The organism is Kribbella soli (genome assembly GCF_004331345.1).
Lineage (GTDB): Bacteria > Actinomycetota > Actinomycetes > Propionibacteriales > Kribbellaceae > Kribbella > Kribbella soli.
The window spans coordinates 1,482,547-1,538,952 of record NZ_SJJZ01000002.1; the positions used below are offsets into that span (position 1 = coordinate 1,482,547).

Annotated in this window: 56 protein-coding genes (1 of these 56 only partly in view); 19 read left to right on the forward strand and 37 right to left on the reverse strand. The window is 66.8% G+C overall.

All coding sequences use genetic code 11. The features are described 5' to 3' along the window. From E0H45_RS21095 to E0H45_RS21105, 3 genes are all read right to left on the reverse strand, one after another. On the reverse strand, positions 1-550 hold the 5' portion of the coding sequence (locus tag E0H45_RS21095) for an aminoglycoside phosphotransferase family protein (RefSeq protein ID WP_131339764.1). The gene continues 371 nt to the left of window position 1, outside the view; 550 of the gene's 921 nt are visible here — the first part of the coding sequence; its start codon is at positions 548-550; the stop codon falls past the left edge of the window. An 83-nt stretch (positions 551-633) separates the two neighbouring features. After that, a complete protein-coding gene (locus E0H45_RS21100; protein ID WP_131339766.1) occupies positions 634-1,434 on the reverse strand; it encodes a class I SAM-dependent methyltransferase in 801 nt (266 codons plus the stop codon). Between the two features lie 297 nt (positions 1,435-1,731). After that, complete coding sequence (locus tag E0H45_RS21105) at positions 1,732-3,150, reverse strand: hypothetical protein (RefSeq protein WP_131339768.1); 1,419 nt, start codon at positions 3,148-3,150, stop codon at positions 1,732-1,734. A 391-nt stretch (positions 3,151-3,541) separates the two neighbouring features. Between E0H45_RS21105 and E0H45_RS21110 the strand changes: the two genes are divergently transcribed. Beyond that, positions 3,542-3,997, forward strand: a complete 456-nt coding sequence (locus E0H45_RS21110; RefSeq protein ID WP_202872420.1) for a MarR family winged helix-turn-helix transcriptional regulator — start codon at positions 3,542-3,544, stop codon at positions 3,995-3,997. Beyond that, positions 3,997-4,311 (forward strand): hypothetical protein, encoded by a 315-nt coding sequence (locus E0H45_RS21115; protein WP_165546529.1) that lies wholly within the window; start codon positions 3,997-3,999, stop codon positions 4,309-4,311. Before E0H45_RS21110 ends, E0H45_RS21115 begins: the two co-directional genes overlap by 1 nt. A 29-nt stretch (positions 4,312-4,340) precedes the next feature. Here E0H45_RS21115 and E0H45_RS21120 read toward each other — a convergent pair whose 3' ends face one another. From E0H45_RS21120 to E0H45_RS21155, 8 genes are all read right to left on the reverse strand, one after another. Continuing rightward, positions 4,341-5,006: an HAD family hydrolase gene (locus tag E0H45_RS21120; RefSeq protein WP_131339772.1), complete on the reverse strand. Its 666-nt coding sequence runs from the start codon at positions 5,004-5,006 to the stop codon at positions 4,341-4,343. Next, positions 5,003-6,055: an ABC transporter ATP-binding protein gene (locus E0H45_RS21125; RefSeq protein WP_131339774.1), complete on the reverse strand. Its 1,053-nt coding sequence runs from the start codon at positions 6,053-6,055 to the stop codon at positions 5,003-5,005. Before E0H45_RS21125 ends, E0H45_RS21120 begins: the two co-directional genes overlap by 4 nt. Continuing rightward, complete coding sequence (locus E0H45_RS21130; protein WP_131339776.1) at positions 6,052-6,891, reverse strand: carbohydrate ABC transporter permease; 840 nt, start codon at positions 6,889-6,891, stop codon at positions 6,052-6,054. The genes E0H45_RS21125 and E0H45_RS21130 overlap by 4 nt, the downstream gene beginning before the upstream one ends. Beyond that, positions 6,884-7,771: a carbohydrate ABC transporter permease gene (locus E0H45_RS21135; RefSeq protein WP_131339778.1), complete on the reverse strand. Its 888-nt coding sequence runs from the start codon at positions 7,769-7,771 to the stop codon at positions 6,884-6,886. The genes E0H45_RS21130 and E0H45_RS21135 overlap by 8 nt, the downstream gene beginning before the upstream one ends. Then, positions 7,768-9,078 carry an extracellular solute-binding protein gene (locus E0H45_RS21140; protein ID WP_131339780.1) on the reverse strand — a complete coding sequence of 437 codons (1,311 nt, stop codon included), beginning with the start codon at positions 9,076-9,078 and terminating at the stop codon, positions 7,768-7,770. The genes E0H45_RS21135 and E0H45_RS21140 overlap by 4 nt, the downstream gene beginning before the upstream one ends. Then, positions 9,075-9,908 carry an MBL fold metallo-hydrolase gene (locus E0H45_RS21145; RefSeq protein WP_131339782.1) on the reverse strand — a complete coding sequence of 278 codons (834 nt, stop codon included), beginning with the start codon at positions 9,906-9,908 and terminating at the stop codon, positions 9,075-9,077. The genes E0H45_RS21140 and E0H45_RS21145 overlap by 4 nt, the downstream gene beginning before the upstream one ends. A 117-nt stretch (positions 9,909-10,025) precedes the next feature. Continuing rightward, complete coding sequence (locus E0H45_RS21150) at positions 10,026-10,925, reverse strand: LysR family transcriptional regulator (RefSeq protein WP_131339784.1); 900 nt, start codon at positions 10,923-10,925, stop codon at positions 10,026-10,028. Between the two features lie 48 nt (positions 10,926-10,973). Then, positions 10,974-11,666, reverse strand: coding sequence for an alpha/beta fold hydrolase (locus E0H45_RS21155; RefSeq protein WP_131339786.1), 693 nt, complete (start codon positions 11,664-11,666; stop codon positions 10,974-10,976). A 127-nt stretch (positions 11,667-11,793) separates the two neighbouring features. Here E0H45_RS21155 and E0H45_RS21160 point away from each other — a divergent pair, with 127 nt between their 5' ends. Next, positions 11,794-12,555 (forward strand): AraC family transcriptional regulator, encoded by a 762-nt coding sequence (locus tag E0H45_RS21160; RefSeq protein WP_238155126.1) that lies wholly within the window; start codon positions 11,794-11,796, stop codon positions 12,553-12,555. Between the two features lie 352 nt (positions 12,556-12,907). Here E0H45_RS21160 and E0H45_RS21165 read toward each other — a convergent pair whose 3' ends face one another. Then, positions 12,908-15,619: a hypothetical protein gene (locus E0H45_RS21165; RefSeq protein ID WP_131339788.1), complete on the reverse strand. Its 2,712-nt coding sequence runs from the start codon at positions 15,617-15,619 to the stop codon at positions 12,908-12,910. 219 nt (positions 15,620-15,838) lie between these two features. After that, entirely contained in the window at positions 15,839-16,954 is a 1,116-nt protein-coding gene (locus E0H45_RS21170) for a hypothetical protein (protein WP_131339790.1), read from the reverse strand. A gap of 503 nt (positions 16,955-17,457) precedes the next feature. Here E0H45_RS21170 and E0H45_RS21175 point away from each other — a divergent pair. Next, positions 17,458-17,799: a VOC family protein gene (locus E0H45_RS21175; RefSeq protein ID WP_131339792.1), complete on the forward strand. Its 342-nt coding sequence runs from the start codon at positions 17,458-17,460 to the stop codon at positions 17,797-17,799. Between the two features lie 455 nt (positions 17,800-18,254). On the opposite strand, the gene E0H45_RS21180 is transcribed toward E0H45_RS21175, so the two are convergent. From E0H45_RS21180 to E0H45_RS21195, 4 genes are all read right to left on the reverse strand, one after another. After that, complete coding sequence (locus tag E0H45_RS21180; RefSeq protein ID WP_131339794.1) at positions 18,255-18,440, reverse strand: DUF8129 domain-containing protein; 186 nt, start codon at positions 18,438-18,440, stop codon at positions 18,255-18,257. Positions 18,441-18,742: 302 nt separating this feature from the next. After that, positions 18,743-19,351: a manganese catalase family protein gene (locus E0H45_RS21185; protein WP_131339796.1), complete on the reverse strand. Its 609-nt coding sequence runs from the start codon at positions 19,349-19,351 to the stop codon at positions 18,743-18,745. A gap of 305 nt (positions 19,352-19,656) precedes the next feature. Next, on the reverse strand, positions 19,657-19,911 hold the full coding sequence (locus tag E0H45_RS21190; RefSeq protein WP_131339798.1) for a UBP-type zinc finger domain-containing protein: 255 nt from the start codon (positions 19,909-19,911) through the stop codon (positions 19,657-19,659). A gap of 118 nt (positions 19,912-20,029) precedes the next feature. Continuing rightward, complete coding sequence (locus E0H45_RS21195; protein ID WP_165546530.1) at positions 20,030-21,382, reverse strand: neutral zinc metallopeptidase; 1,353 nt, start codon at positions 21,380-21,382, stop codon at positions 20,030-20,032. A gap of 176 nt (positions 21,383-21,558) precedes the next feature. On the opposite strand from E0H45_RS21195, the gene E0H45_RS21200 reads away from it, so the two are divergent. Next, positions 21,559-22,560, forward strand: a complete 1,002-nt coding sequence (locus E0H45_RS21200) for a hypothetical protein (protein ID WP_131339802.1) — start codon at positions 21,559-21,561, stop codon at positions 22,558-22,560. 56 nt (positions 22,561-22,616) lie between these two features. On the opposite strand, the gene E0H45_RS21205 is transcribed toward E0H45_RS21200, so the two are convergent. The 13 genes from E0H45_RS21205 to E0H45_RS21265 form a co-directional block, all read right to left on the reverse strand. Next, positions 22,617-24,233, reverse strand: a complete 1,617-nt coding sequence (locus tag E0H45_RS21205; protein WP_131339804.1) for an FAD-dependent oxidoreductase — start codon at positions 24,231-24,233, stop codon at positions 22,617-22,619. Between the two features lie 22 nt (positions 24,234-24,255). Further along, positions 24,256-24,690, reverse strand: a complete 435-nt coding sequence (trxA, locus tag E0H45_RS21210; protein ID WP_131339806.1) for a thioredoxin — start codon at positions 24,688-24,690, stop codon at positions 24,256-24,258. Continuing rightward, on the reverse strand, positions 24,687-27,314 hold the full coding sequence (gene clpB, locus E0H45_RS21215; protein WP_131339808.1) for an ATP-dependent chaperone ClpB: 2,628 nt from the start codon (positions 27,312-27,314) through the stop codon (positions 24,687-24,689). The genes trxA and clpB overlap by 4 nt, the downstream gene beginning before the upstream one ends. Further along, on the reverse strand, positions 27,305-27,613 hold the full coding sequence (locus E0H45_RS21220; protein WP_131339810.1) for a chaperone modulator CbpM: 309 nt from the start codon (positions 27,611-27,613) through the stop codon (positions 27,305-27,307). The genes clpB and E0H45_RS21220 overlap by 10 nt, the downstream gene beginning before the upstream one ends. Continuing rightward, positions 27,610-28,551 carry a DnaJ C-terminal domain-containing protein gene (locus tag E0H45_RS21225; protein WP_131339812.1) on the reverse strand — a complete coding sequence of 314 codons (942 nt, stop codon included), beginning with the start codon at positions 28,549-28,551 and terminating at the stop codon, positions 27,610-27,612. Before E0H45_RS21225 ends, E0H45_RS21220 begins: the two co-directional genes overlap by 4 nt. After that, a complete protein-coding gene (locus E0H45_RS21230) occupies positions 28,551-29,045 on the reverse strand; it encodes a nucleotide exchange factor GrpE (protein WP_131339814.1) in 495 nt (164 codons plus the stop codon). Before E0H45_RS21230 ends, E0H45_RS21225 begins: the two co-directional genes overlap by 1 nt. Positions 29,046-29,050: 5 nt before the next feature. Next, the gene (gene dnaK / locus E0H45_RS21235) at positions 29,051-30,925 is read right to left on the reverse strand and encodes a molecular chaperone DnaK (RefSeq protein WP_131339816.1); all 1,875 of its coding nucleotides are present in this window, start codon (positions 30,923-30,925) and stop codon (positions 29,051-29,053) included. Positions 30,926-31,050: 125 nt separating this feature from the next. Next, entirely contained in the window at positions 31,051-31,536 is a 486-nt protein-coding gene (locus E0H45_RS21240) for a YflT domain-containing protein (RefSeq protein WP_131339818.1), read from the reverse strand. A gap of 241 nt (positions 31,537-31,777) precedes the next feature. Further along, entirely contained in the window at positions 31,778-32,236 is a 459-nt protein-coding gene (locus tag E0H45_RS21245; protein WP_131339820.1) for a Dps family protein, read from the reverse strand. Positions 32,237-32,328: 92 nt separating this feature from the next. Continuing rightward, positions 32,329-35,112, reverse strand: a complete 2,784-nt coding sequence (locus E0H45_RS21250; protein ID WP_165546531.1) for an ATP-binding protein — start codon at positions 35,110-35,112, stop codon at positions 32,329-32,331. 52 nt (positions 35,113-35,164) lie between these two features. Then, complete coding sequence (locus E0H45_RS21255; protein ID WP_131339824.1) at positions 35,165-36,583, reverse strand: helix-turn-helix transcriptional regulator; 1,419 nt, start codon at positions 36,581-36,583, stop codon at positions 35,165-35,167. A gap of 136 nt (positions 36,584-36,719) precedes the next feature. Further along, complete coding sequence (locus E0H45_RS21260) at positions 36,720-38,102, reverse strand: DUF7125 family protein (RefSeq protein ID WP_131339826.1); 1,383 nt, start codon at positions 38,100-38,102, stop codon at positions 36,720-36,722. Beyond that, positions 38,099-38,764, reverse strand: coding sequence for a response regulator (locus E0H45_RS21265; protein WP_131339828.1), 666 nt, complete (start codon positions 38,762-38,764; stop codon positions 38,099-38,101). Before E0H45_RS21265 ends, E0H45_RS21260 begins: the two co-directional genes overlap by 4 nt. Before the next feature lie 265 nt (positions 38,765-39,029). On the opposite strand from E0H45_RS21265, the gene E0H45_RS42935 reads away from it, so the two are divergent. From E0H45_RS42935 to E0H45_RS21295, 6 genes are all read left to right on the forward strand, one after another. Then, the gene (locus tag E0H45_RS42935; protein WP_202872422.1) at positions 39,030-39,179 is read left to right on the forward strand and encodes a hypothetical protein; all 150 of its coding nucleotides are present in this window, start codon (positions 39,030-39,032) and stop codon (positions 39,177-39,179) included. Positions 39,180-39,208: 29 nt separating this feature from the next. Further along, positions 39,209-39,643: a hypothetical protein gene (locus tag E0H45_RS21275; RefSeq protein ID WP_131339830.1), complete on the forward strand. Its 435-nt coding sequence runs from the start codon at positions 39,209-39,211 to the stop codon at positions 39,641-39,643. Positions 39,644-39,760: 117 nt separating this feature from the next. Continuing rightward, complete coding sequence (locus E0H45_RS21280; RefSeq protein ID WP_202872423.1) at positions 39,761-40,567, forward strand: PrsW family intramembrane metalloprotease; 807 nt, start codon at positions 39,761-39,763, stop codon at positions 40,565-40,567. Further along, positions 40,564-42,087: an MFS transporter gene (locus E0H45_RS21285; RefSeq protein ID WP_131339834.1), complete on the forward strand. Its 1,524-nt coding sequence runs from the start codon at positions 40,564-40,566 to the stop codon at positions 42,085-42,087. The genes E0H45_RS21280 and E0H45_RS21285 overlap by 4 nt, the downstream gene beginning before the upstream one ends. A 2-nt stretch (positions 42,088-42,089) precedes the next feature. Beyond that, positions 42,090-43,226, forward strand: a complete 1,137-nt coding sequence (locus E0H45_RS21290) for a mechanosensitive ion channel family protein (RefSeq protein WP_131339835.1) — start codon at positions 42,090-42,092, stop codon at positions 43,224-43,226. A gap of 146 nt (positions 43,227-43,372) precedes the next feature. Next, on the forward strand, positions 43,373-43,822 hold the full coding sequence (locus E0H45_RS21295) for a DUF1931 family protein (protein ID WP_131339837.1): 450 nt from the start codon (positions 43,373-43,375) through the stop codon (positions 43,820-43,822). A 105-nt stretch (positions 43,823-43,927) separates the two neighbouring features. On the opposite strand, the gene E0H45_RS21300 is transcribed toward E0H45_RS21295, so the two are convergent. Continuing rightward, entirely contained in the window at positions 43,928-44,383 is a 456-nt protein-coding gene (locus E0H45_RS21300) for a thioredoxin family protein (protein WP_131339839.1), read from the reverse strand. A gap of 240 nt (positions 44,384-44,623) precedes the next feature. Further along, a complete protein-coding gene (locus E0H45_RS21305) occupies positions 44,624-45,178 on the reverse strand; it encodes a hemerythrin domain-containing protein (RefSeq protein ID WP_131339841.1) in 555 nt (184 codons plus the stop codon). Positions 45,179-45,578: 400 nt separating this feature from the next. Between E0H45_RS21305 and E0H45_RS21310 the strand changes: the two genes are divergently transcribed. Together E0H45_RS21310 and E0H45_RS43880 are read left to right on the forward strand one after the other, a co-directional pair. Beyond that, complete coding sequence (locus tag E0H45_RS21310; protein WP_131339843.1) at positions 45,579-46,802, forward strand: MFS transporter; 1,224 nt, start codon at positions 45,579-45,581, stop codon at positions 46,800-46,802. 117 nt (positions 46,803-46,919) lie between these two features. After that, positions 46,920-47,108: a GNAT family N-acetyltransferase gene (locus E0H45_RS43880; protein ID WP_420323343.1), complete on the forward strand. Its 189-nt coding sequence runs from the start codon at positions 46,920-46,922 to the stop codon at positions 47,106-47,108. Here E0H45_RS43880 and E0H45_RS21320 read toward each other — a convergent pair. Next, the gene (locus E0H45_RS21320; RefSeq protein WP_131339845.1) at positions 47,078-47,611 is read right to left on the reverse strand and encodes a GNAT family N-acetyltransferase; all 534 of its coding nucleotides are present in this window, start codon (positions 47,609-47,611) and stop codon (positions 47,078-47,080) included. The two genes, E0H45_RS43880 and E0H45_RS21320, sit on opposite strands and share 31 nt — an antisense overlap. A gap of 241 nt (positions 47,612-47,852) precedes the next feature. Between E0H45_RS21320 and E0H45_RS21325 the strand changes: the two genes are divergently transcribed. After that, the gene (locus tag E0H45_RS21325) at positions 47,853-48,650 is read left to right on the forward strand and encodes a GNAT family N-acetyltransferase (protein WP_131339847.1); all 798 of its coding nucleotides are present in this window, start codon (positions 47,853-47,855) and stop codon (positions 48,648-48,650) included. A gap of 22 nt (positions 48,651-48,672) precedes the next feature. Here the strand turns inward: E0H45_RS21325 and E0H45_RS21330 are convergent, their stop codons facing one another. Continuing rightward, positions 48,673-49,311, reverse strand: a complete 639-nt coding sequence (locus E0H45_RS21330; RefSeq protein ID WP_202872424.1) for a TetR/AcrR family transcriptional regulator — start codon at positions 49,309-49,311, stop codon at positions 48,673-48,675. 181 nt (positions 49,312-49,492) lie between these two features. Between E0H45_RS21330 and E0H45_RS21335 the strand changes: the two genes are divergently transcribed. From E0H45_RS21335 to E0H45_RS21350, 4 genes are all read left to right on the forward strand, one after another. Next, positions 49,493-49,933 carry a DUF5709 domain-containing protein gene (locus E0H45_RS21335; RefSeq protein WP_131339850.1) on the forward strand — a complete coding sequence of 147 codons (441 nt, stop codon included), beginning with the start codon at positions 49,493-49,495 and terminating at the stop codon, positions 49,931-49,933. Continuing rightward, positions 49,933-50,982: a GNAT family N-acetyltransferase gene (locus E0H45_RS21340; RefSeq protein WP_131339852.1), complete on the forward strand. Its 1,050-nt coding sequence runs from the start codon at positions 49,933-49,935 to the stop codon at positions 50,980-50,982. Before E0H45_RS21335 ends, E0H45_RS21340 begins: the two co-directional genes overlap by 1 nt. A gap of 55 nt (positions 50,983-51,037) precedes the next feature. Next, positions 51,038-51,829, forward strand: a complete 792-nt coding sequence (locus tag E0H45_RS21345; RefSeq protein WP_238155127.1) for an SDR family NAD(P)-dependent oxidoreductase — start codon at positions 51,038-51,040, stop codon at positions 51,827-51,829. Between the two features lie 161 nt (positions 51,830-51,990). Next, positions 51,991-52,854, forward strand: coding sequence for an alpha/beta fold hydrolase (locus E0H45_RS21350; protein ID WP_202872425.1), 864 nt, complete (start codon positions 51,991-51,993; stop codon positions 52,852-52,854). Positions 52,855-52,988: 134 nt separating this feature from the next. On the opposite strand, the gene E0H45_RS21355 is transcribed toward E0H45_RS21350, so the two are convergent. After that, the gene (locus E0H45_RS21355; protein ID WP_202872426.1) at positions 52,989-53,657 is read right to left on the reverse strand and encodes a sigma-70 family RNA polymerase sigma factor; all 669 of its coding nucleotides are present in this window, start codon (positions 53,655-53,657) and stop codon (positions 52,989-52,991) included. Positions 53,658-54,055: 398 nt separating this feature from the next. Between E0H45_RS21355 and E0H45_RS21360 the strand changes: the two genes are divergently transcribed. Further along, on the forward strand, positions 54,056-54,664 hold the full coding sequence (locus E0H45_RS21360; protein ID WP_131339855.1) for a uracil-DNA glycosylase family protein: 609 nt from the start codon (positions 54,056-54,058) through the stop codon (positions 54,662-54,664). A gap of 442 nt (positions 54,665-55,106) precedes the next feature. On the opposite strand, the gene msrA is transcribed toward E0H45_RS21360, so the two are convergent. Both msrA and msrB read right to left on the reverse strand, forming a co-directional pair. After that, positions 55,107-55,658 (reverse strand): peptide-methionine (S)-S-oxide reductase MsrA, encoded by a 552-nt coding sequence (msrA, locus tag E0H45_RS21370; RefSeq protein WP_131339857.1) that lies wholly within the window; start codon positions 55,656-55,658, stop codon positions 55,107-55,109. Next, on the reverse strand, positions 55,655-56,146 hold the full coding sequence (gene msrB, locus E0H45_RS21375) for a peptide-methionine (R)-S-oxide reductase MsrB (RefSeq protein WP_131339859.1): 492 nt from the start codon (positions 56,144-56,146) through the stop codon (positions 55,655-55,657). The genes msrA and msrB overlap by 4 nt, the downstream gene beginning before the upstream one ends. Between the last annotated feature and the right edge of the window lie 260 nt (positions 56,147-56,406).

Genomic DNA, 56,406 nt, shown 5'->3' on the forward strand with positions numbered 1-56,406 from the left:
GAAAATGGCTCCACACCTGGCGCAGCCGCGGCACGTCGAGCAGCCCCTTACTCTCCTCGAAGCACTTCGCCATCCAGTCGTCGTGGTGAGCGAGAACACCGCCACGACCTTCGCCGCTGAAAAGCCGCCCCCGCGTCTCTGCGTCCCGCAGGGCTGCGATGAAGGCCGCAAGGTCCTCGGCAAAGGCATCCGACGTACTCGGGTCGGCATCGAAGGCGATCGTTCCCGGCAGCCAGGTCTGGACCGACCACGGCATGGGGTAACCAGCTCCAGGCTTGCCAAAGGCAACGGGTTCCGGGGCGGGGAACCGAGACACCTGTGCCAGCTCCGCGCTCGCCTCGGCTTCCTGTTCCAGAACCGTCAGCGCCTCGGCAGCATCGACCAGACGCAGTGGGAAACGCGCAGAGAGGTCGTTCCCGATGCGGAAGATCGCGTTGACCGTCCCGGTCGACGGCACGAGCCGGATCGCCTTGCCGCTCCACTGCGGGAACTGTGCTTGGATCAAGGCCGCAACGATCTCGGTGGTCACGTCCACCTGGTCATCGTGCATGCTCGTTCTCCCCGCGACGGCTCTCGAATCTCGATCTGCACCGGCCCATACCTACACGACCGCCACCACAACCAGCACTTCTTTTACACCGTTGCGGTCCCCTTGACCGCCTTGGTGGCGAAGTAGCCAGGCAGCCAGCCGGCCGTTACCTCCGACTGGTGTGGCGCGTCGGCGAAGCCGGTGATGGCGAACCCCGCGGCGGTCTGCCCGCCGATCTGCTCGGTGAGCGTGTGGCTGTACTCCAGCGGCGAGTCGGCGCCAAACAGCCGCTCCCGCTCGCCTGGCTCCAGATGGGTGACATCGCTGTACGGCAGGCGGTGCCGCACGACCAGCTCGCCGCGCGTGTCCATCGCGTCCGCGTCGAAGAGGTAGACGTCCGGGTTGACGAAGCCGGACAGCAGGGTCCCGCCGGGCCGCAGCACGCGGTGGCACTCCCGCCAGACCGGGGCCAGCTCGGGGATGAAGAGGTTGGAGACCGGGTGCACGACCAGGTCGAACGAGGCGTCCGGGAACCCGCTCAGGTCGCGCGCGTCGCCGAGCACGGTACGTAGGTCGAGCTCATCCCGCGCGGCGACCATCTCGTCCTGCGCGAGCTGGCCGGGCGAGTTGTCGAAGACGGTCACCCGCGCGCCGGCCGCGGCGAGCACCGGACCCTGCTGCCCGCCGCCGGAGGCGAGGCAGAGCACGTCGCAGGCGGCGATGTCCGGAGGAAACCAGGTCGGGTCGACTGGCTCGTGCCCCATGAGGACGATGGACCACTCACCGGCCCGCGCCTTGGCGACCACCTCGGGTGTCACCGGCCGCGACCACTCGTTACCCTTCTCCACCTCGCGGTCCCAAGCACGGCGGTTGTGGGCGACAGGATCTGTGTACGGCTCGTTCATGCGCCGAATGCTAGCCGCGCCGAGCCCCCGCCTCCGCCCCATTTCCGGCCGCCGACCACCACCGACGGCCTCACCGACGCCGAGATCGTGACCTACCTGGACCTCACGACCCGACTGATCCACAACCTGGAAGCCGATACCGAATGACGATGAGTGTCGTCCTGTGGATCATCGCGAGCCTTCTAGCCGTCGTGTTCCTGGCGTTCTAACCCTCTCAATCGGGCCAAGGCACCAGATCTGTTACCAGTAAGCGATTCCAGGCACCAACGGCAACCGCACCGACACCGGCGGCTCTGGTCAGAAGGTGGGGAGCTCGAGAACGCCTCCTTGGTCGTCGTCACTGCCGGGCAGGGCGCCCACGTAGGTCACCCAGATCCTGGATCCGTCGGTCGAGGTCGCGATGCCGTTCAGCCGTGCAACACCGAGCGAGTGAGGCCCCACGCGAACCCTGCGGACGCCGACGATCGTGCCGTCCTGTTGCATCCGGACGATCGTGTCGTTGCCACGGTTGCAGACGTAGAAGTCACTGCCCGGCTGCAAGGTCGTGTTGCTGGCCCGGTCGGGATGCACGATCTCGATCCGCACCGGAGCGAGGTCGAGCGGTTGATCCAAGCCGGACGACCTGATGGTGCGCATTCCGCTGGGCACGAAGACCTCGTTGCCTGCCGGGCCACCGATCGTCAGCGTGATCACCTTGATCGAATCGTCGAAGGGCTGACTCACGAACAGGACGAGCTCAGGCGAATAGCTCATCAGAACACCGAGCCGCGGCACCGGGACCTGACCGCGATGACCGTGGTCATGACCCCAGGACCGATCGACCAGTGGCTGGACCGTACGCGGTGGAGCGATGCCGTCGAGCGCCTTCACCGTGTGCTCCTGGACGACGCTGCCGTCAGCGACGACGACAGCGAACACGGCACGCCCGCTGCCGTCGGGCGATCGCCCGATGAGCGCCGTACCGACAGCCGCCTTCGACAGCGCACCCGCGATGACCTGGGCCGGGGCGCGGCCGGTGACGTCGTCGAAATAGACCCCACCTGTGCTCGGGTTGAGGGCGTTGTTCAATGGACGGCCGTCCGGATCGGCGATCGACGACGAGCCCGGGCCGTTCAGCCCGTACGGCGCATTGGCCGGCCAGAACCGGCCGAAGGCGTTGTTGATCGACATGCCGAGCGGGTTCGCAACTGCCGTCTGATCCGCGGTCACAGCTCCGGGTGTGTAGACACCGTTGCGCCAGTTCGGGCTCTGCGCGCTGTACATCTGGACGGCCCCGCCCAGCGCGGACGCCTGCCCTCCCGAGGCCGCGAACCTGGCCGGTACGGCGAGATCGGCGCTGCCCGGATCGATGGAAAGGAACGACCCCGCCGCCTGGTCCTCGTTTGCCTTCGGGGCGCCGAAGTTCGACCTGCTCCCGACCAGAACGCGGGTCGGATCGCACACCCGGCCGGGCTGCGTGAATGCCGCAAGCACCGGGTTGGAATTGATCGGGCTTCCCGGCAGGAATGTGCCGACCGGCGCGATCGCCGACGCGCCGGGAATGCCGACGGCAACGACGCGGCCGCTGATCGTCGGCGCGCCGCTGCGATCGCCGGCGTAGGCGCTCGACGTGCTCGCGACGGCGTCCACCCCGGCGACTCCCGCCAACCCGAGCGCCACGAGAGCCTGACGCCGACTGATCTGGAACCCGCGTTCGGGCATGTTCGTACCTGACATGATCAACCTCCCCGTTCCCCACCTACTGCCTGCCACAGACCAGCGCACCGCGCGGTCGTGACGTGCCCTTGCCCCCTGGCAGTGCACTACCGATTTGGAGACCTGCCAGTCACGAAAAGCACCGAGCAGACCCCGACCGATGACGCCAGTCTCAATCGCAGAAACGCGATTGTCACGGCCTCGAACGCCAACGGCCGACTGCATGTCGCGGTCGACGGTGACACCGTGGTGGCGGCTCGCGAACGGTCGGCCTACCTGTCAGTCGAGCTGCTTCTCCAGCCAGTCGTCCTCGACCAGTACCTGCTCTCCGCCATCACTCCCCTTCGTTAGCTAGATCACTAATCGTTAGTGTACTAAACATTGCTACACTAACTATGTGACTACAGGAGAAGTGAGACAGCGTGTGCCGGAGAACCCCCTGGCGCTAGAGCATCAGGTGTGTTTCGCTCTGGCGATCGCGTCGCGCAGCGTCATCGCGCTCTACCGGCCGATCCTCGAGCCGATGGGGCTGACGCATCCGCAGTACCTCGTCATGCTGGCGCTCTGGGAGTTCGAACCCGTCTCGGTCAAGGACCTGTCCGGAATGCTCCAACTCGAGCCCGCGACACTCTCGCCGCTGCTCAAACGTCTCGAGAGCTCAGGCCTACTGCGCCGTGATCGCGACGCCAGGGACGAACGCTCACTCGCGGTCGCACTGACCGACAAGGGGCGCGCACTCCGCAACGAGGCGCTCAAGGTCCCCCCGGCCATCGTCGCCGGCCTCGGCATGGACATCGACGAACTGATGCAACTCCACGAACGCCTCACCCGCGTCATCGCGGCAGCAAAGAACCACTCGGAGGATTGATGGAACACGCGCACCGCGCCCCGGTACGACGCCGCCGGACCCCTCGGCCGATGAACATCGAGACGGTCCAGCGCTGGGTCGTCTCGGCCGTCCTCTTCCACGTCGGCACGGTCCCGGCCGTCACGTTGGCCGTCTACAGCATCGGCGTCTCGCACGACGACTTCGGCCGCGGCGTCGGCCTCTGGATCATGTCCGGCGTCATCGGAATCCTCACCACCGCCGGCATCCTCGCCATCTTCCGCCGCCGACTCCCGTCACTCTGGCTCCTACTCGGCACCATCCCGACCGCAGCGACCGGCTTCTTCATCTTCTGAGACCCCAGGCATCCAAGCTGAACATGGGGCTACGGACAGTTGGACGTGTCGGTTGCCGTGCATCGGATCCGTCCGAGTCGGGCGATGGTGTCGGGAGGCGATTGGTGATGGATTGTCAGCCAGCCGTGGTGTTCGGCGGCCGCGCAGTTGGTGGGGTCGTCGTCGATGAGTAGTGCGTACTGTCCTGCCGGTGGCGGCAGGACAGTGTCGGCGTACCGGAAGATCGCTGGGTCCGGTTTGGCGAGCCGGATCTGGTGGGATTTCACCGTCGCGGTGAAGAGCTTCTGGCCGGCCAGCATGCGGGCGCGATGGGGTTCCCACTCGGCGACGCTGTTGGTGAGGAGACCGACTGGTACGCCGTGATCGGCGATGCGACGCAGTTCGTCGACGAGATCCTGGATGACCGGGCGGTCGGCGTACCAGTGCTCGTCCCAGCGACCCAGGTCGATGCGCGGCGTCGTCGTCAGGCACGCGGTGAGCCGATCAGCCCACTCGCGCTGAGAAAGGACTCCCAGTTCGAGCGGGCCCAGTCCGTGCAGGCCGAGCCGGCCCGCGACCTGCTCCGCGGCCGCGGCCAACTCTGGCCACGGGACACCGCTCGCGGCGGCGACCCGTTCCGCAGCCTGCGTCACTGGAGGTGTCAGTACGCCGCCGAAGTCGGACCACACGACGCCCACCGTCCTTCGGTCGGTCACGACAGCCGCGTCCCGTCAGGGCCGAAGCGGTGCAGCCGTTCGGTCGGAACCGCGACGCGCACACTGTCTCCGGGCACGAGCCACCGTTCGCCCTCGCGCTGCACGAGCATGAATCCGCCGTCCGGTCCAGTACAGCGCACATGCTGCCCGTCGCCGGTGTACTCGCACGACTCGACGACGCCCTCGATCGGCAACGCGTCGGCCGACCTGGACTCCAACTGCCCGTCGGTGGGCCGCCACCCGATCCGCAGACCGCCCCGGTCGTGCAGGTTCATCGGCGGGGAGCCGAGAAACGCGGCGACGAACTCGCTCGCCGGACGCCGGTAGAGCTCGTCCGGGCTCCCGCTCTGCGCCACAACGCCACGTTCCATCACGACGAGGTGGGTCGCCGTCGAGAGTGCTTCCTGCTGGTCGTGCGTGACGAGTACGAGCGTCGTACCCAGTTCCCTGTGCAGGCGGATGATCTCGGCGCGGGCCGACGCGCGCAGCTGCGGATCCAGTGCGGACAGCGGCTCGTCGAGCAGCAGGAGCGAGGGCCGACGCACGATGGCCCGGGCGAGCGCCACCCGCTGCCGCTGACCGCCGCTGAGTTGGGCCGGACGCCGTCCCAGCAGGTCTTCGAGCCCGAGGAGTGCGGCAACATCGCCGACTCGGGTACGAATCTGCTCACGCTTCGGCCCTGACCGCCGGTCGTGCCGGGCCTGAAGGCGGAGCCCGAACGAGATGTTCCCCTCGACGGTCATATGCGGGAACAGGGCGTAGTCCTGGAACACCATCGTGACGTCACGCTCGCCGGGCGAGCGTGACGTCACGTCGTCGGCTCCGATGCGCAGTACGCCGCCATCAGGGGAGTCGAGGCCCGCGATCGTCCGCAGGATGGTCGACTTGCCGCATCCGGACGGCCCGACGATCACGGTCAGGGAGCCGGCCGGGATGGTGAGGTCGACGCCGGCGAGGGCGACGACAGCGCCGAACGTCCGGGTGACGCCGGCGAGTTCGACCTGTGCCGCGGTGTGCGTGGTTCGGGGCGGGGACGTGAGAGTGGTCATCGCAGTCCTGAGGTGAGGAAGGCGTCGGTGATCCGGCGCGAGGCGGCGAAGTAGACGACGACGATGGGCAGACTCGTCAGGGTGGCGGCGGCGAGCAGGCCGCCGTAGTTGATGCCCTCGGCCGTCTCGAACTGGGCGAGTCCGACCTGCACGGTGGTGTGCAGTGAGTCGGGTGTGATGAGCAGTGGCCACAGGTACTCGTTCCAGGTGGTGATGAAGACCAGTACGCCGAGCGCCGCGATCGCCGGCCGCAGGCCGGGTAGGACCACGTGCCACAGCACTTCGTGTGGACGGGCGCCCTCCAGCCGCGCGGCCGCGGTCAGTGAAGGCGGTAGTGCTTCCACGTGCTGCAGCAGCACCAGTACGGCGAGCGCCGATGAGCCGAGCTGCGGAACGATGAGTCCTGCTTCGGTGTTCAGCCAGCCGAGCCGGGCCGCGAGCAGGAACTGCGGAACGATCAGCGCCTGCGGCGGGATCGCGAGCGAGAGCGTCGTGAGCAGCAGGACGACCGAGCGCGCCCGCCGCCGGGCGTGGGCGAGAGCGAAGGCAGCGAGTACGGCGATCACCAGTTGCCCCGCGGCGACGCCGGTCGCCATCACCGCGGTTCTTCCGACCAGCTCACCGGCCGGCCAGCGGGTCAGCACGTCGGTGTAGTTGGCGATCGTCGGGTGGGCGCTGACCGGAGCGAGGTCGAACACCTCGTTCGCAGGCTTGAAGGACGTCAGGATCGCCCACAGCAGTGGGAACACGGTCACCAGGGACAGCGCGATCAGCAGGAGGTGCCACCCGGCCGCAGCGAGCGGGACGGTCCGACGAGCAGTGGACAGATCACTCATACCGGCGTCCTCTCTGAACCAGCAGCACGGCCGCGCCGACGACGGCGAGCGCGACCAGAACGAGCATCGCGGCCGCCGAGGCCTGGCCGATCTGGAAGAAGCCGAAGCCGAGCGTGTAGATGCGGTAGTACACGGAGTCCGTGGTGTGGTCGGGGCCGCCCTGAGTGAGCACCGCGACGTTCGTGAAGGTCCATTGGCCGGCCAGGACAAGGCTGAGCAGAGCGAGCACGATGGTCGGCCGGACCAGCTGTGGCAGGACCACGAAGCGCATGGTCTCCCAGGTGCTCGCCCGCTCGAGCCGGGCCGCTTCCAGCAGCCGGCGGTCGAGGCCCGACAGCGCCGCGCCGTACAAGAGCATGTTGAACGCTGTCACGCGGGCGGCCGTGATCACGACGATCGTGAGCAGTGCGGTCGACGGTGAGCCCAGCAGGTCGACCGGCGGGAGACCCGCGGCCTCCAGCATCCGGGTCAGCAACCCCTGTAGCGGGTTGAGCAGGAAGCGCCATGCCACGGCTCCGGAGACCGGGGCGATCATGACCGGAAGGAAGAGCAGCGATCGATAGATGAGCGCGGAGCGCCCGGGACGCATCCACAGCATGGTCGCGATGCCGAGCGGTACGACGGTCGCGAACGGCAGCAGTCCTAGCGCGTAGAGCATGGTCTGCAGCGCGGAGCGGATGAAATCGCCGTCGCCGAGCAGGGCGCGGACGTTGTCGAGTCCGGACCAGGTGGGGTCGTCGGTGAGGCGCCAGTCGGAGAAGCTCAGTGCGAGGGTGACCAGCGCGGGCCCGTAGATCCACAGCCCGAGCGCGACGAGCAGCGGGGCGAGGTAGCCCCACCCGCTGCGCGTCGTCGTACGACTGGTCCCGTGAACGGTCACTGACCGACCAGGTCGCGGATCCGGCCGGCCGTCGTACCGAGAGTGGACCGCACGTCCGCCCCGCGCAACACGATCGGCTCGATCGCGTCGTCCTGCAGCAGCACGGTCGCCTGGTTGGCCTTCGGTCCGGAGAAGGACTGGTACGGCTTCACCGTGCCGAGCTCTTTCAGCGGCGGAAGGAGCAGTGTGTGGTCCTTGAAGTACGTGCCCAGGTACTGCGGGTCGGCCACGATGTCGGCGCGCAGCGGCAGGTAGCCGAGATCCTTGGTGATCATCGTGTACCCCTCCTTGCTGGTCAGGAACTTGACGAACTGCCACGCCGCCTTCTGCTTCGCGGGGTCCTTGCTCAGCACCATCAGGCCGGCACCGGAGAAGGTCGGATGCGGCGCCGACTGCCCGAACGCCGGGAACCCGGCGCTACGCAGCTCGAACTTGCCCTTGGCCTTGGCCGCGAGCTGACCGGAGACCGCCGTACTGGCGACGAACATGCCGAGGTTGCCCTTCGCGAAGTCGCTCAGCGCGTCCTCCACGCCGACGGCGGGCTGGAGGCCTGAGCGGGTCAGGCCTTGGACGGCTTCGAGCCCCGCGACGGCCTGGTCGGAGTCGAGGGCGACCGAACCGTTCGCACCGATCAGCGAGCCGCCGGCCGAGTTGATCACCGACTGGGTGAGGTAGTCCGACTTGCTCGGGTCGGCGATCCCGAAGTACACGCCGTGATGACCGGCGGCGACGATCGCCTTCGCGCTGGTGCGGATCTCGTCGATTGTGGCTGGAGGATCCGCTGGATCCAGGCCCGCCTTCTTGAACAGATCAGCGTTGTAGAACACGGTCGGCACCGAGACCGTGTACGGCAGCGCGTGGACGTCACCGTCGGAGGTCCCGGTGGTGAGGAAGACCGGCGCGATGCCCTTGACCGAGGCGTCCCAGTCGGCGCCGGCCAGGGACTTCAACGACTGCGTGGGCAGGGTCTCGAACGCCTCGGCGAGCTTGCTGTAACCGATCTGCACCACGTCCGGTGCCGCCCCAGCCGCGACGGCGGCCTTGGTCTTGGTGAGGACGTCGGCGGTCGCAACCCCCTGCGGCTTCACCGTGATCTCGGGGTGAAGCTGTGCGAAGCGGTCGAGCAGGGCCTGCGTGCCGGTGCCCGCCGCGCCCTGGGTGCCGTAGTTGTACGACGTGAAGGTGATGGTCGTCTGATCCGTCGCGCCGTCGGCCGATCCGGACTGCCCGTCCGGCGAACAGGCGGCCAGACCGAGCAGCGTGCCGGCCGCGAGCACTGCGGCGGAGACGGTGTGCAGGCGCTTCATGCGGAGACCTTTCGAGTCGGTACGACGGGGATGCGGTGACCGGGATCGGCGATCCGGACCGGCCCGGCGAACTCGCCGGCGGCACGTTCGCGGTGCCACTCGAGGTCGAGTCGGTCGGTCGAGGAGAAATGGGTGAGCACGAGTTCGGCGACCCCGGCATCAGCCGCGGCGCGACCCGCGTCACGCGAGCTGAGGTGCCCGTGGCCGCTGCGGTCGGTTTCCCGCAGCGTGCACTCGCTCAGCAACAATCCGGTGCCTGCGGCAAGGACCGGGAGTGCGTCGGTGACTCCGGTGTCGCCGGTGTAGACCAGGCTGGCCGGACCGGACTCGACCCGTACGCCGCAGTTCGGGGCGGCGTGCCGGAGCAGCTCGAACCGGACCGAGAGGTGGCCGACGGCAACAGTCTCGCCGGGCTCGTACTCGTGGACGTCAAAGGCGACGTCGAAGGCGCGATCGAGCAACGGGTGGGTGGTCACCGGGAAGAGCCCGGCCAGCGACCGGAGCACGCCGGTGGCTCCGCGGGGGACGAACAGCGGCGTCCGTGGAACCGATTCGTCGATTTCGAGCTGCGCGCTCTCGTCGGTACGGCGGAGTCGGCGGCCCAGCAGCAGCTTGCCCAGCGGCAGCAGGTCGTAGACGTGGTCGGAGTGCAGATGCGTGATGGCGACGGCGTCCGGCAGGTCCGCCCCGATCACGGTTCCGAGGCGTAGCGCCGTACCGGGACCGGCGTCGAGTTGCAAGGTGATGCCGTCGTCGCGCACGAGGTAGCCGCTGCTCGCGTGGCCGCCGGCGGGCATGCCGGCCATGATTCCGAGGGGATGAAGGTCCATGAACCGCTCTCGCTCCGAGACGCCCGGGGCGGCGTCGTCGGGCCCATGCTCGGCCGGATCGCGAGCCACCATCAACAACCGATTCGCGATCGGTCGATCGGTCCGGACGATCGGTGCTCAGGCTTTGCGCACGGTCTCCGCCAGACGGACGAGTTGGGCGACAGTGCTGTTCACCAGAGGTTCATCGGCGGACTCGCTCCAGGCCACGTGGATCTCCAGGCTCGGCTCGGCCGGGTCGAGCCGGAACACGTGCAAACCGTTCGCCCGGTACTGCTCCGCGCGCGGCAGCGAGCAGAATCCGATCGCGTCGGTGGTCTCCAGCTCGAGCAGATAGCCCGACGGCTCGGTGGTGCTCGGCGTCCGCGGCAACCGGGTCCCGTACCGGGCCGCGGTGGCGACTAAGACCTCCTCGATCATCGTGCCCCCGCCTTGGTATCCGGTCATAGTCGGGAACCCGAGCACGTCGTCGTACAGCAACCGGTCGCGTCCCGCCAGCGGGTGTCCCGGCCGGACGATCGCGACGACCGGGACGTCGAGCAGGTGTGCACTGGTGACCCCGGGAACGTCGACCGGCCCGTAGACGAGTGCGAGGTCGAGGTCACCGCGACGCAGCGCACGGAGCTGGTCGGGGGTGCCCAGCTCGCGCAGCATCGTGGCCAGGCCCGGGTTCTGGGCGCGTAGGTCCTCGAGCAAGGGGAGCAGCAGCAAGCGGCTGGCCGGGTAGTTGGTGGCGATCCGCAGAGCGCCGTACCGGCCGGCCGCCGCCTCACGGGCCCGATGTACGGCGTGGTCCGCCGCCGACAGCACCCGCTCGGCCTCGGCCAGAAACACCTTGCCCGCCGGCGTCAGCCGCACGGTCCGCGAGCTGCGGTCCACGAGCCGCACACCGACGTGGCTCTCCAACCGCTGCAACTGCTGGCTCACCGACGCCTGCGCCAGAAACAGCCGCTCCGCCGCGCGGCCGAAGTGCAGCTCCTCGGCGATCGCCCGAAAGATCTCCAGCTGCCGCAGCTCCATGACCCCACGCAAACCGAGCCACGTGAACAACAGGAAACGTGCCACTGCCTAGCAGGCGATGCGCTCGTCGAGCAGTAGTGCAGCGACTGCCTCCGGGGCCTCGCGCATTGCGTTGTGTGCGGTTGGGAGTTCGTGGACCTGCCATTCGGGATCGGCTCGGAGCCGATCGCGGAGTTCGGCGAACGGTGTCCGGGCATCCCATCCGGAGCAGTAGACGAACTCCCGGCGCGGCACGCGATCAACAGCGCCGGTGAGGCGGATCGTTTGCATGATCGAGGCGAGCGGATGAGGCCGGCGGCGGGGATCGCCACCGTTCGGCGGACGGAAGGGCGGACGGACGGCGTAGCCGATGTCCGCTGCGCCGTCGACGAACGCCCGCCGGTACTCGTCGCTCGTCAGCGACCAGCACGACTCGCCGTCGCGTGGTACGTAGGCGTCGAGGTGCACCAGTCGTGAGATCCGACCACCAGCGCGGTCGGCGGCGGCGGCGATCACCATGCCGGCGTAGCTGTGGCCGACGAGCGTCGCGTCGGTGATGTGTTCTTGATCGAGAATCCGCAACACGTCGTCGGCGTGGGTGTCGAGGTTGGTGGTTGCGACCGTCTCGATGTCGTCGTCTGGCCGGAGGCCGGTGAGGGTCAGGGCGTGGACGGTGTGGCCGGCGCGCTCCAGCAGCGGGACGACGGCCTCGAACGTCCACGATCCGTGCCACCCGCCGGGCACGAGGATGTACGTTGCCATGCGTTTCTGTTCCTTTCTCAGTGCGGTGCTCTCCGCATGCAGGAAGTATCGCCAGAGCAGGCGTGGCTTGTTACCGATACAATGCCAACCAATGCCTGTTCGCAGCCAACCTCGTCCGATCGCCGGTGTGACGTCGTACATCTGGCCGTCCGGCGGACGCCACCTTTGGCCATCCGGCGGAGAAAGCGCTGAGCAGTCGCACACGCGTGGACACCTGGTGTACGCAGCCAGCGGCGTTTTGACAGTCCAGACCGAGCGTGGCACGTCAATCGTTCCCGCCAACCGGGTCGCCTGGACCCCCGCCGGATTCCCGCACTACCACCGCGCCCACGGCGACACCGACATGCGGATCGTCTTCCTCGCGCCGGCCCTCACCCGGCTCATACCGGACCACCCCGCCGTGTTCCTGGCCTCCGACCTCGCCCGCGAAGTCCTACTCGCCCTGACCGGCCCTCGCAACTACGGCGACTCCGCGCCCGGCTACAGCCGCTCTGCGCGCTCTCGCCTCCACCGAGTTCTCGTTGACGAACTCAACGAAGCAGACGAACAGCCACTGCAGTTGCCAGAGCCTCAGGACGACCGACTGCAGGCCATCGCCCGGATGCTCTACGAAACGCCGGCAGACAACGCCACCCTGGCCGAGTTCGGGACGACGATCGGGGCCAGCACCCGGACCCTGAGCCGACTGTTCCGCAACGAACTCGGCATGACCTTCTACGAATGGCGCACGCAGCTACGCATCTACCACGCGCTCGTACTCCTTGCCGACGGCCACGACATCGCCCGAACCGCCTATGCCTGCGGATGGGCCAATCCGAGCAGCTTCATCGCGGCGTTCACCAACATCGTCGGAACAACCCCGGGCCGCTACCGAACAAGAAGCGTATAGAAATGCTTGTCGAGTTCGTCCGCTCGGTGCTCTGCTCTCTGAGAGGCGGTCAGAGCAAGCCGGAAGCCGTTACAAACAAGGTTATTTGAGCTCGGCGGAGGTCTTCCCGAGCAGCCGGCGGGCGACGATCAACTGCTGGATTTGTTGGGTGCCTCCGACGATGTCGAAGATCTCTGGTGCTCAGCGCCAGGAGCGGCCAGGATGCGGCAATATGGCGTCTGACCTGTGGATTCGCTGCTCATCGGTACCCGCTGCTAATCGTCACTTGTCGGCGTTCCACGGACCAGTGACGGACCTGAACGGTCCGGCCGGGACGTCTGCTCCTGCTCCCCACGCGACACTGGGGTTCCATCTAGCGCGGCCGGCGCGCCAGCCTGAGGTTGACGAGTTCACTGCTGTCCGTGTAGAGCCTGCGGGCCAGTTCGCCGAGGTTCATCGGACCGCCGCCTGCCTGCTCAACGCGATCGATTCCCTGCATCGTCACGCGCAGGGAATGCCGGGCTTGTGCCAGCAGTGCGTCCGCGGCCTCTCGATGTATGAAGGCCGAGGCGACCTTCTTCGCGAACGGGCCGAGATCGTCACCGAACGGCGGACCGTACTCGACATCACGCGCAAGACGGCCACCCATCTCGGCGTACGTCATGTGTGCGTTCAGCGGCTCCTCGTTCACCTTGTAGCTGATCGATCCGTCCGCTCGGGTGCGGATGGTGTACCAATCGAGTCCCCGCACAAGCAGCAATGCATCGCGCTCCCAGCCGGTCATGAATCTCAGGTCCGGAGACCGGATCGTGGCATCGAGCAGCAGACGTCGACCGTCCGCCCTGGCCTCGTCCTCCGTAAGATAGCCGGTGAAGATCCTGGAGATCTCGCTCGTCTCCTCGATCTGCCACTGTGGGAGACGGTCGACGTCAAGCCCGAGCTCAACCAGTTCATGGAGCTTCTCCTTGAGCGCCGCACGGGCACCTGGCACCTCCACCTGTGTGAACTCGATGACAGCGGGACCGGCAGACAGGTTCCAGATCTCGATCAACCGATCGTCGACCTGGTAGTACTCCGGCGGGTTGAGGGCAGGCGGCGAAGCCGACTCCCGCAGCGACTCGATTTCTGCTGCCAGGTTCGCCAGCTCCCCGCCGGCCACCGGCTCTCGCGAGATTTCCGTCATGGGCAGCAGCGGCGCAAGCCTTACCGACCCTCCAGAGCGTGCACCGGAGACCCGCTCGGAGTCGGAACCCGATCCATCCGTATCCCTCACCCAAGCGGGAAGCTCAGCGTCAACGGCGCGCAACAGCCCGGCCAGCTGAGCCTCACAGAGTGCGTCGCAGTCCGCCGTCGTCACATATCCGAGACCTGCCGGGTGCAATCCGAGCAACGTGGCCTGCCGCGAGGTGAAGGCTGGGTCGCGCTCGAGGTCCACACGACCAGAGAGCGCATCAGCCGCAGCAGAGAGGTAGCCGGCGCCCCACGTCTCCACGGCGTCGCTGATGTCGGCTATCAAGTGCTCGCCAGATTCGGCAATCAGGCCTTCGCCAGCAAGAAGATCCAGGATCCCGTTCAGGGCGTAAGTCCCGTCCCCAACCAGGATCTGCCGCGTCACCGGGTCGTGCTCGAGGACGAGAAAGTCATCCGCGCGCCGTACCAGCAACTCCTCGTTCCCGCCCTCCCATTCGCTGCGTTCGATCTCTTCCCACCCGCTGCATTCAAGCGTGTGGGCAAGGATGTCAAGCAGTCCTTCGGCATAGCCGTAGTCGCTGCCGGAGCCGTACATCTCCTGGTAGACCGACCCGGCAGCGTGCCGGTGCGCGGCGGACGCTACTCCGGCCGATCGCACCGCCCTCTCGAGAAGAGGGGCGATTTCAGTCTCGATGTCTCTGGCAACGGTTGAACAGCCATCCACCCGGCACCAGCCTTCGCCCGGGCACGACACCACGAGCCGGTGAATCGCGGCCAGCTCGTCAGTTCCCGCCGGGGCGCGAGAGATACACAGCAAGTAGCTGTGCAGCGGTCCGGGAGCGACCCGGGTTCCCTCCCCTTGATCCACCACGGTGCCATCGACGTACACCAGCAGACCGCTGCCCGTCTCGCTCGTCCATGCGGCCAAGGAGGCAGTCGCCACGGCCAGGTACGCCGTACCTTCGCCGGGGAACCACGAGCTGAGAATCCACTGCGGGCTGTGCCGCCAGGAGTCGACCTCCAGCAACGCGGAAACAACGGGATCGATCGACTCTGCAATGCCTCTCACCGGCACACCGCCGAGGGTTTCGACAGTCGCGAGAAACTCGCTGGCCACCCCGGCGTCCTCCCTCACGGCCAAGGCGCGCGGATCCTGGTCGGTCCACCATCGGTGTTCTTCAGGTACGAGTGCCTCGTTGGCCTCGGCGTCGAGCACGAGATCGCCACGCCCACCGATCCGCAGCAGCTCATACAGGACGAGTTCCAGCTGACCGAGCCCGCCCTCCAGGACATCCAGTTCAAGGCGGCCGTCGTACACCTCGGGAAGTCGCATGAGGACCTCCCCGAGCTCGGGAAAGCCCATCACCGGCAGCACCCGTCCTGCGGCCTCGGGTTGCTGGTCCGCTTCAGGGTTTGCCTGCTCCTTGATGTTGTGTTGCGCCGCATGTTCCTCAGGACTCATGGACAGTCCTAGGTACAACTGTCTCAGTCCGTATCCCGCGGGTGAATCGAGGCAGTGCCTGATCCGCTCGAGGTGAAAGATCTCGTCGCGCGGACCACCGAGATTAAGCAAGGAGCCGCGCTGCGCGGGGCTCAGCGGCTGGTTGACGAAGAACACGAATCCTGCCGCCCCGTTCATAGCAACCCCCTCCCTGTCACGTACGAACTTGGCGCGAATCTGGTGGAAAGCCTGCGTGGTCGGGGGGAAGTGCACGGCCGCAACGAACGTCATGCCATTACGTCGGGCGGTAACATCCTTCCTGCCGTCGGCTCCGCCGAGCGGCGCTTGAGGATCGACATCGGAGTACCCGTTGATCGCGAGCAGCCCCGCGCACAGACGCTCGGCCTGGATTGCTCCGAATCGCCAATCCCGCAAGAACAGTTCAGTCGTCACGGTCCCCCTTGTGTGGCGTGATGTCTGCGTGCAGGTTGACAACGAGGCTGTTCGTTGCAGCGGCGTAAGTCCTCAAGAGTCTCGTCGATCACCTGGTCAGTCGCCGGACGACACTACGCAACGGTCGCACAATGGCCCACAGTATCTGTCCCGCGCCGTCAGCCATGCGGCGCTCGGTGTCCCTAAACGTCGGCGCCAACGTCCGTCCAACCCGATCGGCTACTTCAGCACATCGGCGATCTCCTTGGCGATGGACAGGAGGCCGGTCGCCACGGAAACCCCAACGGCCGCGGCGCCCATGCCTGCTGCCCACCGCCACACGCCCCACGCGCGGTTGTCCGCGATCCGTGGCGGTGCCGCCCAGGCCGGATCAAGCACCCGTACATCCTTGCCGACCACCAGCCGAACGGCCGCGTCGAGCGCGGGCGCGTCCCTGATGTCCCCTGGCTTGATGGCAAGCGCGGCGAACTCTGCGAGCACCTTGTCCGCCGCGGACAGAAACGCATCCCGACTCGGCGGCTGCAACACCGTGCGTTGGCGGATGATGGCAAACCGCAGCGGGCGGACAGCCCTCAGCACCCGGGTCTGATCAGACACGGCACCCGTTTCACGGGCCCGCAGCGTGAAGTCAGACGGCACCCACGCCATCTCCCAGGTCTCACGAAGTCGGGTCGCACGCCGGCATGGAGGGGCGGTCGGCGTGGGTCGCGCGCGAAACAGCGGCCCGACGGTTTCGAGGAAGTCTGTCAGGCCGAACCAGCGGGGGTAAACGATGCCGATCGGGATGGCCATCATGACAATCAGCAGCATCCCTACCAGTGCGGCCTGCAGCGGAGCCCAAAGGCCGTGAACCGGCGCAGTGAAGTAGCCAACCAGTGGCATAAGAAAGAGAACGAAGGCTGCGCAGCGGACCAAGGACCCGTAGGCCTGCCGCCGCGCGGCGCCGACATAGGTCGTCCACCCATCGCCGTACGGCATGATCCAGGGCAGCTCGTCCATGGCCCTCCTTCCCTCCCGAACCATCGTGACGAACAGCGCGGTGAAGGATGCAACACCGGACAGCGCGACCACGACCCCGGTCGCCTTGTCGACTTGGGCTATCAACACACCGGCGGACAAGGCCACGAGCACATGGAACATCGTCGATGTCCCAATCAGACTCGCCCGAAGCAGACGAACAGCCCACCGGAGCGCGCGGCCCCGCCGTTGTCGCGACCTGACGGCCAGGACATTCAGCACGACCGGGCCGTGCAAAACCACCGACAAGAACTGCAGCGTCCCGATCGTCACTATCAGCGCCATCTGGAGACGTAGCGCCTCGAGAAATCCGTCCATGCCACTACTGTCGGCCACCCCACCGACACTTTCAGGGTCCTCTGGTTCAGCGGGGCCGTGTTGGTCAGTTCTGGCGAATGAGATCAAGTCGTCATCGTGAAACCTCCGGCCCATCGAGCTGATCTGCGGTTGACCACGAACTCCGTGACGCCGGGAATGCCGGTCAGGGCCCTCACTGCCGCATCAAGATACTCCGCCTCCGCCGACGAACAGATCCTGTGAATCAAGCGGATCGAGCAAACGCGACTCAAGCGACCGCAGCTGATTGCGCCCGTCTGCTCGTAGTCGGACCAGGCCTCGCCGACGCCCGACCGATGGAGCAGCGTGCGGCGCGGCACCTGGTGCCGGAGGCAACCAACTCGTCCAGCGGGAGCACGCGCTGACCGAGGCCATACGTACAGGGGGCCGAGCCAGGTTCAGCAGCTTCGTCCTAGCGTCCCGAGCGATGTCATCGCGCGCCGGCACCGAGTATCGTCGGCAGGCAACAGGAGGAGGGACACGGTATGGCGATTACGCGAGTACTCGCTCACTCCACGGTGACCGATCTGACGATGGCCGAAGACTGGTACACACGACTGTTCGGCCGCGCACCCGACGCTCGACCAATGCCGGGGCTGCTCGAATGGCATCTGGCTGACACGTTCGGCGTCCAGGTTTGGTCCGAGCCCAACCGCGCCGGACACTCGTCGATGGTGCTCGACGAGTCGGATCTCGACGCCCTCGCGGCGCGCCTGGACCAGGCCGGCATCGCACACGACGGGCCACAGGACGCGACCTCGTCGCGGATCCTGTCCCTCGCCGACCCCGACGGCAATCGGGTCGTATTCGCCGGCGAGTTCTCCTGACGCCTCAAGCGGCCGACTCTGACGGTCAGTAGGGATGACGGCTCGGGATTCCCGCCGTCAAGTGGTGAGCCAATGGCTATCTCGTGCGCACGACGTCCGGCGAGCTTTCGGCGATCCAGACGTCGTCACGTCGTAGGCAGCGTGCCTCCGCCGAGGGCGGGTAGGGCTGCGGCGGTCGGAACTCGACCAGCAGAACCATGTCAGGGTATTCGGCGAGCACGACGTACATCGTCGAGTCGCGTATGCCGCGAATCTGCTTGGCGGGGAATCCCCGCACACTTTGTCCCGGCTCGGTTCGGACGCCAGTACCCGTTGGCGGCCCTATCAACACGATGGAGTCGGCTTCGCGGAGGTTCCTCTCTACCTGCCCAGTTGCACGCCGTCCAGCGCCCGCTTGCAGTGCTGACCTCAAAGGTGCCCTGGAATCCGTCCCGTCGGGTGCCTGTCGCGTTGCATCACCGGAGTTGACTGCGTTTGCGCTCGAGCACGTTGAGAACCTCGATCCGGTGCGCGTGGTTGCGTTCGTACCCGATCAGTTGCTCCACCTGCTGGATGTCCAAAGCCTCAATGCGTGACGGCAGGCAACGAGCCGGGAGGAGGTCGAACTCCGGCACCGGCAAGGACGCGCGATCGCTCCTCATCCTGACTCTGCTTTGCATCGCTGACCACATCCTCTGGTCGGTTCGCTGGACTGAGGCACCCTGTGCCCGACACGATCCCTCCGAAACGGGCCCCAGCGGGACCGGCACCGTGACCCTCGAGGTCGTCCGACCGACCCGTCCAGCTGAGGCTCGCGGGGCGGTGCCTGCTGCCGCACCACGAGCGATGATCGACAACGCTGTCCGTGGACAGAACACCAGGGAATCGCCGTGCATCAGTCGCGCCTGCCCGTCGGTGTAGACCGCTCGTCGGCGCTCGGCGCCGGTTCGGTCGCGGTAGCTCGTCAGCTTTCGGTGGCCTGGGGCGGGGCTCCTTCGTTCAGTTCTGCAGAGACGGATCGGCACAGCCGCTGGTTGGCCGCGGCTCGCGCCAGCAAGCAGGAGAGCAGGTACCGGATGCCGGCGTCGTCGGTCAGCCGATAAAGCCGCGAGAACTGCATCCGGCGGTCCAGTTCGGCGGTGGCATTGGTCTGGAAGTCGGCGGCAAGGTTTCTGCTGACGTTGCTGGAGGCCACTTTCCACGGGTTGTCCGCAGCCTGAGGTCCGGCACCGGAGGCGATCGCCTGCTCGAGGTCGGTGCCGGCGATCACCGCGGCGACCGTCGGGTCGAGCCGGACAGCAGTGTCGAGGACACTCGGTGGAGCATGCTCCAGCAACTGCGCGATCATCGTGGCCAGCATCTCGATGTTGGCCACCTGTTCGGAGCCGAGGGCGAAGACCAGGTCGCGATACTTGCCGGGAACGTGCATGTCCCACGGCTGGAACATGTAGTGCATGGCAACCCCGATCTCGTTGTACTGGCCTCCGAGCACGTCCTCCAGACGGCGGGCGTACATGGCGTCCGGATGCTCGGGAACCGTTGTGAACTGAAGGTCTTGACGGTGGGTGAACATGAGCCGATCCTCAGCGGGATGAGTGGGTGGTTCCGGTGTCGGCGAGCTTGCTCGTGCACCAGCTGTATGTTCAGAGCCCTGTCGCCGAAGGGCGGCCGGCACGTACGGCGTTTCCGGGGAAGCCGACTCATCTCGAAAGCGATGGGCTGTACCTCGAGCTGGTCGGTTGTCCGGAGGACGCGCGGAGTCCGTCGCGGACTCGATGACCCTGGTCTGTTGCTCGGCCGGCTCGCCGCGCGCCGGGTCGTTCTGGTCAGGGAAGGGTTCGGCCCGGGCGGCCTGGTCGGAGCAGGGAGTTCGTTCCGTCATACGAAGGCCTCGTCGAAGTAGCACCAGCGCCAGTTCTCACCTGGTTCGAGCGACTGCACGATCGGGTGTCCGTCGTACGCCGCGTGGGCGCGCGCGTGCTTCAGCGGCGAGGAGTCACAGCAGCCGACGTGACCGCAGCTCAGACAAAGCCGCAGGTGCACCCAGGGCGAGTTCAGCCTGAGGCACTCCTCGCACCCTTGAGGCGTGCGTGGCCGGACCGGCCGGATCAAGGTCAGATGAGGATCCATCATGCTCGACCTCCTGCTGTCATGGGTCCTGCTGCTGTCCCTTCCAAATCTTGTCCACCAGCGGATGACACACATCCCCAGAACAGGTGGTTGTCCATCCATCGACGAGGCGCCATTCGGCTCAGCTACAGGCACGGAGTCCCTGGAACAGGCCCCGCCGCATCGCCGCTGTCCTCTCGAAGGCACCACCCCGATCGGACCGCGAACCGGCTGGGCTCGTACTGCCGACGACAATGCTGGCCAATACCTCGTCGACGTCGCCCGGCGAAAGGGAAGCGCCCTCCAGACCGTTGCCGGCCAGGGCGGAGAGCCATGCACCGGTGAAGCAGTCCCTCTGCAGGCCAGGCTCCCGGCCCGCCGACGTCACCCCGGCCTGGAACTGGACCGCAAGTCCCCAGGCCTCGCTGAGCGCAGCACCAGTGGCGAGATCGCCGATCCGCCGGTGCGCCTGGAGAAGTTCGGGCATCACCAAGACCACAGCGTTGTCGTCGGAGCAGTAGCCCGAGCCGGTCCCGACGACACAATTCGCCTCAGGCCGACGATCGACCAGCTTGCGTTCCGGCCGGTCGAAAGTCTTGCCGGGAGCAACTTGAGGCACTGCCGCGGTCCAGTAGGCGTCGAGAGACTCGGACAGTACCCGCACCGCCTCACTGAAGGGCAGATTCCCGGCTGTCCGTGCCTCGGCCACCGTCCGGAACGGCAGTTCGGTCGTCACCGCACGGCCCTGGGGAAACGTCGCGCACTCCCGCGCTCCGCCTTCGTACCCGGTCTGGAAGGCGTTCACGCGGTCGAAGCCGAGACCGTGCGCCTGGGGATTCGTGGCCGGTGTGCCCGGCTGGTCCCGCAGTACGAGGATCGTACTGATGGAGGTGTCGAGCGCTCCGACGCTCAGGTCGACCGGATCGTCGGCAGTCTTCTCGGCGTACCGGAGCCAGGAGCCGGCGAAGCAGTCGGCCTGCAGTTCCGTCACCACCGACGGGGCTTCTACCTCGGCCCGTCGCTGGATCGCATGCCCCATCTCGTGGGCCAGTACGACGGCCGGAGCGATCCCGCCGAACTCTTTGTTCAGCTGGGGGAACAGCTGTACGGCGTCGTACGCGATGTAGTCGTCGTCCGGACCGCCGCAGTAGAAGGCGTTGCCCTTCAGGTCCTCATAGGTCTGGCGTTTACCCGCACAGGTGAAGGGTGGGCTCTGCGGCGTCTTCGCCTGGAATCCGCCACGCAGCTGCTCGAACCGTCTGCCGTAGACAGCGGGGAACTGGTCATTCCAGAAGTCCAGCAAGCTTCGTTGCGTTGCGGCCGCCGCCGGGTCCAGCGACGCGGGATCCCGGCCGAGCTGGACCTGCGGCAGGTCGTCGTCGGCGTTCCGATTCGCCACCGCGGCAGCCACCATGAGCGCCACCACTGCGACGACCGCCATCAGTACCAGTGTCGCCACCCCGGCCGCGCCCTTGCTGCCCCTCGGCGAGCTCACAGGTCGTCCTGTCGGTCGGTCCATCTGTCGTGGCCGACGACTCAATGCAGCACTCTGAACGGGCAGCATGGCTGTCTCCTGCTGGTCAGGGGCTGGGACTCCGAGCATCGCAACCGCTGCCCGGGGCCGACATCCCCTGATCGGGTAGTCGTTGCACGACTGGGTACTGAACGTCCATGGAATCCATCCGCGTCGGACTCGTGGCTGATCCCGCCGCGCCGACTGTGATCGCACGGCGCCTGACCGACCTGAGGCCGCTCGACGGCCGCAATGCCTGGAACGTCACCGTCCTGAGTGAGCCCTTCACCACCGGCTCCGAGGATGTCGACGCCGCGGTGGGCCGACTGCAGGACCACGCCCGCCGGCAGGACTGGGACCTGGTAATCGGTCTGACAGAACTGCCCCTCCACGATAGTGAGGGCCGGCACCTGCTGGTCGAGGCCGACCCGGAACGACAGGCCGCGGTGCTGTCACTGCCCGCATTGGGCGGGTTTCGGATGCACTCCCGCGCTCGTCGGGCGGTGCGCTCGCTGCTCACCGGCATGGCGGACCCGAGCACGCAGGAGGAGCACCAGGTGGCTCTCTCCCGCCTACGCGGCCGCTGGCGCCTGCTCTCGGGCATGGTGCTCGCCAACCGGCCGTGGCTCTTGGTGCCCGGCCTGAAGTCAGCGCTCGTGGCAGCGCTGGCAACCAGCGCCGTGGCCACGGTCAACTCCACGGTCTGGCTGCTGGCCAGTTCGATGTCGTGGTGGCGTCTGGTCGTCGCAACCGTCGCCTCGGTCGCCCTCGTCGTCGGGTGGCTCGTGATCGACGGAGAACTGTGGGACCGCCCCGACGACGACTCCCCGTCTGCGCGGGAAAGGTCACGCCTCTACAACGCTTCGACGCTGCTGACCCTGACGGTGGGCGTGCTCATCTGTTATGTCGCCCTGTACATCGTGAACCTGGCGTGGGCCTACTTCATCCTCGACCCCGATCTGGTCGGCAGCTCGCTCAACGCTCCGGTCGGGCCTGGCGACCTGTTCGTCCTGGCCTGGTTCGTGGCGTCCGCCGCCACTGTCGGCGGTGGCCTCGGCTCCGGTCTGGAGTCGGACGAGTCGATTCGCGCGGCCGCGTACTCCAAGCGCGAACAGGACCGCCGCGAACGCCTGGCCCGCGACCGGTCCGCCGACTCCTGACGCGGATCGGCCGGAGCCGACCAGGCCTCGACGCTTCTGTTGCCTCTAGCAACGAGCTACAGGTAGTGGTCAAGATGCTCGTGCACCATCCGGACGGCAAGGGCGCCTTCCCCCACAGCGGCGGCCACTCGTCGTACCGCCCCGCTTCGGACGTCGCCGGCGGCGAAGACCCCCGTCCTGCTGGTCTCGAGCAACTGCCGCCCGCCTGGCAGCTGGCTTCCGGTGACGACGAAGCCACGATCGTCCAGGACGATCTGGTCGCTCAGCCAGCGCACGTGCGGGAGACTGCCGATGAAGACGAACAGGGCCTTGGCCGGTTCGACGTGGCGCTGCCCCGTCTTCAAGTCCTCCACCACGACGTCGTCCAGCATCCGCTCACCGCGGACCTCACGCAGTTCACTGTGCACCAGTACGGCGATCCTCTCGGTCCGCTCGATCCGGTCGGCCAGGTAGCGGGACATGTCCTGCCCGAGTTCGTTGCTCCGGACGACCAGCACCACCTGGGCAGCGTGCTGGGCGAGGAACACCGCGGCCTGTCCGGCGGAGTTGCCGCCTCCGACGACGACCACAGGGTCGTGCCGGCACAGGTTCGCCTCGAGTTCGGTCGCCGCGTAGTACACGCTGGTCGAAGTGACGTCGTCCAGTCCTGGCACATCAAGTTTTCGGTAGCGGACGCCGGACGCGATCAGCACCGCCCGGCCGCTGATGCGTGCTTCGTTCTCCAGCTGGACTACGTGGTGCCCGTCCCGTTCCTGGAGCGCCACGGCGGTCGCGGGCACCAAGAAATCGGCACCGAAACGCCTGGCCTGGATCTCGGCGCGGTCGGCCAGTTCCGCACCACTGATGCCCGCCGGGAAACCCAGGTAGTTCTCGATCCTCGACGAAGTGCCCGCCTGGCCCCCAGTGGCGACGGAGTCCAGGACCACAGTGGCCAGTCCTTCTGAGGCGCCGTACACCGCGGCCGCGAGACCGGCCGGACCCGCGCCGACCACGATCAGGTCGCACACCGACCGCACCGGCGTCGTACGGCGCAGACCTACCGCGGCGGCCAGGCGCTCGTTGTCCGGGTTTCGCAGCACCTGGCCCCGCCAGATCACCACCGGGGTATCGTCCCGGTCGAGCCCGAGTTCGCGCAGCAGGCGCTCGGCCTCCGCGTCGTTCTCCAGATCGATCCAGTGATGTGGCAGCCGGTTGCGCGCCGCGAAATCGCGCAGCCGACGGGTGTCGGCCGAGAACCGGGACCCGATGATCGCGAAACCGGCGCCAAGGGTCAGCTGGAGCGACCGGCGGATCAGGAACGCCCGCAGGATCAGATCGGCCAGCTGCGGATCCCGCGGTACCAGCTCCCTCAGCTGGTCGAGCGCTACGGCAAGCACTTCGCCCGGCTCCTGTGCGACCGCGCTGAGGAAGCACTGCTGTCCGGTCAGCATGCCGATCTCGCCGAGGAACCGGTGCGGCCCGTGGACGGCGATGACCCGCTCCGGCTCGGCCGTGTCCTGCACGATGGCGACCGTCCCGTCGAGTACGACGATGAATTCGTCCGAGGACTCCCCCGCCTGCTGCAGCACCTCGCCCGCACTGGTCGTGCGCCGCTCGCCGAGCGGCGTGAGCTCGGCCAGTTGGTATTCCTCCAGCCGGGGATAAGCGCCGTACAGGTCGGGCGTCTCCTTCATCGGGACCGTCCGGGCACGCTGGTCACGGGGCGGGCTCCTTGGCCATTGCGCCTTCCAGCCATGGCCGCAGGGTCGGCGCCTGGGCGGCGCCGATCTGCGTGGCGACCACCTGGCCGTGCCGGAACACCATCAGGGTCGGAATGGATCTCACGTCGAAGCGCTGGGACAGCCCCGGCGCCTCATCGGCGTTGACCTTGACCAGCTTCAGCTGGCCCGCCTTCTCGGTGGCGAGCTGCTCGAGCACGGGACTGACCATTCGGCAGGGTCCGCACCATGGAGCCCAGAGGTCGACCAGCACCGGTACGCTTGCCTGCTCCACGACTTCGGCGAAATCGTTGTCGCCGGCATCGACGATCCAAGGCAGTGGCCGCTGGCAATTACCACACCGGGGGGTGCCTTCCGCCGCGGCGGGCACCCGGTTGCGGCGCTGACAATTCGGACAGGTCACGACCTTCATGCCGCCACCTCCACCGGGTTCTCGTGCGTGACGGTGATGTCGCCGTCCTCGACGGTCACCCGGATCACCGCTCCGTCCAGCACGTTGCCGCCGAGGAGAGCTCGACCGATGCGTGTCTCTACTTCGCGGGCGATGAACCGTCGCAACGGGCGGGCGCCGTACACCGGGTCGAAGCCCTGAGCAGCGATGTGCCGGGCCGCCTCCGGCTCGACCTCGAGCGTCATTCGGCGATCCGCCAGCCGCGTCCGCAGGTCGTCGAACATCAGATCGACGATGCGCTCGATCTCACCCATCGTGAGCGGCTTGAACAGCACGATCTCGTCGACACGGTTGAGGAACTCAGGCCGGAACTGCCGCCGCAACTCGTCCATCACGGCGTCCCGCGCATCCTCCTTGACCTGGCCGTCCGCGGTCACGCCGTCCAGCAGGTACGCCGAGCCGATGTTCGACGTCATGATGATCACGGTGTTGCGCATGTCCACCGTCCGGCCCTGCGCGTCGGTCAGCCGGCCGTCGTCGAGGATCTGCAGCAGCGTGTTGAAGACATCCGGATGTGCCTTCTCGATCTCGTCGAACAGCACCACGGAGTACGGCTTGCGCCGCACAGCCTCGGTCAGCTGGCCACCTTCCTCGTAGCCGACGTACCCAGGTGGCGCTCCCACCAGCCGGCTCACCGTGTGCCGCTCCTGGTATTCGCTCATGTCGATCCGGACGATGTTCTCCTCGGTGTCGAACAGCGCTGCCGCAAGTGTCTTCGCAAGCTCGGTCTTTCCCACCCCGGTCGGCCCGAGGAAGATGAACGACCCGATCGGCCGGCGCGGATCCTTGATCCCCGAACGGGCCCGGACGATCGCATCCGCCACCAACTGGACGGCCTCGTCTTGACCGACCAGGCGCTCGTGCAGTACCTCGTCCAGCCGCAGCAGCTTCTCCCGTTCGCCCTCCTGCAGGCGGCTGACCGGGATGCCGGTCCAGCGCGACACGATCGAGGCGATCTCCTCCTCGGTCACCACCTCGCGCAAGAGCCGCTGGCCGTGCTGTTTGCTGGAAAGCCGTTCCTCCTCGGCCGCGAGTTGACGTTCGAGCTCCGGTAGTCTTCCGTGGCGCAGTTCGGCTGCCCGGTTCAGGTCGTAGTCGCGCTCGGCCTGCTCGGCCTCCTGCCGGACCTGCTCCATCTCCTGCCGCAGCGTCTGGACCTTACGTAACGCCTGCCGTTCCGCCTCCCACTGCGCGTGCATCGCGTCAGCCTCGGCCCGTAGATCCGCCAACTCCTTGCGCAGCTCGTCCAGCCGCTGCCCGCTGGCGGCATCCTCCTCCTTGGCCAGCGCGGCCTCCTCGATCTCCAGCCGGCGGACCCGCCGGGTCAGCTCGTCCAGCTCGGCCGGCATCGAGTCGATCTCGGTCCGCAGCATCGCGCACGCCTCGTCCACCAGGTCGATCGCCTTGTCCGGCAGGAACCGGTCGGAGATGTACCGGTGGCTGAGCACCACGGCCGCGACCATCGCCGCGTCCTGGATCTTCACGCCGTGGAAGACCTCCAGCCGCTCGCGCAGTCCGCGCAGGATCGAGATCGCATCCTCGACCGTCGGCTCGTCGACGACCACCGGCTGGAACCGGCGTTCCAGGGCCGCGTCCTTCTCGACGTGCATCCGATACTCGTCCAGTGTGGTGGCGCCGATCATGTGCAGCTCGCCGCGGGCCAGCATCGGCTTCAGCATGTTGCCCGCGTCCATCGCGCCTTCGGTCGCACCCGCGCCCACCACAGTGTGCAACTCGTCGACGAACAACAGGATCTCGCCCTCGGCCGCCTTCACCTCGTTGAGCACGGCCTTGAACCGTTCCTCGAACTCGCCGCGGTACTTGGCCCCGGCAACCAGCGAAGCGAGGTCGAGCGCGAACACAGTTCGGTCCCGCAACCCCTCCGGTACGTCGCCGTTGGCGATCCGCTGCGCGAGTCCCTCGACGATCGCGGTCTTGCCGACGCCCGGGTCGCCGATCAGCACCGGGTTGTTCTTGGTCTTGCGGGACAGGATCTGCACCACGCGGCGGATCTCGTTGTCGCGGCCGATGACCGGATCCAGCCGGCCCTCCGACGCGTCCTTGACCAGGTCCCGGCCGTACTTCTCCAACGCCTCGTACGAGGCTTCCGGCATCGCCGAGGTCACCCGCTGGTTCCCCCGGACGGCGGTCAGCGCCGAGAGGAAGCCGTCGCGAGTCAGCCCCTGCTCGGCGAGCAGCCGCCCGGAGGTGCTCTGCCGGCCCTCGTCCAGCAACGCGATCACCAGATGCTCGATCGAGACGTACTCGTCCTTGAGCCGCTTGGCCTCCCGGTCCGCGGCGTCAAGAAGCCGGGACAACCTCTGGGTGATCAACACCTGGCCGGGCTCGGCGCCTGGACCGCTGACCTTGGGACGCCGGGACAGCTCCTGTTCCAATCTGTCCCGCAGCCCGTCCGGATCCGCGCCGGCCTGCGCCAGGAGTCTCGGGGCCAGACCGTCCGGTTGCTCCAGCAGCGCCAGCAGCAAGTGCTCACCGTCGATCTGACTGTGCCCGAACCGCAGGGCCTTCGTCTGAGCGTCGTGCAGAGCCTCCTGCGACTTCTGCGTCAGCCGGTTCATATCCATGTCCTGGCTCCTCTTCCGGCGAAGCGCCTGCGCTCCGCCTCCAACACGGCGATCCGGTCCAGCAGATCCATCACCAGACCCAGCGCCGCATAGTTCAGGGCGAACCCGGCTCGCAGCCGCTGGATCCGGGCCACCTGCCGCAGCTGCGACGGGCTGAACCACAACTCACCGCTGCGGTCGGTCGTGGCTTCGAGCAATCCAAGGGCGACGAACCTCTTGAGCAGTTCCGGATGTGTTCCTGCCAGCCGGCCGAAGTCCTCCAGCGCGAATCTGCTGGGTCTGGTCAGCTGATGGCTCATGACCGCCTCCTCGGGTCGAACTTCGACGTACCGGCCAACTCCTCGAACAGGCGCTTCTCCTCACGGGTGAGCCTGTCGGGCACCATCAGCCTGACCTCGGCATACAGGTCGCCCGGCGTCCCGCGCGGGTTCGGCAGACCGCGCCCCTTGAGCCGCAGTCTGCGTCCGGTCGAACTGCCCTTCGGCACCTTCACCGTCGCCTCGCCGCCGGGCGTCTCGACAGTCACCGAGGCCCCCAGCGCGCCCTCCCAAGCGGCGAGCGGCAGGTCGACGCTGAGATCACGGCCCGATAGCCGGTACCGCGGATGATCTGCGATCCGGACGACCAGAAACAGGTCTCCGGCGGCCGCGCCGCCGGAACCCTGGCCGCCCTGGCCGGCGAGCCGGATCCGCTGACCGTTCACCACGCCGGCCGGGATCTTGACGTCGATGGTCCGGTCCGCCCCGGTCGGACCGTGCACGGTCAGCTTCCGGTTGCCGCCCCGGTAGGCCTCCTCCACAGTCAGCTCCAGCTCGACCTCCTGGTCCGAGCCGGGGATCCGGCCCCATCCGCGCCGGCTTCGCCCGCCGAACATCCCGCCGAGCAGGTCGTCCAGATCGATGCCCTCGGCATCGAATTGGCTCGCTCCGGTCTCCCAGGCGCTCGTCCGGGATCGGCCGGCACCGGCACCGGCGCGGGAACGCGCGTACGTGTCGGGGTCGACGTCCGGAGGGACGCGCCGGAAGTCTTCGCCGAATGCGTCGTACCGCTTCCGCTGCTGCGGATCGGACAGTACGTCGTAGGCCTCCGAGACCTGCTTGAAGCGTTCCTCCGCGTCGGGGTCCTTGTTCACGTCCGGGTGGTACTGGCGAGCCAGCCGACGGTAGGCGCTCTGGATCTCGTCGGCGCTCGCGCCGCGGGAGACCCCGAGGATCTTGTAGAAATCCCTGTCAGCCATCAGCGCTCCTCTGCGGCGACCACCACGGCAGCCGGACGAAGCACCCGGGCCCCGTCGCCGTACCGGGGCCTGACGACGTGCACGATCGTGCCGGCCGGTGTCTCAGGAGCTGACGTAGTGCCGACCGCCTCGTGCAGCCCGGGGTCGAAGGATTTCCCGGTGTCGTCGAACCGGGGATAGCCGAGTCCGGCAAGTACTCCGAGCGCCTGGTCCCGCACGGCCTGCACACCTTCGACGATCGCGTCGTGCTCGGCGTCGGCGTGCTCCAACGCCAGCTCCAGGTTGTCGACGACCGGCAGCCAACTGGCGGCGACCAGGGCCCGTTCAGTCTCCCGCTGCTGGCCGGCCTCCCGCGCGACCCGCTTGCGGAAGTTGTCCAGCTCGGCCACTGTGCGCCGCCACCTGTCCTCCATCTCGGCGGCCTTCCCGCGGGCTTCCTCCAGATCCGCCTCGACCGGCGGCGCCGTACCGGTGTTGGTCTCTTGATCAGCCATGCCGATCAACTCGTCGAGAACTCGGCGTCGATGACGTCGTCGTCGCCACCGTCCGCCGGCGGCGTACCGTTGGAGTCCTGCGGCGGCGGGCTCGAGCTCAGCGCCTGCGCGACCTGCTGCAACTCCCCGGTCAGCGAACGCAGTCGCTCCAGCGGCGCTTCCTGATCCTTCAGCGCCTCGCGCGCGTCGCCGACCAGCATCTCCGCCCGGGCCCGGTCGTGCTCGGCCACCGCGTCGCCGCGGTCGGCGAGCAACTTGTCCACCTGATAGGCGGCCGAGTCCAGCGTGTTGCGCGCATCGACCAGCTCACGCAGCCGGCTGTCATCGCTGCGGTGCGCCTCGGCGTCCGCGACCATCCGTTCGACCTCGGACTGGTCCAGGTTGGAGGTCTCGCTGATCGTGACCTTCTGCTCCGCGCCAGTGTCCTTGTCCTTGGCAGCCACATGCAGGATGCCGTTCGCATCGATGTCGAAGGTGACCTCGATCTGCGGTACGCCGCGCGGTGCCGGGCGGATGTTCTCCAGCCGGAAGCGGGCCAGCACCCGGTTGTCTGCCGCCAGCTCCCGCTCGCCTTGCAGGACGACCACGTCCACTGCGGTCTGGTTGTCCTCAGCGGTGGTGAAGACCTCGGACCGGCGGGCCGGGATGGTGGTGTTGCGCTCGATCACCTTCGTCATCACGCCGCCCATCGTCTCGAGCCCCAGCGACAGCGGGGTAACGTCGAGCAGCAGCACGTCCTTGACCTCGCCCTTGATGATCGCGGCCTGGACGGCGGCGCCGACAGCGACCACCTCGTCCGGGTTCACCGTCATGTTGGGGTCCTTGCCCCCGGTCATCCGGCGGACCAAGGCCTGCACCGCCGGGATCCGGGTCGAGCCGCCGACCAGGATCACCTCGTCGATCTCGTTCGCGGTCGTCTTGGCGTCGGCCATCGCCTGCTCCACCGGCCCCAGGCACCGGTCGATCAGGTCGGCGGTCAACTGCTCGAAGGTGGATCGCATCAGCGTCGTGTTGAGATGCTGCGGACCCTGCGCGTTCGCCGTGATGAACGGCAGGCTGATCGTCGTCTGGGTGACCGACGAGAGCTCGACCTTCGCCTTCTCGGCGGCCTCGAAGAGCCGCTGCAACGCCTGCGGATCGTTGCGCAGGTCGACCCCCACCTCGCGCTGGAAGTCGTCGGCCAGCTTGTCGACGATCCGGCGGTCGAAGTCGTCGCCACCCAGATGCGAGTCACCGGCTGTGGCCCGGACTTCGACCACACCGTCGCCGACCGTGAGCACGCTGACGTCGAACGTGCCGCCGCCGAGATCGAAAACCAGAACCGTCTCGTTCTCCAGCTTGTCCATACCGTAGGCGAGCGCCGCCGCGGTCGGCTCGTTGATGATCCGCAGTACCTCCAGGCCCGCGATGCGGCCCGCGTCCTTGGTGGCTTGGCGTTGGGCGTCGTTGAAGTACGCGGGCACCGTGATGACGGCTTCCGTGACCTTCTCCCCCAGGAACTTGCCGGCGTCCTCGACCAGTTTGCGCAGCACCAGCGCGGAGATCTCCTCGGGCGCGTGCAGCTTGTCCCGGATCTTGAACCTGACCGCTCCGTCCGGGCCGGCGACCACGTCGTACGAGACGGCGGACAGTTCGGAGGAGACCTCCTCGAACCTGCGGCCGATGAACCGTTTCGCCGAGGTGATCGTGCCCTTGGGGTTGAGTACCGACTGACGGCGGGCCAGCTGGCCGACCAGCCGTTCGCCGGAGTCCGTGAACGCCACCACGGACGGTGTAGTTCTGGCTCCCTCGGCGTTCGGGACGACCGTTGGTTGGCCGCCCTCCATCGCCGCGATCACTGAGTTGGTCGTGCCCAGGTCGATGCCGACAGCTTTCGCCATGGTCTGCCTCCTGTGTGCTCCGGGCCTTCGTGTGGCTTGTCAGGGATAAACCCCAACCTGGTCTCCCGGGGACCGGCAGCACATCCCCAGAACATGTGGTTCGGGGTGCCAGGCGCTCCAGCCGATCACCCTGTGCCACGGGTAGGCATCTGGATCAGCATCTCGGCGGCGCGGGCTGCGTGTTCCCGCACGCAGTACACGTCGTACCGGGTCGCCACGGTCATCCCGAAGGTGGAGAAATCGCGCTCACCGAAGGTGAACAGATGCGCGATGAATCCGAAGACCGCTCCGAAGATCGCCCCGTAGAGCAAGCCCCAGAGCAGGATCACCACTACGCCGGTGCCGGATTCTGCGAACAGCGACAGCAACAGGCCGATCAGCGCGCCGAACCAGGCGCCGGACCCGGCACCGGCCAGCGCTGCCTTCCATTTCGTCAGCCGGCCGACAACCCGCTCGACCTGTTTCAGGTCGGAGCCGACGATCGTGATGTTCTCGACCGGGAAGCCGTTGTCCGACAGGTAGTCCACCGCGCGCTGGGCCTCGGCGTAACTGGCGAAGGTGGCGATGGTCTGACCGCGGATGAGGGCAGGTGTCTGCTGAGGCGTGGTCATGAAAATCCCTTCTGACGGGGTCGGCCCGTCCACACTGTCGCTACGGCGCCGCCGGCACATCCCTGATCCAGGTGGTTTCCAGCTCTCAGTACTCGGCAACGGCGTACCAGCAGCACCTCGACCGCGCCCTTCGCGCCGAGGACTGCGCGGAACCGGGACGCGCGGCGTCGTCCCGTGTCAGAGGCTGACAACACGGGACTGACACACCGTCAATCGCGAGCCACGGCCCTCCGTACCTGGTTCAAGGGGTCGGCGTCTGACTGGGCTGCTCGGCGGCGAACATCCATTCCTGCTTCTGCAGGCCGCCGGTGATACCGATGACCAGTTCCTGACTGACGAGGTCGACGGCGCCGAGCTTCTCGATCCTGGTCTGGTTGTTCTCGACGATCTTGCCCAGCCGCTCGACAATGAGTGGTGCCACTTTCGTACTGTCGACGGAGCCGCCGGGGAAGCTGGCGAAAGGTGTTCTCGACGCAACGGTCTCAACCCGCGCATCAGCGGCGACGCCGATCGTCGTCAGACGCTCGGCGACGTCGTCGGACCAGAGCCTGACGTCGTCGGCGAGCTCGTCGAGCTGCGTGTGGAGTTGCCTGAACCACATGCCGCTGACGTTCCAATGAGCCTGCTTGGCGGTCAGTGCGAGATCTACCAACTCGATCAGCAGCGGGGCTAGTTCTCGTCCGACAACCTGCCGCTCCATAGCTCTACTCCTGCCTAGAGGGGATCACCTCATCTTGGCGAGCACCTCAACTGCCGGCATCCCGCGACCGCGTAGAGCGCGATCGCCCGTGCTCATCCATCGATCGACGGTTCGCGGGTCAGGACGACGCGGGTCAGTTCGACTCGGGACCGGACGTCGAGTTTGCGAAAGGAGTGCCGCAGGTGTGACTCCACCGTGTGCGGGGACAGGTCGAGCTCGTCGGCGATGGCCCGGTTGGTGAGTCCGGCGGCAGCAAGTCGCGCGACCCGGAGCTCAGCCGCCGTAATGCTCGCCCAGCCGAAGGCGGGCTGTCCGACTGTCGGCAGTCCCCCTCCCGGGCTCGTGACATCCGCGAGCCGTTCTCGGACGCGCTGAGCGGCTACGACGGCGCCGGCGCCGTCGTAGCCGGCAAGTGCCAACTCGAGTTCTTCAACGGCCTCCGCACGCCGACGCCGCTGAAGCAGACCCCCTGCGGCATCCTCGGCGGCACGTGCCCGGGCCAGAGGCCGGGGACTCGCTTCGAATGCGCGCGCCGCCTCCACCAGGCGGTCGACGTCGTCGTCGAGCAGGCCGCCGGCCTGCGTGGCCGCGGCGTCGAAGGAGATCACGTCGCAGTTGACGCGACCGAGGGACTCCGTCGCCTCGGCGGCCATACCCGCGCGCTTGGCATCGTTCGCTCGCGTGGCCAGCCTCACCAGGAACGGTCCTGCCATGGGATCGAACGCGAGTACTTGCAGACCATCCGGCAGTTGATCACAGACCGAGTCAAGATTTGCGAGCACGCGCGAAGGGTCCTCGCCGGCCGTCTCGTCGAGCAGTGCCATCGCCCATGCCAGCCGCTGAGCCCCAACGCTGTTTGGTTGAGACACCATGCTGACCCCCCGCCGCAACTGGCGGCGGGCCGGCCCGAACTCGCCGCGATATGCGTGGGCCTCCGCGAGTACGGCGCACAACTCGGGTACGTGCGTCCACGACTCCAGCTCGTCGGCTCGGATCAGGCCTGCATTGCCTTCGGCAACGGCATCGTCCAGCTCGCCCCGGCGCAGCCGCAGCATGGCGCGGCAGGTGTACCCGAGCACGTCCGTCGACTCCGTTCCAGGCCCGCCCACCCACCGGCTCGCGGCATCGAACGCGGCCTTCGCCTCCTCGAAACGATCGAGTGCCAGCAGCGTGCGCCCCCGCGTCCAAGAGGTTTCAGGACGATGTGCCTCGGCCGCATCGGAGGCCAGCAGGTCGACGGCTTGATCGACCAGCTCGAGCGATCTCATGAGGCGACCGCGTACCCGCTCGGCAGCCCCCATCGTGAGAAGAGCCCGGCCTACGCGAACCGGCGTCCTGCCGACGGTGATCGCCTGTTCGCCTGCCCACAGTGCCGCGGCGGCGTCGCCGGCCATCAGATGCGCCTTCGACGCTGCGGCGAACAGCAGTGCTCGCGTCGAGTCGTCGACGCCCTGGAGGCCGAGCGCGGCCGTGGCGTGGTGCAGCGCGGAGGCCGAATAACCCGCGATCCCGAGGGAGTCGGCCAGTTGGCAGCGAAGCCTCGCCTCGACGTCGACTGGCAGGCAGCCCTGCAACGCGACCTCGGCGAGCGTTTGGGCCTCCGCGCTCCGCCCTGCCCGGAAGAGCAGCCCCGTCGCCTCCATGACGCGCTGTGGGCGGTCAGCATCGGCGGCCGGCATCAGGTCGACAGCCCGCAGCCGCAGGTCCCCCGCCGTGCCTGGAGCATCGGCCGCGACCTCGTCGGAGGCACGGACCAGCAGTCCGACAGCATGGGCATCTCCGGGCTCAGCACCGGTGATCGCATGAGCTGCCACCTCGGAGATCGAGCCGCCAGTCGCGAGTAAAGCGTCAGCAGCCCCACGGTGCAGACTGTTCCGCGCACCTGGCGGGAGCGCACCATAGACCGTCTCGCGGATGAGGGCGTGCTGGAAACTCAACTGCGCGCCCTCCTCCACCAGCAGACCCACCCCGAGCGCCTCCTGGATCGACGGCAACAACTCAGCAACCTTGCAGTGCAAAACCTGTGCGACGGGTGGCACGTCGAAGGTTCGGCCGAAGATCGACGCAACGCTCAGTAGTTGCCGGGTCAGCGGCCCCACCTGCGTGAGCCATCCCTGGAGCCGCTGTTCCCGAGAGGGCAGAAGCCGGGCGTAGCCCGCGTCGATGAGCAGCTCGTCGTCTTCGGCGAGCGTCGAGAGCAGATCCACGACCATGGAGGGGTTGCCGGCGCACTTGTCCAGCATTCCCAGCAGCGCGTTCTCCGGTACGGCACCCAGCAGATCACTGGCCACCTGCGCCACAGCCGCCGACGGCAGTGGCGCCAGCTGGAGCTGGACCGCCCCGCCCCCGACCAGGTCGGAAATCAAGGTGTCCAACGTCGGCATGGACGGCCAGGGACGCCGGCTCAGAAGCCACATGATCGGGCTGGTCGTCAGACGCTCGGCCAGGGCTCTGACTGCGACCACTGTGAGGGAGTCCGACCACTGCATGTCGTCCAGCGCGATCAGGACAGGCTGACGGGTGGTCGTCCTCCTGAGCGCACTCTCGAGCTGGTCGATGAGCCAGAAGGCGCCATAGTCCAGCACGTGCGCGGGATCGAGCTTCGCATCGCCGATGATCGGCGGACTGCTGCCACGCATTGCCTCGAGCAACGGTGCCAGTGGCGACGCCCGAGGCAGCTCGTCGGCGACGCCGGGTGCTACGGCGATCCCGAGGCGCCGCGCCCAGGTCGCGGCCTCCAGGACCAGCCGGCTCTTTCCCAGGCCCGCCGCACCGTCGACGATGACGGCGCTCCCGTGGCCGGCCGCGGCCGCCATGACGGATTCGCTGAGGCGGCGGACCTCGGTCTCCCGGCCGTGCAAGGGTCCGTGCGGCATGCCGGAAGTTGCCGTACTACGGACATCGAACCGCGCCGACCGTCCCATTACATCAGCGCGTCGGCGGTGAGGTCATCGCGCCCGATCGTCGATCGCGTTCGCAGTGGACGGACGCGCGGGTCAGATCCACGCGGCTTCGGATGCCGAGCTTGCGATACACCTTGCGCAGGTGGAACGACACGGTGTGCGGCGAGAGGAAGATGCGCGCCGCCACCTCGCGATTGGTCAGCCCTTGCGCCACCAACTCGGCCACCGTCCGCTCGGTACCGGTCAGCGCGTCCCACGCCTCGACGGCACGCTGCGGCCCGGCACATTCGTCGGCCCACTGCAGTGGGTGGCGCACCTTCACGCTGCCCCCTTCTGCTGCGCTGCGCCGGTCGATCTTCAAGGTCGCAGCCAGGGCCGTGGAAAGCCGACGCGTCCGCGCTACCTGACCACGCAGCGCGAGACGCACACCCGCCGGAACGTCATCGGCCACTGACTGCCGGACCAGATCGTGGTGGAAAGCCAGCACATCGGTCTCGACGATGATGAGCAGGTCCGCCGCCACGACCTCGTGAAGAGCCGGCCGCACTTGCTCGTTCGACCACCCAAGGACATCGGCCAAGTCGTCCACGCCGAACAACCGATCCAAGGACGCGGCGACATCGAGGAGATGGCGCGCCCCGGGGCTGAGCCGCGTGAGCCAGTCGTGGACGACTTCCCGTACCTGCCCTGGTGGCTGCTCGGACAGCAGCCGTGCCCGGCCGCCGGCGATGGCGACGCCGCCCTCGTCGTGCAGTCCGTCCAGGAGTGCTCTGACAAGTAGCGGATTCCCCGCCGCACCGTGGGCCATGGCCAGTAGGCGGCCGTCCGGCCGCGCTCTCAGCACGTCGGCGATGACGTCAACGACGGCATCATCCGCCAGGGGTCCGAGTGCGATCCGAGACGCTCCCAGGTGCTCCCACTCACCGAACAACAACTCTGTCGAGGGTTGCCGCATCCCCATCCGGCGCACCAGAACCCAACCGACGGGGTACTCCGCCAGCCACGTCGGTAGCTCGCGCAACGCCGTGATGGTCGTCGCGTCGGCCCATTGAACATCATCCAACGTGATGAAGACCGGCCCACGTGCGGCCAGCTTCCCGGTGTGAACCGCCAACTTTTCGAGACACGCGAGCATATGCCCCTGGCTGGCGGATGCCCGGGCAGGTCGCTCGCCCGGTGGCTCCAGGTCCAGTCCGGAGAACAACGGCGCCAGCGGCAGTGGCCGCGGCAACTCGTCAGCATGTGCGCTCGCGAGGCTGAAACCATGGTGAGTTGCCCGCTCCTCGGCCGCGGAGAGAAGTCGGGTCTTACCGATGCCCGGCGCACCGTCCACCAGCAGGATCGCACCGTGCCCGCTCGCCACGGACTCGAGAAGGCAGGAAACCGACTTGAGCTCTCCCAACCGACCGCGAAGCCGACCATCCGGACGCCTTTGCGTGTACATGGGAGCCTTTCCTTCTCACTCATCGAGCGCGTCGCAGTACACCTGGAGCCTTCTCGGGTAGCTGATGAACCGCCAGGGTTGTCGAGGAAGTGCGGAAGGCAACTACTCCTGCGGAGCACTCTGGCCAGCCCCAAAGTCACTCAGTGGTCCGCGCGGACACGAGCATGATCCCGTCGGCGGTGATCTGGAACTCCCTCACCCCGGACTGATGGTCGGTGGCTCGTGTCTTCAGCACCGTCAGCGTGCGCGACATCTTTGCGGTGACACCTGTGTATTGCAGCAGTACGACGTTGTCGGCCATGTGCGACGCAGCCACGTCCGAGAGTTTCGACACCCCGAACAGCTCAGGGAGTTCATAGGTCATCATCAGGCTCGTGCTCTGTCGCGACGACCTGTGCAGCAAGGAGTACAGGTACTCCCTGAAGCGCATCTCATCAGGTGCCGCAGCCTGCAGGTCTGCGACGCTGTCCAGGAGAACCCTGCTGGCACCGGTCGTCTCGATCATGTCGAGCAGCTCGTACACCCACTGGTCGACGTTGAGGTCGACGGGGCTGCGGTACATGAGTGTCAGGTTGTCGGTCTTCACAGACCAGCCGAACTGCGACGCCGTTCGCTCCAGCTGCGACGGATCCTCCTGCATCGTCGCGATGATCGCGCCTTCACCCTGGTTGACGGCGTGGAAGACGAAATGCAATCCCATCAGGGTCTTCCCGATACCGGTAGGTCCTGCCACCAGGATCGACGCCCCCGACCAGTAGCCGTCCTTGAGCATGTCGTCGAGCGCCCGGATACCGGACGGAACACGCTCGCCGCGGAGTTCGTAGTCCCTCGCGTCCGCCGGGTCCGCGAGTCGGGGATAGACCGTGATGCCGTCCTCGGACAGGCGGTAGGAATGCCTCCCCGCCAGGAAGTCGCCGCCCCGGAGCTTGTGTACCTGGAGAGCCCGGGACGTGCGTTCGGCGGAATGAACGCTGTTCAGGGCGATGATCGCATCGGCCACAGCGAACTCGGGAGAGCGCTGGATCTCGTCCTCCAGATACTCCCCGACCCACAGCGAAGTCACCGGGAAAGCGCTCAGCATGCCGGCAAGATCGTGGAGGAACGGGCGAAAGGCACCGGTCCGGCCTGCGTAGGGATGCATCGCCTTGAAACTGTCGATCACGATCATCGCAGGCTGCCTGACCCGGATGAGCTCGCGCACGCGCTCGAGAACTCCCGGCAGGCCGTGGTCGCGGAGTGTCCCCCCGAGGTCCTCGTACCACACGCTGCGCCCGACCGCAGTCGGATCGAAGAACGACAGCGTCTGACCGTACCGGAGGACCTTCTCCAGTGGCTCGGAGACCGTGGTCAGGTACAGGGCCGACCGTTCAGGGGTGGCATTGGCGAAGACCCATTGCTGCGCGAATATCGTCTTGCCGGCGCCGGGGGCGCCCATCACCAGGATGATCGCGTCGCGGGAAAGTCCGCCGCCGAGGACGACATCGAGCGGATCCGATCCAGAGGTCATTCGGTCGTTCATGGGCTGGAATCCGAAGTGGACCCCGACCGCAGGTAGGCGCTTTGCCCCAGCAGATCCCGGACGACCGACACCAGTCGCAGTGGCTCCAGCGGTTTCCTCAGAAAGGCGGCGGCGCCCGCCTCGAGCGCCGCGTCCCGGAGATCGAGCGTCGAGATCGCCAGCACCGGAGCATCGAATTGCTGTCTCAACTGCGCACAGAGCCGCAGTCCCTGCGCGCCGGAGATCAGCAGATCGATCAGTACGAGATCGGGAACCTTCCGTACGGCTTCAGCCAAGGCCTGCTCGGCCGTGGAGACAACCGTGACGCCGTATCCTTCCGTCCGCAGGAAGTAGTCGGAGAAGTCGGCAGCGAACGGATCCTGTTCGGCCAGCATGACGAGCAGCCCGTCGCCGCCCGGGACCTTCGCACGCTCCAGCGGTACGCCGCTGGCCAGGCGGCCCTGCAGCAGGCGGTATGCGTCGCTAGCGGCCATTCCGTCCGATAATCGGTCGCCGACGAAGCGCAACTGCTCGACCTGCAACCGCGAGTACAGGCGATGGCCGCCCGGACTCCGCTCGGGCACCACGACGCCGTACCGGTCCTCCCACGTCCGCAGCGTCGCCGCCGGGATGCCGAGCATCCGCACGATGGCCCCGATGCTGTAGACAGGCCGATCAGGCATAGGACGAACGCATCTCTCTGGGTCCGGGATGACACGCGTTCTACCGGCGAACAGCCGCCGGTCAGGCTCCTGATGGCTGGAGCATAGGTACTCGGCACGGATACCTATTGCATGCCCGGCAGACTACCTCATCTCGCGGCAGACGAATTTGCCGTCCACGTGACGGCCAGGGGTAGTGGACTACAAGGTTCCGGGATGACGGCACCAGTCTCTTCGCCGAGACTCAAAACCGTGCCGTCGGAGCACCGCGACGTACGACCAGGGAGTGCTGACGCTCGTCGTTCCGGTCGCCGAACAGGCAAAGCCGCGCAGGCTCCAGATCACCGAGAGCGGCGGCACGAAGGATGACGTCGTACAGAACGGCGTCACGCAGGAGAGCGCGGACCGCAAGCCCGCCATCACCGCTCCCGCCTGACCTGAGGCACTCCGAGACAGGAGGCGACCGTGGATCTGCAAGTAAAGGCCTGGGAGGTACCGCTGCGGGTCGGCGCGGGCGCCTTCGTCCTCAATTCCGGCCTGGCCAAGCTCCGCGCGGACGACGCGGCCGCCAAGCAGACCCACGGATTCGCCGCAGGCGCCTATCCGGCCCTCCGCCGGCTCGATGCCCGTTGGTTCGTGGCAGCGCTCTCGGCGGGAGAGATCGCACTCGGCACGGCACTGCTGGTCCCGATGGTGCCGCCTGCTCTCGTCGGCGCAGGCCTGACCGCGTTCTCCGGAGCCCTCCTCGGCCTGTATCTGCGCACCCCAGGTCTGCGCCAGGAAGGCAGTCTCCGCCCGACTGAGCAGGGCATCCCGATCGCCAAAGATGTCTGGCTGCTGGCCATCGGGCTCGCGTTCGTCGTGGACGATGTCCACGACCGGATGCGCAGGAAGACGTGAACCGGCATGTCCGCCGTTACAACCGGCAGATCGGCACATCGACGCGGCCGCCGTGAGTGGGCTCAGATTTTCGGCGCTGGCTTCACACTGTGGCTCGCCTGCCTCGTCGTCACGCTGTTGACCGCCAACGCCAACCTGGTACCTACGCTGATCCTGCTCGGCAGTTTTCTCATCCCCGTCACGTTCGTCGCCTGGTCGTTCGAAAGGTGGCGGGACGAGCACCTCACGGCCGAGCTCATCGTCAAAGCCTTCGTAGTGGGCGGACTGCTGGGCGTGCTGGCGGCAGCCGTGCTGGAGACCTACCTGCTGGAGCCCTCTCCGTGGTTGTTCCTCGGCGTCGGCCTGATCGAAGAGGCTGCCAAGCTCGGCGCGCTCATCTTCGTCACCCGCCACTTGGCGCGGCGCCATGGCCGGGACGGATTCGTGCTCGGCGCCGCGGTCGGCTTCGGGTTTGCAGCGTTCGAGTCGGCCGGGTACGCGTTCAACGCGTTGCTGACCGTCAAAGGCCTGTCATTGACTGCTCTTGTCGAGACCGAGCTGCTGCGGAGCGTACTGGCGCCGTTCGGACACGGGCTGTGGACGGCGATCCTCGGTGGAGTGCTGTTCCGGGAAGCGCGGGCAGGTCGGTTCCACTTCAATCGTGTGGTTCTGCTCATGTATCTGTGGGTCTCGGTGCTGCACGCATTGTGGGACTACACCCACAGCATCGCTCTCGCGCTGACGTTCCTGCTCACCGGTACACCGTGGCAGTACCGGCTGCTCTCCATGGGCTATCCTCCGTCGCCAACCTCTGAACAGGTGCACGTGTTCACGGTGCTGTCCGTCGGCTTCCTCGCTCTGGTGGCGCTGCTGGGCATCGCCACCCTCTGGGCCACCTGGCGAAGGACCCGGCCCGAGAAGGCGCATTCGGCGTCCCTGCCATGACGAATCCCGGAAACGTGCAGCCCGCGCCAGGTCCGATCCGGACCAGTGTGCCGGCCCGTCTCGATCGGCTCCCCTGGACCGGATTCCACTGGCGGGTGGTCATCGCGCTCGGTATCACCTGGGTGCTGGACGGCATCGAGATCACCATCGCCGGCACGATCGCCGACCGTCTCCGCGACCAGGACAGCCTGGGCTTCTCCTCCTCGCAGGTGGGGCTGGCGGCGAGTCTCTATCTGCTCGGCGAGGTGTTCGGTGCGCTGCTGTTCGGCAGGCTGACCGACAAGCTCGGCCGCCGCAAGCTCTTCCTTGCGACGCTCGGCCTGTACCTGCTCGGGAACGCACTCACCGCGTTGTCGATGAACTTCTTGTTCTTCGCCGCGACCCGGGTCATCGCCGGAGCCGGCATCGGCGGTGAGTACGCCGCGATCAACTCAGCCATCGACGAGCTGATTCCGGCGAAGTACCGCGGCCGAACGGACCTCGCCGTCAACGGAACCTACTGGCTGGGAGCGATGATCGGCGCGGCGGCGAACCTCGCCTTCCTCAACCAGAACGTCTTCGGCGTTGACCTCGGCTGGCGGATCGCTCTCCTCATCGGCCCCCTGATCGGCGTGATGATCTGGCCACTGCGGCGCCACCTCCCGGAGAGTCCGCGGTGGCTGCTCACCCACGGGCGGGTCGACGAGGCAGAGCGCATCGTCTGCGAGATCGAACGAAACACCGAGGCGAAGGGCATCGACGTGCCACCCGTCGGCGAGGACAGCGTCATCATGATCGACCCCCGGGGAGCGATCAACTACCGCGAGCTCGCGGGTGTGGTGCTACGGGACTACCGCCGCCGGTCGCTGGTCGGCCTGACACTCATGGTCACCCAGGCCTTCCTCTACAACGCGATCTTCTTCACCTATGCGTTGATCCTCGCCGACTTCTACGGCATCCGGGGTGGCGCGGTGGCCTACTTCATCTTCCCGTTCGCCGTCGGCAACCTGCTCGGACCGATCCTTCTCGGCCAGTACTTCGACACGATCGGCCGGCGGGTGATGGTCGGCGGCACCTACGCCGTGTCCGGACTGCTGCTGTTGGTCACCGGCTGGCTCTTCAACGACGGCGCGCTCACCGCGGTCACGCAGACGATCTTGTGGTGCGTCATCTTCTTCTTCGCCTCGGCCGCGGCGTCATCGGCGTACCTGACTGTGAGCGAGATCTTCCCGATCGAACTTCGGGCGCAGGCGATCTCCTTCTTCTTCGCCCTGGCAGTGCTTGTCGGCGGAGTCGTTGCACCATGGCTGTTCGCGACGCTGATCGGTGACGGCGACGATCGGGGACGGGTGTTCCTCGGCTACGCCCTCGCGTCGATCCTGATGATCGTCGGTGGCCTCGTCGAGTTCGCCTGGGGCGTCAATGCCGAACAGCGCTCGCTGGAGGCAGTCGCAACGCCGCTGTCCGCCCGCGCGGCGACCGCAGCTGCCGAGAGCGGTCTCACGGGTGGTCTCACGGCACACGTTCGTCGCGGGCCTTGAGCATGGATCGAGGTTTCGGACAGCCGGCGCTCACGCTGATCATCGCGGTGGCTGTTGCCTGGCTGACGGCATTTGCCACGGAGCGATTCGTACGCCGCAGGATACGGCGGTCAGAGGCGACGGTGTGGCTGTCGCTCGAACAGCGTTGCAGACGGACGTTCCGGATCACTCTGATCGTCGCCGCGATCCTCTTGGCGCTGCCGTACGCAGGGCCAGGCGGGACACTCGTGCCGGTCGGGCGGCACGTCCTCGTCCTCGTTCTGATCGCGGCCGTCCTGCGGCTGCTCATTCAGTTGAGCGGCGTCTTCGAAGACGTCACCGTCGCGCGATTCGACATCGGCATCAGCGACAACCGGCGAGCTCGCAAGATTCGAACGCAGGTCGTCCTGATCCGCAGGATGACAATCGCGATCCTGGTCGTAGTGGCCGCCGCCACGGCAGTCATGACCATCCCTTCGGCACGTTCCGTCGGCGCGAGCTTCCTCGTGTCCGCAGGTGTGCTCAGCGTCGTGGTCGGTGTCGCTGCGCAGACGACGCTCGGCAACCTGCTGGCCGGTCTGCAGATCCTGCTCACCGACCCGATCCGCATCGACGACGTCGTCGTCGTGAACGATGAATGGGGTCGCATCGACGAGATCACCCTGACCTATGTCGTAGTCCGCGCCTGGGACAACCGTCGGCTCATCCTGCCGATCTCGTGGTTCACGACCAACGTTTTCCAGAACTGGACGCGGCAAGAGGCGCGGGTGGTCGGCAGCATCGTGTTGCACGTCGACTTCAGCGTTCCCGTCGAGGAGCTCCGCGCCGAGATGTACCGCCTCGTCCAGGAGTCACCGTTGTGGGACGGCCTGGACTGGGTGCTGCAGGTGGTCGACACGACTCCGTCCACGATGGTCGTCCGGGGGCTCGTGAGCTCCGCAGACGCGCCCAGCAACTGGGATCTGCGCTGCGAGGTACGCGAGAAGTTGCTGAGGTTCGTGCAAGAGCGTCACCCGGGCGCACTGCCGAAGGTACGCGCCGACGTGGTCGAATCCGCAGTACCGATCCGCTTCCCGAGCACAGACGGGCGCGTGACCCCAGCTGCGACAAGCGAGCGGCGGCCGGCCAGGAACTGGGACAGATCTGATGGGGCGAACTGAACGACCGCGCCTATGCAGACATCGGGGTCGCTTGTTCTACACGTTTGCGTGGTGACGCGGGCATCTCGTCGCGGCAGCATGGCGAAGGTTGGCGTGCCTTCGACGAACCCTCAGGTCGTCCAGCATCCACACCAAGAGGAGACACCATGACTGTCATGGCTGTGCACAGGTTCGAGCGCTTCTTCCGCGCCACGGCGGGTCTGGACGTCGACAAGGACGACCTCAAGCGCTACAGCGAGTTCGTCAGCGACAAACTGCATGATCTCCTGATGATCGGCCAGGCCACGGCGAAGGCGAACGGCCGGGACATCCTCCAGCCACGCGACCTACCTATCACCAAGGGCTTGCAGGAGAGTATTCATGTGTTCCGCGAGGTCGACGAGGAGATCGAACTGCAGCCGATCTTGGCGCAGCTGACGAAATGGCCACCGCTCGACGTGACTGTCAGCGAGGAGACCGAATCTCGGTTGCCCGAGGTGGTCGGAGGGCTGAGCGTCGCGCTCGCTCGCACCATCAAGGTCATCGACCCTGAGGTCAAGAATCCGCAGACAGCGCACTGGGCAGACGCCTTCCGCATCTTCGGCCTGTTGCTGTAGCTCTGACAGCGGATCCGCTACTGCTATGCCGAGGCGGCCGCCAGATCCCTCGGCAACCCTCCGGGGTGCGGGACGCAACCGGACGGATCTGTGCCAGGTGCGGGTCTACCCCTGTTCACGACCCACCTGGCCGGTCAGCGCATCCTCCAGCCAATGCCTCAGTACGGCGGCCGGCGCGGCGCCGGCGTGCCGCGCGACCATCTGCCCGCCGCTCAACAGAATCAAGGTGGAGTTCGCCTGGGTCTCGAACCGCTGCGACACTGCGGGCGCGTCGCCGGCGTTGACTTTCACCAGCTTCAGCTCACCGGCCTTCTCGATCGCCAGCTTCTCGAGCACCGAGCTGACGAACCGCCAAGGTGAGCACCAGGGCACCCAGAGGTCCACCAGCACCGGCACGGTGGCGATGTCGGCGATCTGACCGAAGTCGCCGTCGCCGGCATCCACAACCCACGGCAGCGGCAGGCGGCAGTTGCCGCAGCGCGGTGCGCCCTTCGCCGCCGCCGGGACCTGGTTGCGACGCTGACACTTCGGACATGTGACGAGTTGCGGCGCGGCTACCATCTCAGCTCCGTTCCGACCTGGATCCGGCTTCGACCTTCGCTCCTGATCGTTCCCGCTACCGGCGGCTTATGCCTCGGCAACCTCGATGGTCAGGGCTTGCCGGGATCGGCGGCCTCTTCGCGAACGGTTCCACCTGTACGGCGGGCAAGCATCCCCCGAATGCGTAGTCGCCACGGCGGGTTCGCCGGATGGACCTCTCGTGGCCTCCTCCCGGTTCTGGAACATCAGGCGTGGGCTGACTCACTCGTCGGCGAGTTTGCGGAGGAGGTCTGCCAGGTCGTTGTTCGCCAGGTCTGCGAAGTCGGCCAGGCCGATGTTGGCGGCTTGCCGGTGCAGATCGGTCAGCCGGCGCTCGCCAGGACGTTCGCCGAAGTGGCGCTCCCGGCTGCGGATGAACGGCCCCGCGAGCTCGACCAGCTGATCCTCGGCGAGCCGGTCACGAAGGGCGGGCAGGATCTCGGTCTCCTCGCGCCGGAAGTGGTGATCGGTCCCGTCGGCGATGTCGGTCAAGATGCTGTCGAAGACCGCGTCGTCGGGGTCGACCTGTCCCAGCCTGACAAGCAGGTCTTCGGTGCGGAGGTGTTCGCGCTGTCTACAGCCGACTCCCTCCGCACCACCGGCGTCGCGTGCCCGCGGGTAGATCACGTCCTCCTCGGCACGGTGGTGCGCGACCAGCAGGGTGGACAAGACTGGGCGCAGCATGGGCCGGCGGTGCCGGTACCGGTCAAGCTGGTCGAACAGCCGCGCGATCTCCCGATGGTCCTGCTTGACGAGATCGATCAGGTCTTTGCTCATGCCCGCCTCCCTGCTGCGATTGCCGGCCCACCTCGCCTGCCACAGGATGGAGTACTCGGCCGTACCTCGGCGGTGAGGTAATCGATCCTGACTGTAGGAGCCGAGCAGCCGCGCGCGAATCACAAGATCAGGTGGTTTCCTACTCGGCGTCCTCAGGTTTCTGCCGCGAACTGCTCGCCGGCCCCGATACCGAGCAGGTGGTGCTGACCTGCGCCCCGCAAGGGTCCGTCGCGTTCACCGGAGGGACACTCGTACGCCGCATTCGGCTCGTCGACCGCTCGGATCGGGGTGGAGCTGCCGGTAAGACAGCACGACGGGATCGACGCTGATCACAGGTACCAGGACGCCATGGCGGTACTGCGTGGCGCGGGGCAATCGATCTGGAGAGAGGCGTGGCTCGATGCACGACGTGGCACCCGTGATCAATCTGCACCACCGGGACAGGACGCTCACCCTGGCGTTCGTCTCCGCGGTGATCGCCCTGGTGGCGACGTTCGCCGCTGTGGGGTCGACGATCCCGCTTTTCAACATCTACCGCGCCGAGGAAGGGCTCACCAACGCCGACGTCTCGCTGACCGTCGTCGCTTACTCCGCCGCGACTCTCAGCACACTGTTGGTCCTGGGACGACTGTCCAATCACGTTGGCCGACGGCCGCTCGCGATCGCCGGCCTCGGACTGCTCGTACTGGCGTGCCTGCTGCTCTTGAACGTGCACGACATCGGCATCCTGATTGCCGGACGGCTCCTGATGGGCCTCGGCGCCGGGCTGGGAAGCAGCACCCTCACCGCCTACATCGTCGACGCTGCGCCGACCCGGCCGGCCTGGCTGGCCTCCGTTGCTTCCAGCCAGACAGTCATGCTCGGTCTGGCCGTCGGGGCCATCGCGTCCGGTGCCTTGGTCCAGTTCGGGCCGTGGCCACGTGACCTCATCTACCTGGTAGTCATCGGCCTGCTCCTGCTGTCCGCCGCGCTCGTCGCGATCAGCCCCGAGACCGTGATCTCAACGCCGGGTGGTTGGCGATCACTGCGCCCGAGCATTCGCCTACCGGTCCGTGTCAGGCATCTGCTGCCCGTCGCGGCCGCCGTGTTCCTGGCCACCTGGGCGACCGGCGCCTTCTACCAAGCCTTCGTGCCCGCACTGGTAGAGGATCAACTGCACACCGACAACTCACTCATCGTCGGCCTGGTGTTCGCCGCGTACATGGGCCCCAGCGCCCTGGGCGCTCCCATCGGCGGCCGGTTCTCACCGGCAGCAGCGCAACGCCTCGGAATGATGACCTTCCTGGTCGGGTGGATCGGCATCATCACGGCGATCGCCACCGGAACGCTGGTGCTGTTCATCGCCGCAACCATCGTCGGAGGCGCCAGTCAAGGCATCGCCATCAGCGCGGCCGTCCGGGGTCTGCTGTACGGCAGCACCCTGTCAGACCGGGCACCGATCTTTGCGGTGGTGTATCTGCTCAGCTACACCGGCGCGACCGTCCCCAGCCTCATCTCCGCCCGGCTCGCCGGCATCATCTCCGTGCCACAAATTTCCCTCGGATACGGTGGACTCGCCCTTATCGCCACGCTGTTCACCGTCTTCGCCGCACGTAATCCGCAGACCCATAGTGTGAAAGGCTGAGTTGATGAGCAACGAAGAACAGGCGTCGGCGGCCGAGGAGCTGATCGACAACACCGAGCAAGGCCGCTTCGAGCTCTACCGAGTGGCGATCTGGTCGGATGGCTCTACTACACCCGCCTGAGGCCCAACCGGTACGCCCTCCGGCACACTGAAGTCGAGCCGAGTCATCAGCACCAGGGCGTCGCCGGCGCCATGGTACGGCGAGTGCTCGACGAGGTCGGACCCGCGAGGGCACGATCACCAAGATCCTGCGGATCGATTCACCCTCCGTCCACTCACTCGAGTTCGGCCGCACGGACGCGGTAGATCTGCATCAGCAGGCCGTAGTACTTGTCGGTCTCGCCTACCCACGCCATCCCGAGACGCCGTGCGGTCGCGCAGGCACGACGGTTCTGCGGTCGGGCGACCGCGTACAACTCGTCGATCGTCCCGGTTGCGAACGCCCAGCGCATCAAGGCCTGGCTCGCCTCGGTCGCGAACCCTCGGCCCCAGGCCGCCGGTTCGAGTTGCCAGCCGATCTCGAAGTCTTCCTCGTACGGCGGTAACAAGCCGATCGTCAGGCCGCCGACCACTGCACCGTCGGCTTTGCTGACGATCACCCATCGCCCGGCGGGTACGACGAGACTCTTGCCGGCCTCGATCCACGCGCGGAGCAGCAGGCGCATGGTCGCCTTGTTCGGGACCTGGTCCATCGCGGGCGCCAGCCATCGTGCCACTTCGGCAGACCCGTAGATCCGCAAGGCGGCGTCCGCGTCAGCCTCGGTCCACTCCCGAATCATGAGCCGGTCGCTCTCGATGATCACTGTCATATCGCCGTCCTGTCGATCGAGGTGTTCCCCGCGCCACCGGCCCCTCCGATGCCGCAAAGAGGGCTAACCAGTCCACTTCAAGCCGCCAGTCTTGCGCGATCCGTCCCGAGAATCAGTACTCGTGACAACTTCTTGGGCAAGAAGGTAGCCGCGATGCGCCATCCAAGGGAGGACTATATAGTCCTTTCATGGACGGAGCAGCTCAGCAGTCCGTTCAGAGCGCAGCACAGAGGAAGTAGCGATGACTGATCAGGTTCTTAGGCCCGACGGAACGGGCTTCTATCTCGCCGGTGGCGAGCTGTCCTCGACCGGCCCGGACGAGCAGACGATGACCGGCACTCCGCCGGTCGACTTCAGCGTCACCGCAGGCTTGTTCGGCAACACCGAGATCGACTTGACGCTGGCCAGCTGGAGCAGCGCACGGACGGACGACCCGGATAGCGTGCGGTCGGAAGAAGGGCGCCTGGTCCTGCCGTTGCGGACACAGCCGGTGATGCTCAACTCGCTCCCGAGCAAGGTGCGGGTGCAACTGCGTGCCGGAGCAGGCCTCCCCCAAGCCGAGGGCGCCTGGCTGCTCGTCCTTCACTTCCGCAATCGCGCGGGATCGAGCCTGACCTGGCAGGCCAGTCTTCCCACCGAGGCGTTCGGTACAGGCTGGCTGGCTCCGTTGGCCGACCTGCTGACCATCGACGACACGGAGGCCCTTGCGCAAACACCCAGCAGCACGCCGGCTTCTCCGACGATCACTGTGGTCCACCACGCAAACGACGAGTACTACGAGCTCCTCGTCGATGGTCAACAGGCCGGGCTCCTCGTCTACCACTTGATCGGCTCGCGCCTGTCCATCACGCACACCGTCATCGAACAGACATTCCGCGGACGAGGACTTTCGTGGGTCCTGGTCGGCCGCTCTCTCGACGACATCCGCACGCAGTCCGTGACGGTCTCGAACTACTGCGCCGTCGTCAGCCGCTTCATCGAGAAGAACCCGGAGTACGCCGATATCCTCGGCGCGCCCCGGCCTGCCCCGACCTCGTAACCAGGACGGTTGCGGAAGCGTGCTACTTCTTGCCGGCCGGCTTTGCGTACGCCCGGACCGAGTTCATCGCCAGATCGAGGGCGACCTGCATCGGTCCGGGGTCACGGGCGGCCTGGGCGAGAACGTACCCACCCTGGAGAGCAGCCATGATTCCCGTCGCCAGCGCTTGTGGATCAGCGGCCTTGGACAGCGCGCCGTTCGACTTCATCCGCTCGAGCGCTCCGGCCAGCAGGGAGATCCAGGACGTCAGGTGCGCCTCGAGATCGACGCGTGCTGCCTCGTCCTGGTCGGAGATCTCGGTCGACAGTGAGCCCAGTTCACAGCCGAGCGCCCCACGACGCGCCGTGACTCGCTGGAGGATGGCCCGGCACCAGCGATCCAGTCCGCTGAACGAGTCGACCCTGCGGAGATACTGCTCCTCACGCTCGAGTACCCGGCCGCCCCGCAGTGCGATCACTGCCTGGACCAGGGCACTCTTGTCGCTGAAGTGCCGGTAGAACTGTGACTTGCTCGTCCCACTCGCCGCGGTCACCTCGTCGAGCGTGGTCGCTGCGGCACCCTTGAGAGACATCAACTCGTCGGCTGCGGCGACGATCCGGGCTCGCGTGGCCGCGCCGCGGGCGGTCAGGCGGCGATCGAGCTCGTTCACTGTCTCGGGCACGAAACGAGCTTATCGGGGCCGAGCAACGATTGCTGCCGCTTCTGGAGATGAACGGTCCGCCATCAAGGCAGGATACCCACCAGATCGCCCTGGTCCTGCTCGACGGGTAAGTACGCGTGCCGTGGCCGACACGAACCCCGTGAGGAGCCGGCACGCCGCCGGCCGGTCGGCAGGAGGACGGATGAGCGAGGTCAGTCGGGAGTATTACGGCAGCTACAGCGTGGACGACGAGGACCAGCTCCAGTTCTCCGACACGCTCGACGGGCGCGGTGTCCCCGACCTTCTCGACGAGGGTTACTCGCCGCCGGAGAAGTGGTCGGCCGGTGAGGGGTTCGGCACGACTGCGGCGGAGGCGTTGCTGGGTGAGACCTTCGAACAGCGGCTTGCCCAGGAGGAGCCTGATATCGACCCGTACGCCGTGCCGCCGGAGTATGTCGACGGTCCGGAGGTCGGCCGGGAACGGGCCGGACGTCTGGTAGCTGGGGACGAGGGGTCGCACTTCGATCTCGAAGAAGAGCTGGTCGCGGCCGACGTCGGGATCGACGGAGGCGCCGCGAGCGCCGAAGAAGCCGCGATCCACGTTGTCGACGACGAGCCGCTGGAACTCGACGAGGTCAACTGATGAGGACCGTGGTGAACGACGTCCAGCGCGAGCTGACCGTGGTCGAGAACAGCGAGCTGCGGCGGTACGAGCTACTCGTCGCAGGCACGACGGCAGGAACCCTCGACTTCCGCGTCGTCGGCCGGCGGCGTGTTCTGGGGCACACCGAGATCGCGGCCGATCAGCGGGGACGTGGACTCGCTACGACACTGATCAAGGCAGTTCTCGACGACCTCCTCGCCACGGGTGTCCGGGTGACGAACTACTGCCCTGCAGTCGAGCGTTTCCTGCAAGACCATCCGCAGTACGTCGTGGTACTCGATCCGTCGCACCCACCGATCCATCCGCACTCCAGGAGTGCGGCAGATGAGAAGAAGCAAGTGGACCACTCCGCCCCACTGCAGCAGCTCGTACATGCCCAGCACTCCAGGCTCAGAGAGCTCGCCGCGCGTTCTCAGGACCCGAGCATGGACGGATTCGAACGGCGTCGCATCACGGACCATTTCACGGCCGTTGCCGCACAGCATGCGGCCGCGGTCGCCGATGTCCTGCTCTCCGCGGCCAGGATGTTGCCCGGTGAGGATACCGGGGTCCTGCTCGACAATCTCAAACAGTTCGAGCAGGCACTCCGGGTGCTCAAAGGCAGGGCGTACGGCGACGCGCGCTTCCTGAATCTCAGTGCAACCGAGACCTGGCGGGAGGTCGAACGCCTGCTGGCCGAGCACGAATCGACCGAGACGCGGATCGTGTCCGGCCTTGAGCGACTCCATGGTGCCGACGGCGCCACAGATCTGGCCCGGGCCTTGGCGCAACGGCAGTGGAGTTCGCCGACGCGGCCGCACCCCAACTCGCCGCATGCCGGAGTCGCCGGACGATTCGCACACCAGCTGTGGCGCATCGCCGACTCGACCTGGGACGAACTGGAAGGACGCGGACTTCCGACCGAGCCGGCGGAGCACGCGAATCGGCATTCGGCCTTCTCTCACTATCTGTTCGGAACGCCCGACGATGCCGGCTCCCCGGGCGGAACCGACACACCTCACATTCATCAGGATCCCGGGAAGCAGTAAGGCCGAACCCCCGATCGCCACACAAGTAGGGACATCTGGGTCACTCGGGCCCGGCGTGGATCGAGGGAAGCTCATGAGTGGTTATTTCGAAGGCCGCAAGCTCATCGTGGTCGGTGGGAGCAGCGGCATGGGGCGACAGACTGCCGCGGACATTGTCGGGCAAGGGGGCCAGGCCGTCATCGTCGGGCGTCAGAAGGCGAAAGTCGACCAGACAGTCGCCGAGCTCGGTGAGAAGGGCGAGGCGTGGGGGATCACTGCCGAACTGGCGGATCGCAAGCAGGTAGAAGACGTACAGGAGCAACTCGCCGCAGAGCACGCCGACGCGACGCTACTGGTCAACGCGGCCGGATTCTTCATCCCCAAAGAGTTCCTCGACTACAGCCAGGAGGACTACGACGCTTACCTGGAGCTGAACCGAGCCACGTTCTTCCTGACCCAGACGGTGGTGCGGGGGATGAAGGCGGCCGGCTCTGGTGGTGCGATCGTCAACATCGGCAGCATGTGGGCCCATCAGGCGGTGGCGGCGACGCCGGCGACCGGCTACTCGATGGCGAAAGCCGGCCTGCACGCTCTGACCCACAACCTGGCCATGGAATTGGCGGCCGACGGCATTCGCGTCAACGCCGTGGCTCCCGCGGTGGTGGCTACGCCGTTGTACGAGGGCTTCATCCCGGCCGACCAACTCGAGGCGACCGTGAAGGGATTCGACGGCTTCCATCCGTTGGGACGGGTTGGTACAGCCCAGGACATCGCCTCCTCAATTGTCTTCCTCCTCTCTCCGGAAGCCAGCTGGATCACCGGGACGATTCTCAACGTCGACGGCGGCGTGATGGCCGGACGCAACTGACGGCCGAGCAGCGTTCCTGGCCGGAACAGCCGGTAAGAAACCGATCTGTCGCGGCGGCCAACTCGTGCGAGCTCGGCCGCCGGACGGATCAGGTGATCCGAACGATGCCACCGACGAGCCCGCGCTCGATCAGGTCCCTGTGGAATGAGTGTGGAGAGCCCATGACGAGTTTTCAGACCGTGTCCGCCGGTGGGCTGGAGGTCTTCTACCGCGAAGCGGGTAAGCCCGGAGCACCGAAACTCCTGCTGCTCGGCGGATTCCCCTCCTCGTCTCACCAGTTCCGGAACCTGATGCCGGCACTGGCCGACAGATTCCACCTGGTCTCGATCGACTACCCCGGCTTCGGGAACACCGAGATGCCCGATCCTGCGGAGTGGGACTACACCTTCGACCACCTCGCGGAGATCGTCGACGAGGCGATGCTTGCGATCGACTTCACCGGACCGATGGGGCTGTACATGCAGGACTACGGGGGCCAGATCGGGAACCGACTGATCTCGCTTCATCCGGACTGGCTGCAGTGGCAGGTCATCCAGAACTCCAACATCTACGAAGAGGGGTTCACCGAGATCTGGGACGGGATTCGTCGCGTCCTCTGGGTCGACCGCAACCCCCAGACCGAGGCGCCGCTCGAGGCACTGGTCGAACCGGAAACAGTGAAGGCGATCTACCTGACCGGCCATCCCGATCCGACGAAGATCAGCCCGGACAACTGGAACCTCGATCTGCACTTCCTGGCCCGGCCGAACGCGCGCAGGGTGCACCTGGATCTCTTCTACGACTACCGGACGAACGCAGCCCAATACCCTGCCTGGCAGCGACGGCTGCGCCGTGACCAGCCCAAGACTCTGATCTTCTGGGGCCGGGGAGACATCTTCTTCACCCCGGCCGGCGGAGAGGCATATCTGCGTGACCTCCCCGACGCAAAGCTGGTCCGCCTCGATTCCGGACACTTCGCGACAGAGGACTGCCTGCACGAGATCGTTGACGGAATCAACAGTTTCTACGACGAGATCGTCAAGTAGCGGGCGCTGACGATCGGCACCTTGAAGGAGAGCCCGACTCCCTCTGTCTGTCCTTGGAAGGGGCGAGCCCGCTAATCATCGACTAGACCGACGCGCCCGGCGCAGCACGCCTGCTGCCCGTCCGCCGACACTGCTCATGCGATCTGCTGCTCCGGCAGGTAGCCGGCGTCGACCAACGCGGCGCGTAACTTCCGGCGGGCATCGAACATCATCTTGTAGATCGCATTGTGAGTCGCGCCGAGCTGATCAGCGAGCACGTCGGTGGGCATCCCGTTCAGCACCAGCGCGACGAAAACCATCCGTTGCTTCGCCGTCAGATTCTCATCGACGGCTCGATGTACGGCGTTCATCAGATCCCGGCTCTCGGCATGCGCCTCCGGCTCGATCCCCAGCCGTGCGGGAAGACGGTCCCAATCCTCTTCGTCGAACGCAACACCAGCCCGCTGCCAGAAGTGCCGGTTGACCTTGGCCGCCACGTCGAAGATCACGAACTTGTACGCCCAGGTAGTGAACTTGCACTCACCGCGGAACGTCGCGACCTTGCCGCAGATCGCCAGTAGGGCGTCCGCGGCGGCCTGGTGCGCAATATCGTCCAACTCCGGTCCGAGGAGTCGTAGCCTCTCCGCCCGCCGACCGACCTCCACCCTCGCGGCTCGCAGGAGAATCTCGTACAAACGTCGGCTCGCAAGCTCGCGCCGATCTCCACCGCTACTCAGGTCGCGAACCCAGGCACGGTTCTCCAGGGTCACCTCCGCGGAGACGACCCGTACCTGCGACAACGACTCGGAACCTTCGCTTTTCATGGATCTCCGGCGATCAGCGGAACGTGGTGATCACAGGTCCGGCACCTCGCTGTGTCGAACGGTGGAACAACATGGACGATACCGTCCATTCAAGACGCCGTCCACTCGACGGCAAGCGATGCCACTCGCTCCATACTCGAAGCAGGCTTGACAGCCATCCCGGTGTGGTTCACAGGCCGTTCGGATGATCAGTCAGTAACTGGCCGATCCAGTCCTGTTTGTGCTGACCTCAGGATGTCCGGCGGCGCCAACTCGAGAAGCCTCGGAAGGTCGACCAGGTCATCTGACACGAATATGCATCGGGGCATCTGGCCCCGGCAAGAGAAGGGAACTCCCTGTCGATGAGCGAACGCGAAACACGGTGCGGCGCCGATCTTCATGGACGAGTGGAGATCCGAATGGACGAACTCAAGGCAATACGCCACGAGATCAGAGCCCACGCCTCGAACGAGTGGGCGACGGAGCGTGGGTACGAACCGATCTACTCCGCATCGCCGCGCTCGAGGATCGCTGTCATCGGCCAGGCGCCCGGTCGGCATGCTCAGGACAGCCAGATCCCCTGGAACGACGCCAGCGGCATCAAACTGCGGCAGTGGCTGGGCGTCACCGAGGCTCAGTTCTACGACCCGGACACGATCGCTCTGCTCCCGATGGACTTCTACTATCCGGGCAAGGGCTCACACGGCGATCTCCCTCCGCGCAAGGAGTTCGCGTCGCTGTGGCACCCGAGGATCCTGACGTTGATGCCGGCCGTTCGTCTCACCGTTCTCATCGGGAGCTACGCCCAGAAGCACTATCTGGGGACCAACGCCAAGAAGAACCTGACCGAGACCGTCCGCGCCTATCGGCACTACGCTCCGGACCGGATCCCACTGGTGCACCCCTCCCCCCTGAACTTCAGGTGGCAGGCAAAGAACCCCTGGTTCGAGACGGACGTGATTCCCGCTCTGCAGACCCTGGTCGCGGACGCTGTTCGTAGCGGCCCTCGAACGTCACGCCATCACTGAGCCCGGTGAATCGGAGTCCGACGATCCGCCTGGCCTCAACCATCCAGCGAAGCGCGTAACAGGCTCGATAGGACGGCGGCCAGAACGAACAGAACCGGCCCTGGTCATCGACGTACCACTCTCCCGAACTGTCGCCGCCTCGTTCGGTATAGGTCGTCCGCCCGTCGATCCTGAAGACCTGAGTCGCACCGTCGGCGTACACGAGCCGCGCTGCCGTCACCGCCTTCGGGACGTCGGCAGCCGCAACTGCTGCACCGTCTTCGGCTTGGATTCCCTGCAACTTCTCACTCATCGCGCCCGCCCTCTCCCGCTCGACTGCGTTCGACTTATTGGTGACCGCCGATCCGCCCCTGCTTACCGACTCGCGAGGATCTCCGCGGCGCCACGGAACAAGCGAGGGTGTGCCCGTCGCGTCGGCGATGGGCACACCCTCGGGGTCAGATCAGGCGGTGGTGGCACGCCGTGGCAGGACCCAGTCCGGGCGTGCGAAGTGGCACGTGTAACCGGCGGGGTACTTGATCAGGTAGTCCTGGTGCTCCGGCTCGGCCTCCCAGAACGGACCCGCAGGCTCGATCGTCGTCACGGCCTTGCCCGGCCACAGACCCGACGCGTCGACGTCCGCGATCGTGTCGCGAGCGACCTTCTCCTGCTCCGGCGTGAGCGGAAAGATCGCCGAGCGATAGCTGGTGCCGATGTCGTTGCCCTGACGGTTCACCGTCGACGGGTCGTGGATCTGGAAGAAGAACGCCAGGACGTCGCGGTACGTCGTCTGCGCCGGGTCGAAGACGATCTCGACGGCTTCGGCGTGCCCGGGATGATTGCGGTACGTCGCATGGTCGTTCTGCCCGCCCGTGTACCCGGCACGCGTCTCGAGTACGCCGGGCTGCCGGCGAATGAGGTCCTCCACACCCCAGAAACACCCGCCGGCGAGGACGGCTGTCTCGGTGCCGGGATTGCGGGTGACCTGCCCGGTGTCGTCGGTTCCACTGGTCATGATGCATGCTCCTCTGTGCTCGTGATGTCGCTGGACGTGTCGGCCGTCTCGAACAGCGACCGATACTCGCCGTACCCCTGGTTCTCCAGTTCCGAGACCGGGATGAAACGCAGAGCGGCGGAGTTCATGCAGTACCGCTGGCCTCCCTCCGCGGCGGGGCCGTCATCGAAAACATGACCGAGGTGGCTATCGGCTCCGCTGGACCGCGCCTCCGTGCGGGTCATCCAGAGCGTCCTGTCCGTCACTGTGCGAACTGCGTCCGCCGCGATCGGCTTGGTGAAGCTTGGCCACCCGGTACCGCTGTCGTACTTGTCGGTCGACGAGAACAGAGGCTGGCCGGAGACCACATCCACATAGATCCCGGGCTCGTGGTTGTCCCAGTACTCGTTCCGGAATGCGGGTTCCGTCCCGTCTTTCTGCGTCACGCGGAACTGACTGTCGGTGAGGCGACTGACCGCCTCCGGAGTCTTCCTGTAGTCGTGCGACACGGTTTCTCCCTTTCTGACGTCGCTGGCTGCGCCGTCACCGGTAACAACATCGCAGGCGGCTGATTTGGTCCCGGGTTCCGCGGAACTCGCTGTGACCGCGATCTCAGTTCGGCCGGTCCCGCACCGCGGCCAACAGTCCGTCAGCATCTTCCGCGCACGGTCCACAGGCAGCCAGGTGCGACGCCAGTCCGGGATAGTGCGCGGCAGCGTCGACTCCGGATGCGAGTAGCTCGACATAGAGGTGTAGAACGCCCATGGCC

Coding starts and splice junctions, on each gene's coding strand:
- E0H45_RS21260 (WP_131339826.1), bottom strand. CDS start 38,102: ATGAACGACCGAATGACCTCTGGATCGGATCCGCTCGATGTCGTCCTC.
- E0H45_RS21320 (WP_131339845.1), bottom strand. CDS start 47,611: ATGACAGTGATCATCGAGAGCGACCGGCTCATGATTCGGGAGTGGACC.
- E0H45_RS21155 (WP_131339786.1), bottom strand. CDS start 11,666: ATGGCAACGTACATCCTCGTGCCCGGCGGGTGGCACGGATCGTGGACG.
- E0H45_RS21150 (WP_131339784.1), bottom strand. CDS start 10,925: ATGGAGCTGCGGCAGCTGGAGATCTTTCGGGCGATCGCCGAGGAGCTG.
- E0H45_RS21225 (WP_131339812.1), bottom strand. CDS start 28,551: ATGGCTGACAGGGATTTCTACAAGATCCTCGGGGTCTCCCGCGGCGCG.
- E0H45_RS21175 (WP_131339792.1), top strand. CDS start 17,458: ATGGCGATTACGCGAGTACTCGCTCACTCCACGGTGACCGATCTGACG.
- E0H45_RS21255 (WP_131339824.1), bottom strand. CDS start 36,583: ATGTACACGCAAAGGCGTCCGGATGGTCGGCTTCGCGGTCGGTTGGGA.
- E0H45_RS21350 (WP_202872425.1), top strand. CDS start 51,991: ATGACGAGTTTTCAGACCGTGTCCGCCGGTGGGCTGGAGGTCTTCTAC.
- E0H45_RS21305 (WP_131339841.1), bottom strand. CDS start 45,178: ATGAGCAAAGACCTGATCGATCTCGTCAAGCAGGACCATCGGGAGATC.
- E0H45_RS21265 (WP_131339828.1), bottom strand. CDS start 38,764: ATGCCTGATCGGCCTGTCTACAGCATCGGGGCCATCGTGCGGATGCTC.
- E0H45_RS21300 (WP_131339839.1), bottom strand. CDS start 44,383: ATGGTAGCCGCGCCGCAACTCGTCACATGTCCGAAGTGTCAGCGTCGC.
- E0H45_RS21190 (WP_131339798.1), bottom strand. CDS start 19,911: ATGATGGATCCTCATCTGACCTTGATCCGGCCGGTCCGGCCACGCACG.
- E0H45_RS21245 (WP_131339820.1), bottom strand. CDS start 32,236: ATGGAGCGGCAGGTTGTCGGACGAGAACTAGCCCCGCTGCTGATCGAG.
- E0H45_RS21360 (WP_131339855.1), top strand. CDS start 54,056: ATGGACGAACTCAAGGCAATACGCCACGAGATCAGAGCCCACGCCTCG.
- E0H45_RS21220 (WP_131339810.1), bottom strand. CDS start 27,613: ATGAGCCATCAGCTGACCAGACCCAGCAGATTCGCGCTGGAGGACTTC.
- E0H45_RS21105 (WP_131339768.1), bottom strand. CDS start 3,150: ATGTCAGGTACGAACATGCCCGAACGCGGGTTCCAGATCAGTCGGCGT.
- clpB (WP_131339808.1), bottom strand. CDS start 27,314: ATGGATATGAACCGGCTGACGCAGAAGTCGCAGGAGGCTCTGCACGAC.
- E0H45_RS21340 (WP_131339852.1), top strand. CDS start 49,933: ATGAGGACCGTGGTGAACGACGTCCAGCGCGAGCTGACCGTGGTCGAG.
- E0H45_RS21295 (WP_131339837.1), top strand. CDS start 43,373: ATGACTGTCATGGCTGTGCACAGGTTCGAGCGCTTCTTCCGCGCCACG.
- E0H45_RS21145 (WP_131339782.1), bottom strand. CDS start 9,908: ATGGACCTTCATCCCCTCGGAATCATGGCCGGCATGCCCGCCGGCGGC.
- E0H45_RS21355 (WP_202872426.1), bottom strand. CDS start 53,657: ATGAAAAGCGAAGGTTCCGAGTCGTTGTCGCAGGTACGGGTCGTCTCC.
- trxA (WP_131339806.1), bottom strand. CDS start 24,690: ATGAAGGTCGTGACCTGTCCGAATTGTCAGCGCCGCAACCGGGTGCCC.
- msrA (WP_131339857.1), bottom strand. CDS start 55,658: ATGACCAGTGGAACCGACGACACCGGGCAGGTCACCCGCAATCCCGGC.
- E0H45_RS21180 (WP_131339794.1), bottom strand. CDS start 18,440: ATGAGGAGCGATCGCGCGTCCTTGCCGGTGCCGGAGTTCGACCTCCTC.
- E0H45_RS21250 (WP_165546531.1), bottom strand. CDS start 35,112: ATGCCGCACGGACCCTTGCACGGCCGGGAGACCGAGGTCCGCCGCCTC.
- E0H45_RS21230 (WP_131339814.1), bottom strand. CDS start 29,045: ATGGCTGATCAAGAGACCAACACCGGTACGGCGCCGCCGGTCGAGGCG.
- E0H45_RS21170 (WP_131339790.1), bottom strand. CDS start 16,954: ATGGACGGATTTCTCGAGGCGCTACGTCTCCAGATGGCGCTGATAGTG.
- E0H45_RS21240 (WP_131339818.1), bottom strand. CDS start 31,536: ATGACCACGCCTCAGCAGACACCTGCCCTCATCCGCGGTCAGACCATC.
- E0H45_RS21115 (WP_165546529.1), top strand. CDS start 3,997: ATGGAACACGCGCACCGCGCCCCGGTACGACGCCGCCGGACCCCTCGG.
- E0H45_RS21335 (WP_131339850.1), top strand. CDS start 49,493: ATGAGCGAGGTCAGTCGGGAGTATTACGGCAGCTACAGCGTGGACGAC.
- dnaK (WP_131339816.1), bottom strand. CDS start 30,925: ATGGCGAAAGCTGTCGGCATCGACCTGGGCACGACCAACTCAGTGATC.
- E0H45_RS21310 (WP_131339843.1), top strand. CDS start 45,579: ATGCACGACGTGGCACCCGTGATCAATCTGCACCACCGGGACAGGACG.
- E0H45_RS21140 (WP_131339780.1), bottom strand. CDS start 9,078: ATGAAGCGCCTGCACACCGTCTCCGCCGCAGTGCTCGCGGCCGGCACG.
- E0H45_RS21200 (WP_131339802.1), top strand. CDS start 21,559: ATGGAATCCATCCGCGTCGGACTCGTGGCTGATCCCGCCGCGCCGACT.
- E0H45_RS21130 (WP_131339776.1), bottom strand. CDS start 6,891: ATGAGTGATCTGTCCACTGCTCGTCGGACCGTCCCGCTCGCTGCGGCC.
- E0H45_RS21205 (WP_131339804.1), bottom strand. CDS start 24,233: ATGAAGGAGACGCCCGACCTGTACGGCGCTTATCCCCGGCTGGAGGAA.
- E0H45_RS21100 (WP_131339766.1), bottom strand. CDS start 1,434: ATGAACGAGCCGTACACAGATCCTGTCGCCCACAACCGCCGTGCTTGG.
- E0H45_RS21125 (WP_131339774.1), bottom strand. CDS start 6,055: ATGACCACTCTCACGTCCCCGCCCCGAACCACGCACACCGCGGCACAG.
- E0H45_RS21290 (WP_131339835.1), top strand. CDS start 42,090: ATGGATCGAGGTTTCGGACAGCCGGCGCTCACGCTGATCATCGCGGTG.
- E0H45_RS21285 (WP_131339834.1), top strand. CDS start 40,564: ATGACGAATCCCGGAAACGTGCAGCCCGCGCCAGGTCCGATCCGGACC.
- E0H45_RS21185 (WP_131339796.1), bottom strand. CDS start 19,351: ATGTTCACCCACCGTCAAGACCTTCAGTTCACAACGGTTCCCGAGCAT.
- E0H45_RS21325 (WP_131339847.1), top strand. CDS start 47,853: ATGACTGATCAGGTTCTTAGGCCCGACGGAACGGGCTTCTATCTCGCC.